Here is a 56604-nt window from a genome sequence, read left to right as displayed (position 1 = left end):
CATGATGGCCTTCGGACTGGGTTCGGGCATCGCCGGGCTCGGCGGTGTGGCGTTGAGTCAGATCGGTAACGTCGGACCGGACCTAGGCCAGAGCTACATCATCGACTCATTCCTGGTGGTGGTGCTCGGCGGCGTCGGCCAGTTGGCAGGCAGCGTGATGGCCGCTTTCGGCCTGGGCATCGCCAACAAGATTCTCGAACCGCAAATCGGCGCAGTGCTGGGCAAGATTCTGATCCTGGCGCTGATCATTCTGTTTATCCAGAAACGTCCGCAAGGTCTGTTCGCGCTCAAAGGACGGGTGATCGACTGATGAACCAGCCACTGATGGTTACCGCCGCGCAACGCGCTGGCACCAAAGTCACGATCTGCGTGGGCGTGGTCATCCTCGCCGTGTTGATCGCCCTGCCGATCATGTCGTTGTTGCCCGAGAGCAACAGCCTGCAAGTCTCGGCCTACACCCTGACGCTGGTCGGCAAGATTCTCTGTTACGCCATCGTCGCACTGGCGCTGGATCTGGTCTGGGGATACGCAGGCCTGTTGTCGCTGGGCCACGGCCTGTTTTTCGCACTGGGGGGTTATGCCATGGGCATGTACCTGATGCGTGAGGCGTCGGGGGACAGCCTGCCCGCCTTCATGACATTCCTGTCGTGGACCGAGCTGCCGTGGTACTGGGTCGGCACCGAGCATTTCCTCTGGGCCATGTGCCTGGTGGTTCTGGCGCCGGGCTTGCTCGCGCTGGTGTTCGGCTTCTTCGCCTTCCGCTCGCGAATCAAAGGCGTGTATTTCTCGATCATGACCCAAGCGCTGACGTTCGCCGGGATGCTGCTGTTCTTCCGCAACGAAACCGGTTTTGGCGGCAACAACGGCTTCACCAACTTCCGCAGCATCCTGGGCTTCAGCATCACCTCGCAAGGCACTCGCGCCGTGCTGTTTTTGCTCACCGTGCTGTTGCTGGTGGGCAGCCTGTATGTGGGCTGGAAACTGGCGCGCAGCAAATTCGGGCGCGTGCTGACCGCCGTGCGGGATGCGGAAAACCGCCTGATGTTCTGCGGCTACGATCCTCGTGGCTTCAAACTGTTCGTCTGGGTGTTGAGCGCTGTGTTGTGCGGTCTGGCAGGCGCGTTGTACGTGCCACAGGTCGGGATCATCAACCCAAGCGAAATGTCGCCGACCAACTCCATCGAAGCCGCTGTCTGGGTCGCTCTGGGTGGTCGCGGGACGTTGATCGGCCCGCTGCTGGGTGCCGGTCTGGTCAACGGCATGAAGAGCTGGTTCACCGTGGCCTTCCCTGAATACTGGCTGTTCTTCCTCGGCGCGCTGTTCATTGTAGTGACGCTGTACCTGCCCAAAGGCGTGATTGGCCTGATCAAGAAAAGGGGCGAACAATGAAAAGCACGCCGACTCCCGCCTTCGACCCGGTACTGGACCCTAACAGCGATGCTGGCACCAGCCGTGACGCGATCGGCCTGGGCCAGGTCGCTGGCGAAGGCCTGAACACCCTGCACGGCACCATCCTGACCCTGGAAGACATCAGCGTCAGCTTCGATGGCTTCAAGGCGCTCAACGATCTGAACTTGTACATCGGCGTCGGCGAACTGCGCTGCATCATCGGCCCTAACGGCGCGGGCAAGACCACGCTGATGGACGTGATCACCGGCAAGACCCGCCCCAGCCACGGCAAAGCCTGGTTCGGTGAGACGCTGGACCTGACCAAAATGAGTGAAGTGCAGATCGCTCAGGCCGGCATTGGCCGCAAGTTTCAGAAGCCCACGGTGTTCGAAGCCTTGAGCGTGTTCGAGAACCTGGAACTGGCGCAGAAGACCGACAAGTCGGTGTGGGCCAGCCTGCGGGCGAAGCTCAACGGCGAGCAGCGTGATCGTATCGACGAGGTGCTGGAAACCATTCGCCTGACATCGTCGATGTCGCGCCCGGCCGGTTTGCTGTCCCACGGCCAGAAGCAGTTTCTGGAGATCGGCATGTTGCTGGTTCAAGACCCGCAACTGCTGCTGCTCGATGAGCCTGTGGCGGGGATGACCGACGCCGAAACCGAATTCACCGCCGAGCTCTTCAAGAGCCTCGCGGGCAAGCACTCGCTGATGGTGGTCGAGCACGACATGGGCTTCGTCGGCACCATCGCCGACCACGTCACCGTGCTTCACCAGGGCAGCGTGCTGGCCGAGGGATCGCTTGAGCAAGTGCAGGCGGATGAGCGGGTAATCGAGGTGTACCTAGGGCGGTGATGCAGACTTTGATCGTTCCCACGCGCTGCGTGGGAATGCATCCCGTGACGCTCTGCGTCACATAGCGGACGCAGAGCGTCCATCGCGGCATTCCCACGCGGAGCGTGGGAACGATCACCGGGAGAGTTCGAACATGCTTCAAATAGAAAAGCTTCACCAATACTACGGCGGCAGCCACATTCTGCGCGGCCTGTCCTTCGACGTGAAGATCGGCGAAGTCACCTGTCTGCTGGGCCGTAACGGCGTGGGCAAGACCACATTGCTCAAGGTATTGATGGGCCTGCTGCCCGCCAAAGAAGGCGTCGTGCAGTGGGAGGGCAAGCCGATCACCGGCTTCAAGCCCCATCAACGCGTGCACGCCGGCATTGCTTACGTACCGCAGGGCCGCGAGATATTCGGGCGCCTGACGGTAGAAGAAAACCTGCTGATGGGCCTGTCCCGTTTCCCCGGTTCCGAAGCCAGGGAAGTCCCCGCATTCATTTACGAGCTGTTCCCGGTGCTGCTGCAGATGAAACAACGCCGTGGCGGCGACCTGTCCGGTGGTCAGCAGCAACAGCTGGCGATTGGTCGCGCACTGGCGAGCCGTCCACGGCTGTTGATCCTCGATGAACCGACCGAAGGCATCCAGCCATCGGTGATCAAGGAAATCGGTGCGGTGATCAAGAAACTCGCCGCCCGTGGCGACATGGCGATTCTGTTGGTGGAGCAGTTCTACGACTTCGCCGCCGAGCTGGCGGATCAGTACATCGTCATGTCCCGTGGCGAGATCATTCAGCAAGGTCGCGGTGAGCATATGGAAGCCGAAGGCGTGCGTGGTCTGGTCACCATTTGACGCGCCGATCGGCTAAGGTAGACGCCTTCGAAACACGATAACGAGCCCTATGAATCTTCCTGCCCACACCGCCCTGTTCACGCCCAGCTGGCATGCCGAGCTGGAGCTGGGCTATGGGCGTTTCGGCGACAGCACACGCCCTGTTCAGCGTCGCCACAAAGGCCCGCTGCGGGTGCAGAAACACCTGTACGCCGAAGGCCCCGAAGTCTGCCAGCACATCATCGTTCACCCGCCGGGCGGCATCGCCGGAGGTGATCGTCTGGACATCCATGCCAGCGTCGGCCCCGATGCCTGGGCGCAACTGACCAGCCCCGGCGCCGCCAAGTGGTATCGCGCGGCGGGCCCTGCGTATCAGCAGCTTGAGTTGAAGATTGCTGCGGGCGGCACGCTGGAATGGTTGCCACAGGAAACGATTGTCTTCAGTCAGGCCAAGGCCGAACTCACGACCCGTATCGCGCTTGAAGGCGATGCACGTCTGTTCTACTGGGATGTGGTGGCGCTAGGTCGCCCGGCCAGCGGTGAGCGCTTCGATGAAGGCCACTTCCAGGCGCATCTGGATATTCGGCGTGACGGCAAGCTGCTGTGGCACGAACGTCAGCGCATCAGGGGCAACGACGGTCTGCTGGATTCTCCCGTCGGGCTGGGGGGTAAACCGGTGTTCGCGACGCTGATCGTGACCGGGGAAATCGACGCAGCATTAATGGAGCGTTGTCGCGCACTGGCTGAACACTCGCCGGTAAGAGGCGACCTGAGCCAGGTGCCGGGGCTGATCATCGCCCGCTGCCTGGCCGATGAAGCCCTGCACGCGCGAGCCTGGCTGATCGAATTATGGAAGCTGCTGCGCCCTGCCCTGTTGGGCCGCGACGCGGTGGCGCCGAGGATTTGGAGCACGTAGCGACACCGTTCCCCTGTAGGAGTGTGGCTTGTCCCACGATCTGCCGGGGACCGGCAGCAAACCCAGACAACGCGGAGTGTCAGATATACCCGGCCAGTAGGAATTACGATTGCTTCGCAACCGATCGCGGGACAAGCCACGCTCCTACAGAGGTCGCGGCGCTTTCATTTATTTGGTTTTGAAACGGAAAAAAACATGGATCTGACTCCACGCGAAAAAGACAAGATGCTGATCTTCACCGCAGGCCTGGTGGCCGAGCGGCGGTTGGCTCGGGGTCTGAAGCTCAACTACCCGGAAGCGATGGCGTTCATTTCGGCCGCGCTGCTGGAAGGCGCCCGCGATGGGCAGACTGTCGCCGAGCTGATGCATTACGGCACCACGCTGTTGACCCGCGAACAGGTGATGGAAGGCATTGCCGAAATGATCCCGGAAATCCAGGTCGAGGCCACGTTTCCCGATGGCACCAAACTGGTGACCGTGCATCAGCCGATTGCCTGAAACACCACTGCACAAGTGAAAACGAACATGACGTATACGATTCGTGACGCACTGCTGACTGACATGCCTGCCGTGCTGGACATCTACAACGACGCCGTCCTCAACACCACGGCGATCTGGAACGAACAACCCGTGGACCTCGCCAACCGCCAGGCGTGGTTCGCCGCGCGCCAGACGCAGGCGTACCCGATTCTGGTGGTCGTCGATGACGCCGGTCAGGTGCTGGGCTACTCCTCGTTCGGTGACTGGCGGCCGTTCGAGGGCTTCCGTCACACCGTCGAGCACTCGGTGTACGTGCGTGCCGACCAGCGCGGCAACGGCCTGGGTCCATTGCTGATGAAAGCCCTGATCGAACGCGCCAGAGCCTGCGACAAACACATGATGGTCGCAGCCATTGAAAGCGGAAACGCCGCGTCGATCCACCTGCATGAAAAGCAGGGTTTCATCACCACCGGACACATGCCGCAGGTTGGTACCAAATTCGGCCGCTGGCTGGACCTGACGTTCATGCAGCTGGACCTGTCACCGGGCGCCTCGGCCCCGCCGTCTCAGGCGCCAGCGGCCAAAAACGCCTAACCACCCTGTGTGCCCTGATTGCTCTCTCTTGAAGGAAGCCGACTCATGAATGCCGCTCAGTTACGACGTGTCACCCGCGAAAGCTTTGCGCATTACCGCCACGGTCTGGTCGCGTTGTTGCTGGACGCGGTGCATCGAGGCGCATCGGTGGGGTTCATGGCCGACCTGAGTGCCGACGAGGCCTACAGCTGGTGGGAGAGCGTCAAGACAGAAGTCGAGCAGGGCAAGGTGTTGCTGTGGGTCGTTGTGCAGGAGGAACAGGTGTTGGCCACCGTGCAACTGGCGCTGTGCCAGAAGGCCAACGGGCTTAACCGGGCGGAGGTGCAGAAGCTGCTGGTGCTGCATCACGCCCGTCGTCGCGGGCTCGCGACACAATTGATGAAAGCCGTGGAACAGGCCGCGCACCAGCACAATCGCGGGCTGCTGTTCCTCGACACGCTGGCGGGCTCGCCTGCCGAAGACTTCTATCGCTCGCTGGGCTACCAGCTCTCCGGCACGCTGCCGGATTACGCCTGCAACCCGGACGGCGAGTACCACGCCACCGCCATTTACTACACGTTACTGTCGAGGAAGAGCGCATGATTCCTGGTGAATACCAGATCCAGCCCGGTGAGATCGAGCTCAATGCCGATCGCCGAACGATCACCCTCAGCGTCGCCAACAGCGGCGACCGTCCGATTCAGGTCGGTTCGCATTTCCATTTTTTCGAGACTAACGACGCCCTCACCTTCGACCGTCCCGCCAGCCGTGGCATGCGCCTGAACATCCCGGCCGGCACCGCCGTGCGCTTTGAGCCGGGTCAGGCAAGAGACGTCGAACTGGTGGACCTGGCAGGCCATCGTCGGGTGTTCGGTTTCGCAGGACGGGTGATGGGCGATCTGTAGATCAAGACATTGATCGTTCCCACGCTCTGCGTGGGAATGCAGCCCGTGACGCTCCGCGTCACAGACCGGACGCAGAGCGTCCAGAGAGGCGTTACCACGCAGAGCGTGGGAACGATCAGAACGCATAAGGAATTTCGATGAAAATTTCCAGACAAGCCTACGCCGACATGTTCGGCCCCACCGTCGGCGACCGTGTGCGTCTGGCGGACACCGAGCTGTGGATCGAAGTCGAGAAAGACTTCACCACCTATGGCGAAGAAGTGAAGTTCGGGGGCGGTAAGGTTATTCGTGATGGCATGGGCCAAGGCCAGTTGCTGGCAGCGGAAGTCGTCGACACGCTGATCACCAACGCACTGATCGTCGACCACTGGGGCATCGTCAAGGCCGACGTCGGCATCAAGGACGGTCGCATTGCCGCCATTGGCAAAGCCGGTAACCCGGACATCCAGCCAAACGTGACCATCGCCATCGGCGCCGCCACCGAAATCATTGCCGGTGAAGGCATGATCCTCACCGCCGGTGGCGTCGACACGCACATTCACTTCATCTGCCCGCAGCAGATCGAAGAAGCCCTGATGAGCGGCGTCACCACCATGATCGGTGGCGGCACTGGCCCGGCAACAGGCACTAACGCCACGACCGTCACGCCCGGCCCTTGGCACATGAAGCGCATGCTGCAGGCGGCCGAAGCATTCCCCATGAACATCGGTTTCACTGGCAAAGGCAACGTCAGCCTGCCTGAACCGCTGGTCGAGCAAGTCAAGGCCGGCGCCATTGGCCTGAAGCTTCACGAAGACTGGGGCACCACGCCCGCCGCTATCGACAACTGCCTGAGCGTGGCCGATCAGTACGACGTGCAGGTAGCCATTCACACCGACACGCTGAACGAGTCCGGCTTCGTCGAAACCACGCTGGGCGCCTTCAAGAACCGCACCATCCATACCTATCACACGGAAGGTGCCGGTGGCGGCCACGCGCCAGACATCATCAAGGCCTGCGGCTTCCCCAACGTGCTGCCGAGCTCGACCAACCCGACCCGGCCGTTCACCCGCAACACCATCGACGAGCACCTGGACATGTTGATGGTCTGCCATCACCTGGACCCAAGCATCGCCGAAGACGTCGCGTTCGCCGAAAGCCGCATCCGTCGCGAAACCATCGCCGCCGAAGACATCCTGCACGACCTCGGCGCGTTCTCCATGCTCAGCTCCGACAGCCAGGCCATGGGCCGTGTAGGCGAAGTGATCATGCGCACCTGGCAGACCGCCGACAAAATGAAGCGCCAGCGCGGTCCATTGCCGGGCGATGGCGAAGGCAACGACAACTTCCGCGCCAAACGCTACATCGCCAAATACACCATCAACCCGGCGATCACCCACGGCATCAGCCACGAAGTCGGGTCGGTCGAAGTCGGCAAATGGGCGGACCTTGTGTTGTGGCGCCCAGCGTTCTTTGGGGTAAAACCGACGCTTATCCTCAAAGGCGGCTCCATCGCGGCCAGTCTGATGGGCGACGCCAACGCCTCGATCCCCACACCGCAACCGGTGCACTACCGCCCGATGTTCGCCAGCTACGGCAGCTCGCTGCACGCCAGCAGCATCACATTCATCAGCCAGGCCGCGATGGACGCAGGCGTTCCCGAGCAGTTGGGCCTGAAGAAGCAGATCGGTGTCGTGAAAGGCTGCCGCAGCGTGACCAAGGCTGACCTGATCCACAACGACTACCTGCCCCACATCGACGTCGACCCCCAGACTTATCAGGTCAAGGCCGACGGCGTGCTGCTGTGGTGCGAACCTGCAGAAGTGCTGCCGATGGCGCAGCGGTACTTTCTGTTCTGAAGCCTGTAATACGGGGAAGGCTTGTACAACCTTCCCCCTTCGGCAGTTGCCGTCCGCTGGTCACGTCCGTTGTTTGCTGAGTTCGTCCAACCAGTCGTTCAACTTGCTCCTGATCCAAACCTTCAAATGAAAGTCAGGTTGCAGATCCTTCAGAGCTCCATGATGGAACAACCCCAGCGATGGAACGGTTTTAACAGGATACCTCTGAGCAGTCTCCGGATTCTGGGCCAATGCAAGGCGAACGAACTTTAAACGGCCCTGAAACTCGCCAGCCAAATCATTAATGATCGCGCCGGTCCTCGCGCTTTGGTCAGGTTCGCCGAACTCGTTTTGACCCGGCTTGCTGAATTCGACGACCACAGGCAGCGTCGACTTGAGGACTTCGGCATCGAAATTTCGGTCACTCACCGATATAACGCTCATGTCCACGGCAGAGAGAAAGGTCTTGCCCTTTGCCAACAACTCCAGCTTCTGCAATGTATCGTTGACGGCATCCAGCACGCCCAGATCCTCGGGGACTGCCTGTCCCTGGAGCACTCTGCGCAGCGCCATGAAAAAACTCAGCTTGCCGTATGACAGCGCGTCACTGGTGTACCTGTCCTGACTGATCAGTTGCCCGCAGCCAGATTAATCTGTGCCTCGACAAATTGCGTAAGCTCGCTGGTATACATGGCCCTTCTCCTCCGTGGTCAAGCCTGTATCTGACACGCTATGCCTGCCTGACCAACTCGTCTACTGTCAGAAATGACAGTGGATGACGGCAATCAGGCTTAATCGCCTGTTCTTCCTGTCACGACATGGCGCTAAGATGGCCCCACTTCATTCAGCGCCATGCCAGCAAGGTAGTAACCCATGCGTCTTTCCGATTTCATCGCGCAGAACGTGGACCGCATCGTCGATGAATGGGAGAAGTTCGCCGCGACGCTGACCCCGGCCGCGGAGTCGATGAACAGCCTGGAGCTGCGCGATCATGCGAAAGCGATTCTGCTGGCCGCCGCGCGGGACATGAACACGGCGCAGACCAAAGCGGAGCAGATCGCCAAAGCGCAGGGCGAAGACGTGGGCAAGACGCCGACGCTGGACCAGGCCGCAGCCAGCCACGGTGAGCTGCGACACACCGTCGGTTTTGATCTGGTGCAGATGACCTCGGAGTTTCGTCACTTGCGTGCGACGGTAATCAGGTTTTGGGCCGAAAGCCTGACATCGCCGCAGACCGCTCACTTCACCGACATGATTCGCTTCAACGAGGCGATCGACGAAGCTTTGGCCGAATCCACCGCTGCCTATGCCGAACGCGTCACGCGCTCGCGGGATATCTTCCTCGCCATCCTGGGTCACGACCTGCGGGCGCCCTTGCAAGCCATCAGCATGTCGTCCGAAGTGCTGATGCGCAAAGCCGGGATAGGCGACGCTGAAATGGCGTATATCAAGCGCATCAAGAGCAGCAGCAAACACATGGCGACCATGGTGAGCGACCTGCTGGAGTTTGTGCGCAGCCGACTGGGTGTAACGCTGCCCATCGAGCGTAACCCCATGGAAATGACGGTCGCTTGCCGCGACGCCATCGATGAGGCGATCGCCGGACAGCCGGACTGCGATCCTGAATTCACCTCGACCGGCGACACACAGGGCGAATGGGACCGTGCGCGAATCGATCAGATGCTGCAGAACCTGATTGGCAACGCTCTGCAGCACGGCGCCGCGACGCACAAGATCCGGGTTTCGCTGGTGGGCAGCGAGAGCCATGTCAGCCTCTCGGTGCATAACGACGGCGAACCGATTGCTCAGGAAGCCATTGGCAGCATCTTCGACCCGCTGGTGCGCTCACTCAATGAAGAAGCCGGCACGCACAACCCATCTACCAGCCTGGGGCTGGGGCTGTTCATCGTCAAAGAAGTGGTCAACGCGCACCAAGGCAGCATCACCGTGACGTCGAACGTCGGCGACGGGACCACCTTTACCGTGGTGTTGCCGAAGAAAGGGTGACACGCTGCGAACCCTGCCCCTCTCCTGTAGGAGCCGGCTTGCTGGCGAAAGCGTCGGATCAGCTGACATAAGGCTGTCTGCCCTTCCGCATTCGCCAGCAAGCCGGCTCCTACAAAGATTGGCGTCGACGGCCAACCTCGGCTCCCGGTCAATCCTGTAGAAACCTACCCAACCGCTGCTTGAGCATGCGGTTTTCAGCCCGCACCTGCTCAAGCTCGTCCAGCAGGTTCAGCGCCAGGGCGACGCCGTCCCATTCCATTTCAAGATCGTGGTGCAATTTGGCCGCACGCTTGGCCACTGACAAAGAAGACGTGTCGAACAGCCATTCGTCTGGCTTCTGCCCCTGAGGTTCGACGATGCCGTGCTCGACGATTTCTATGACATAGGCGACCGGCATGTCGACCACCTGACAGAACTCCTGCATGCCTACGACCAGGGTATTGCTCATGATCAGCTACTCCATTGTGCCCTCGGGTCGAATGCGGCCTTTTCAGCCAGCTTCTCCCACAGCGCTTTGGTGGCATCATCGGTGGACTTGGGCATGACGATCTTCAACTGCGCATACAAATCGCCACGCTCGCCCTGCTTGTTCAACAGACCATTACCTTTGACCCGCAATCGCTGACCGCTCTGACTGTCCGGACGAATGGTCAGGTTGATCTTACCGGTCAGGGTGGGTACGGCGACCTTGGTGCCCAACGCGGCTTCCCAGGGTGCCAGCGGTACGGTGATGATCAGATCGTGGCCCTCAACGTCGAACTTGGGGTGAGGCGCCAGACGAATGGTCAAAAACAGATCACCGTTTTCACCCCCGGCAACGCCTGGAGCGCCCTGCCCCTTGAGGCGAATGCGCTCGCCGTCGGTTACGCCCGCGGGAATCTTCACGTTCAGGGTCTTGGTGATGTCAGCCATGCGCTGACCGTTGGCACTGTGCTGCGGCACCTTGAAGCTGATCTTTTTGGATTCGGTCGAGAGGGTTTCCTCAAGGAAAATCGCCAGTTCCATTTCCACGTCCTGTCCTCGACGACCCGTGCTGCGCGGTCGACCGCCTTGCTGGCCGCCACGATTACCGAAGATTGAGCTGAAAAAGTCGGAGAAATCCCCGCCCTCGAAGCCGCTGCCGCCACCAAATCCAGGACCTGCGCCCGCGCCACCACGCCCCTGCCAACCAGGAGGCGGCTGAAAACGGCCTTGCTGGCCATATTTGCGGATGTCGTCGTACTCGGCGCGCTTCTCGGGATCGCTCAGCGCTTCATAGGCCTCGGACGCCTCTTTGAATTTGTCTTCCGCGCCCGCTTCTTTGCTGACGTCGGGGTGATACTTGCGCGCTAGCTTGCGATAGGCGGTCTTGATCGTCTTCTCGTCCGCCGTCGGCTCTACGCCAAGAATCTTGTAATAGTCTTTGAAGTCCATCTAACGGTCACCCATTCCGGATTATCCAGCACAGTTCCGTATCGCGTTATCAGATGAGAACGTTGGCCGCGCTGAATGTTGCAAGGTTATCGGCACACGGCCTCGCGAGCTTGAAACGTCGTTCAGACCGGCCGTGTGCAATAAGGAGTTGCCTTGAAGATTGGGGGTCTGAAGCCTCAGTTCAAGCCGTCGACGTGAAATAGATACATATAGATTGAAAAACCGACATTGAGCGCTACGAAACGCCCGCGTACTCGCATACACTGCGCGGCCGTTTTTTGACTGGAACGTTAAGAACATGAGCACCCCATCCCCAGCCCGTGCCGTTGGCATCGACTTCGGCACCTCCAACTCCACGGTCGGCTGGCTGCGCCCCGGAGCGGAAACGCTGATCGCGCTGGAGGACGACAAGATCACCCTGCCATCGGTGGTCTTCTTCAATATGGAGGAGCGGCGTCCGGTTTACGGTCGTCTGGCCTTGCACGAATACCTGGAAGGCTATGAAGGCCGCCTGATGCGCTCGCTCAAGAGTTTGCTGGGCTCCAAGCTGATCAAGCACGACACCAGCGTGCTGGGCACGGCCATGCCGTTCAAGGACCTGCTGGCGCTGTTCATCGGCGAGCTGAAAAAGCGCGCGGAAGCCGCGGCCGGCCATTCGTTCGAGCAAGTGGTGCTGGGCCGTCCGGTGCATTTCGTCGATGACGACGCCGCCGCCGACCAGGAAGCCGAGGACACGCTGGCTGAAGTGGCGCGCAAGATCGGCTTCAAGGATGTTTCGTTCCAGTTCGAACCCATTGCGGCGGCCTTCGACTATGAGTCGACGCTTACGCGTGAAGAACTGGTGCTGATCGTCGACATCGGCGGGGGTACGTCGGACTTCTCGCTGGTGCGCCTGTCGCCGCAGCGCCGCATGGTCGATGACCGTCAGAGCGATATCCTGGCGACCGGCGGCGTTCACATCGGCGGGACCGACTTCGACAAGCAGTTGAGCCTGCAAGGCGTGATGCCTCTGTTCGGCTACGGCAGCCGCATGAAAAGCGGTGCCTACATGCCGACCAGCACGCACATGAACCTGGCCACCTGGCACACCATCAACTCGGTGTACTCGCAGAAATCACAGCTGGCGCTGGGCAGCATGCGCTACGACATCGAAGACACGCTGGGCATCGACCGCCTGTTCAAGCTGATCGAACAACGTGCCGGGCACTGGCTGGCGATGGAAGTCGAGGAAACCAAGATCCAGCTGACCCACGCCAAAAACCGTGTGGTACCGATGGACCGCGTCGAGTCCGGCCTGACCGTCGACCTCACCCGAGAGCTGTTCGAATCGTCCATCGACTCGCTGCTGGAACGTGTTCGTGCAAGCGTGACAAGCCTGTTGAACGATGCGGGCATCGGCGTAACCGATGTCGACACCGTGTTCTTCACCGGCGGTTCGAGCGGCATCCCGGCGCTGCGCAACAGCGTGGCCGCCATGCTGCCCAAGGCCCGGCATGTGGAAGGGAATATCTTTGGCAGTATCGGCAGTGGTCTGGCGATCGAGGCCAAGAAGCGGTACGGCTGAGGAAAAACCATTCCCGCCTGATTGATCATTCCCGCGCTCTGCGTGGGAATGCCCTTCGGGACGCTCCGCGCCCCATCGACAGCGTGTTTAAACCAGCTCGGCCCGACGCAGCTCGCTCTTCAGATACGCGTAATAAATCGGCCCTGCCACCACGCCCGGCAAGCCGAACGCCGCTTCGAAAATCAGCATCGCCAGCAGCAGCTCCCACGATTTCGCACTGATCTGCCCGCCCACAATCCGCGCGTTGAGGAAATACTCGACCTTGTGAATGATGATCAGATAACCCAGCGCCGCCATCGCCACCCAGATCGACAGCGACATGCCGACAATGAAAATCAGCGTGTTGGACATCAGGTTACCCACCACGGGCAACAAGCCCAGCAGGAAGGTCAGCACGATCAGGGTTTTGGTCAGCGGCAGGTGTACGCCGCACAGCGGCAGGATAACGGCCAGGAAAATCGAGGTGAACGCCGTGTTCAGCAGGGAAATCTTGATCTGCGCGAACACGATGTTGCGAAACGCCTGACTCAACAGGTGCAGACGCTCGAACAGCGCCGCCGCCAACGGTTTGCGCTTGGTGACATCGGGAATGCGTTGCAGCGCGATGATGGCACCCAGGACCATGCCAATCAGCAGGGTCACGAACATATGCGCCGCGCCCTTGCCCAACAGCTGCAACTCGCCGACATGCTTGGTCAGCCAGGCGCTGAGCGATACCTGAAACTCGGTCGCACTGGCGGGCAGGTAGTTGTCGATCAGAGGCGGTAACTGGCCGCGAGCGCGGTCGACCAGAATCATGAACTTGTCCAGCGAGGCGCCGGGGTTTTCCGCCTCGTGCAGCAAAAAGCTGATGGCCCCGGCAAACAGCAGCGACAGCACGGTGACCACAATCGTGCCGAGCAAGGCGACCGCCAGCCAACGCGCGCGCTCACCGGCAATCAGCCGTTGCAACTGCGGGGTCAGCATGTCCACGAGCTCATAGACCAGCAAGCCAGCCAGCAGACTGGGCAACAGATTGAGCGGGAGTACCAGCAGCAGGCCGCCGAATACAAGGATGCAACTGGCCAGATACACATGACGCGGCGAAAACGTTGGCATACAGCCTCAAACGAGCGGCTTTAAAAGATGGGCAGTCTGCCAGCGTTCCCGGTTGAGGACCAGCGCCGAACGTGTCGTTAGTCGCTTGATCGGGGGCCATGAACAACGGTGGGAGCGAATTCATTCGCGATTGCCCCGCGCGGCCGACACATATTGGTCGGCTACCCGATTTTTCGCGAATGAATTCGCTCCCACAGACCCGCGTTACCTGAAAATGCAGGTAACAAATATCCTACTTTTTCTTCAGACAATCACTCATGAACGCTTTGCGCGCATCGCCTTTCAACGCCTGCGTCGTGGCCGTCGCGTTGCAGGTTTTCATCTTTTCCTGCTGAGTCGCCGCCGGAGCGGGCGCCGCCTTGAGACAGGTGCTCATGAAAGCTTTACGCTCATCGCCCTTCAACGATTTGGCGGTGGCGTCGGCATTGCAGGTGGTCATTTTGTTCTGCTGCGCGGTGGCGGCAAAACCTTGAGCGCACATCAACAAGCCCATGACCAGCAGAGGAACACGCAGCATTTTCATCGACATTCTCCGAGAGCGCCGCGCACGCGCGCAGCTTTCGAAGCAGTGTAGTCAAAGAATGTTGCGCCATATTTCAGAGAATCCTCTCCATGAGGTAGACGCAGAGGCTGACAAGCCGATAATGGCGCCTCACTCTGCTGCCGGTTCCTCCATGCAATACCTTTATCCACTGCTCACCGTCATGATCTGGGCGGGCAACAACGTCATTACCAAAGCTGCCGCAGGCCGCATCTTTCCGGCAGAGATCGGCTTTTACCGCTGGCTGCTCGCGGGCTTGCTGTTCACGCCCTTCCTGCTCGGCCCGGTGCTGCGTAACCGCGCCGCGATCAAGCCGATCATGGGCAAAGTGGTCGTGCTGGGCATCCTGGGCATGGCGATTTATCAGAGCCTGGCGTATTACGCGGCGAACATCACCACGGCCACCAACATGGGCATCATCCTCTCACTGGTGCCGGTCATGACACTGGGCATGTCGATTGCCAGCCTCGGCACGGCGTTGACCGCAGGCGCGTTGGTCGGCGCACTGGTGTCGTTTGCGGGTGTTCTGCTAGTGGTCTCGCAAGGGAGTTGGGCCGTGTTGATCGCGCATGGCGTCAATCTGGGCGACCTGATGATGCTGGTGGCTACATTGGCCTACGCGACTTACAGCACGCTGCTGAAGAAATGGCAGCTGCGCATGCCCCCGTTGCAACTGCTGTATCTGCAGATTCTGGTGGCCATCGTTGCGCTGTTTCCGCTGTTCCTCATTTCACAGAAGACCGGTCTGAGTGCCAGCAACATCCCTCTGGTGCTCTACGCGTGCATCCCGACGTCGATGATCGCGCCGCTGTTGTGGATGAAAGCCATCGGCATTCTCGGCCCGAGCCGCACAACGCTGTTCTTCAACCTGGTGCCGATTCTCACGGCCCTGGTTGCAGCGTTGGCGCTGGGAGAGCAACTGGCCGCTTACCACTTCATCGGCGGTGCTCTGACGCTGAGTGGCGTGATCCTGGCCGAACGCTGGACCACACCACTGCGCCAGAAGACAACCCGGCGCGGGGCCTGAATCAGGCTTTTTCAGCGGCCTCGGCACTGTGAATCGACACGTCGGTGATGCCCGCGACATGGGGCAGATCCACATGGGGATTACCGGCATCGAGCGGATCGTCATCCAACGCTACGTGGTGCTTTAGCGCCAGTTCGTGGACGACCTCGATAATCGGCACGTCAAGGTCCTCGATCACATCGACATGGTGTTCACCGGCCAGCGTGTACTCGATCTCATACAGTTCTTTATCGCTCATCGCATCACTTCCTTAGCGACCCGTTGGGGCCTACTGATCACGAACTACGTCTCATAAAGTCAAAGACCGGCAGCTTTCAAGCGGCTGGCGTGCTCGAGAAACAACCCCACAGGATTGGCCCCTTTGCCCACCAGACCGAGATGCTGGTTGACGATGTCAAAATGGTCGAGCGGAAAGTCGTCACCGATGACGGTGCCAAGATGGGAACTGAACCGCCCGACCATGCCATCAGATTGACCTCGCTCTTTCTTGAACGTGCGAGCGAATATTCGGCAGGTGAGATTAGTGGTATCGAACAGGTTCTTCCCGCGATCGGTACGGCCGGGTTGCAGCGTCCCCGACCAGGAGTAGTAACGCACCCCGTTGACCAGTTCGTCACCCTGCCCGCCCCAGGTTTTAGGCAGACCCTGCGGGAACAGCTTGTTGAATCGGGCGACGCCGGTGGTGGTCAGCGAGTGGTGAGCCGCGTCGACGTCGGTAGGCAGCCGGGTGCCGCGATACCCGGTGTCCAGCACCCCCAGCACCAGCGTGGTCAGGCGAATCGCCGCGTTGACCAACCGTCCGCGCACGGTGCTCTGAGGGAAATGCTCTTCGAGGTAGTCGGCCAGTTCAGAGCCGTGGTTAGGCCCGGCAACCGAGGTCACCGAAGCCACCAGATCCGGACGCACGCCTGCGACGTAGCGAATGGTCAATGCCCCCTGGCTGTGGCCGATCAAGTTCACCTTGGCGGCGCCGGTTTCCCGCAGGATTTCTTCGATTCGAGCCAGCAACTGCTCGCCACGGATCTCGGTGGAATTGACCGCAGAGACCATTACCGGAATGACGGTCGCCCCGCCGCGCCGCAAGGCGGTGACGATGCCAAACCAATACGGATAGACCACCAGCTTCACGAACCCCAGCAAACCGGGTACCAGCACAATCGGATACCGCGTGGCCTGTTCTTGCGTCATGGGCGACTTGAGTCCTTATGTCGAAGACGGATCACCCCGTGGGAGCGAATTCATTCGCGATGAGGTCGGCCAGGCGACGAACCTCTATCGGCTAATCCGGCCAATCGCGAATAAATTCACTCCCACAGGCACAGCGTTCGGCCACCCACATTGATCGCCGAACAGATAAACGTTAGCCGCAAACCATTCATCCATCATGACAGCCGAAGTAATGCCCCATCGCCATCTTTCAATCGAACTCTTTCAATGGACCGATGCTCATACATGCAACGGGCCAATGAGGGCCTTTCTGTGGAGTGACCGGTTATGTACAAGCAATCTCTGGCAGTACTGTTTGCAATGGCCGCGCTGGCTGGCTGTGCGTCGACAACCCTGCAAAATCCTGTGGACTACGCGACGTATCGCAACGAGCCGCTGGTCAAGCAGGTGGAAGACGGCATGACCGAGCAGCAGGTGCTGACCATCGGCGGCGAACCTTCCACTCGCGTGCATCGCAAGGTTCACCCGGGCACCTGCAACAACTACATCCTCAACAAAGAAGGTCATCAGCAGGCCTATTACGTGACGTTCGGCGCCAACGACCGCGTAGACAGCAAGGGCTTCATGACCTGCGAGCAGCGTGAGGCCAACGAGCGGGCGATGTAAGTCGGTAAACAAATCAAACTTTTCCCGCCGCCCACCACTCACACCTTAAGACCCGATCTTGCCAGGCGTCGGTCCACGCGACCGGCGCATCAAGAGCGAGACGGCTAAAACCGGATCAGCACTTGGAGATGAATGATGAGCGATGTGCATTTAACCGATATCAGCACCTTGCGCGAGCGCGCGCGTCACAACGTTGAAAACGGTGCCGTGACCGAAGGCTACGATGGCGACCGCGAAGAAATTATTCGCCTGCTCAATGCATCGTTGGCAACCGAATGGGTCTGCGTGCTCCGCTACAAGCGCCACTACTACATGGCCAAAGGCGTAAAAGCGCAGGTGGCTGCCGCCGAGTTCCTCGAGCACGCCGAGCAGGAAGCCGAGCACGCCGACAAACTTGCCGAGCGCATCGTGCAGTTGGGCGGCGAGCCTGAACTCAATCCCGACCTGTTGTCCAAGAACTCCCACGCGCAGTACGTGGCGGGCAACACGCTGAAGGAAATGGTCACCGAAGACCTGATCGCTGAGCGCATCGCCATCGACAGCTATCGCGAGATCATTCAGTACATCGGCGACAAGGATCCGACCACACGTCGCATCTTCGAAGAGATTCTGGCTCAGGAAGAAGAACACGCCGACGACATGGCGGACATTCTCGACGGGCTGTAATGCCCTAACGGCAATGCAAAAGCCAGGACCGATGTCCTGGCTTTTTTGTGGGTGAAGGGCTGGATACAAATCCCTGTAGGAGCGCTTGTCCCCGACTGCGATCTGTCAGTGAACAAACTGTGTCTGACACGCCGACGTCGTCCGGATGCGGCTCAGACCAGGCGCGCTCCTACAGGATCGGCGCAAGTATTCCGGGCTTTACTTCACCGTCTTGGGCGCCTTGCCTGCGCGCATCTGCTCCAGCAACGGGGCGCACTGGTTAGGCTCACCACCACTCGGGGCGACCAACGCCAGCAGACCTGCAGCAGGCCCGACCGCCGCGCCCAACAACACCATGCCAGCGCCACGCAACAGCAACGGGCCTGACTCGACACCCGCACTCGGCTTGATGAAAGGCCCGCGTACGTAGAGCGGCGAACGCAGCGAGAAGACACGGAAGCCCTTTGATTCCGGCGTGATCTTCATGTCCAGCTGCTCGGTCTTCATATTCGCGGTGCCGTCCACGTAAATGATCGCGTTCTCGGTGTCGAAGACAAACAGGTTGGTCTTCGCCAGACCGTCCTTGATGCCCAGATGTGACGCCGCGCAATTGATCTTCACGTCCTTGTCTCCGAACAGCTTGCCCACCACGTAGTTGCCAACGTTAAGCCCGGCGATCTCCATGAGTCCCCGGCTGACGGCACCGTCGTTGACGACCATTTTCATCTCGCCATTGGCTGTACCCAGCAACGCCGCAACGGAATTGCCTTTACCGCTTATGTCGGCGTCGCCGTTCAACTCACCGAAACTGGTTTTCATCGGCTCGAAGGTCGGGAACAGCTGCTTGAGCTTGAAGTTGCGCGCCGAGAGCTTCGCCCGACCTTCCAGCGGTTGGCTGTGGCCATTGAGCTTGATGTCGGCGTCCAGCTTGCCGCCCGCCACGCCAAAGCGCAGGGGTTCCAGGCTCAACTGACCGTCGTTGAGAACGATATGGGTGTAAAGGTCAGTGAAGGGCAACTCGGCACTTTGCACGATCTTCTTGCCAGTGAACTCGACGTCCGCGTCCATGGCGCTCCAGCGGTCGGTCTTGAACTCTTCGACCGGCAGCACTTTGTCTGTCGGCTGCTTGCTCGCGCCGCCACGGGTTTTCTGCTCCGCGTTGGAATCAGCGCCGATCAGCGGCTTGAGGTCGGCCATCAACAGCTGATTGGACACCAGCGCGCCGGTCAGCGTCGGCCGTGGCTGGCTGGCGACGAAGCCAAGATCACCATGGATATCGCTGTTACCGATCTTGCCGTTGAAGCCTTTGTACTGAAAGGAAGCCCCCGCCGGGTCGTGCAACTTGGCGATCAAGCGCCCGTCGGTGGAATACGGCGGCGAGTCGGGCAGCGTCACGCCCGTCAGCGGATACAGATTGCCGAGGCTGTCGCCCGAGAGTTTCAGACGCAGGTCCAGCTCGCCCAGATTTTGGGGATCCGTAACCGTGCCAGCGACCGCCACCCGCGTGTTGCCGGCGCTCACATCCGCCTGCACCGGAAACGGCAGGGCCGCGTCCTTCAGCGCCAGCAAGCCGCCGACCTTACCGCTGCCGTTGAGCTTCTGGCCGTGGTACTGACCTTTGGCGGTGAAGCCAAAGGCGTAGTCCTGCGCTGACGCGCCCTTGTCCGACACCTTCTTCGCTTCGCCGCTGCCCACGATGTCGCTGAACGGGATCGGCTTGCCCAAGGGGTCGATGACCACGTCGACCGAGGTGTTGATCATCTGGTCGTTATAGCTGACCAGGCCTTTGTCGAACCCGATGGAGCCGATGTCCACCACCCAGCTGGAAGGTGTGGCGTTCGGGTCGCTTTTTGGCAGATCAAATACCCAGTTCGCGCGACCATCCGCCAGACGCTCGATCCTGGCGTTCGGCTCGGTCAGGTCAATGCGAGGGATCACCACGCGCTGCGCCAGCAACGGTAGTGGCGCCAAACGCATCTCTACGCGTTTGAGGGTCACCATTTGAGGGTTCTTCGACCATTCGGGGTTGCCCAACGCGATGTCTTCGGCCGACATGTGCGGCCAAGGGATCCAGGCGCGCCAACCGCCTTCATCCGGCTCTCGGCGCCACAGCACGGCCAGATTGCCGTTAATGGCAAACGGCCGGTGCAGCTCGGCAGACACCTTTTCGTTGATGGTCGGCTTGAGCCGGTTCCAGTCGAACGTCGCGATAACAATGATCAGAACAGCCAGTAACAGCAGCAGAATGCCAACCGTCCAGGCGAAAATCTTGCGGCCTCGCGTCATTGCGTTTTCTCCCCAAATACCGACGCCCCGTCCTGGGCGCGTCTCATACGTCTTAGCCCTTCGACTGACAAAAGCCCCGTGGGTTTGATGAAATCCGGAAATCCATGGCGATAAAGTTCCCTGGCAACCTGCTCGCGTGATTGAAAATGGCCGCGAGCGCGGTGTGCCCCCTGGCGCAAAGCCCCGTCCTTGAAGGCTTTGCCGCCTGAATCAATTCTGTCGATGGTCACCATCAGCTCTTTAAACTTCTTTAAATCCTGTGCGCCCGTAAAATTGGCCACATGTTCACTTACCCGCCCTTTCGAGAGGCACCGTCCATGAAACGCCAACTGATCGCACTGACTCTTTCCCTCCTCGCCTCGAGCGCGTTCGCCATGCCTGCCAGCGAACAGCCCGTACTCGGCGAAGTGAAAGCTGCCCAGCAAGTGGGTCTGCCTACCTTGGCGCAAGACGGTCCGGATCGCCTGATCAACCAGTATCAACGCGTGGCTGCCGAAGAAAACTGCAACAGCCTGGCGCACCGTTATCAGCGCGTTGCTGACAACGGCCCGGATCGCCTGGTGCAGCAATACCAGCGCGTTTCCTGAATCGCCCGTCACTGCGAACGAGCCCGGCCCTGATGCCGGGCTTTTTCATGCCCAGCTTTTTCATGCCAAGGGTCACGCGCACCGAAACCCGGTTCGACGCAACGCAAACGCATTTGTTAGAGTGCTGACCATTCTTTATTCAGATACCCGTCATCCAATGCTCCCCCGCGCCGAACAGAAACAGCAGACCCGCCATGCCCTGCTCGATGCAGCCCGGGGATTGATGGAGAGCGGCCGGGGATTTGGCAGCCTGAGTCTGCGCGAGGTGGCCAAGACCGCCGGCATCGTGCCGACCGGTTTCTATCGTCATTTCGACGACATGGATCACCTCGGGTTGGCACTGGTCAGCGAGGTCGGCCAGACCTTTCGTGAAACCATCCGCCTGGTGCGGCATAACGAGAACATCAACAGCGGCATCATCGATGCCTCGGTTCGCATCTTTCTCGATGTGGTCGCCGCCAACCGCTCCCAGTTCCTGTTTCTGGCGCGCGAGCAATATGGCGGCTCCTTGAAAGTCCGCCAGGCACTGGGCGCGTTGCGTGAGGCGATCATCGCCGACCTGGCGACTGACCTGGCGTCGATGGCCAAATTCCAGCACCTGAACACCGACGACCTCTCGGTCATGGCAGACCTTGTGGTCAAAAGCGTGTTTGCGATGCTGCCCGAACTCATCGACCCACCGCCCGTCACGCTCGCCGAGCACCTGACCCCGCGCGCGAAGATCACGCAGCAATTGCGCTTCATCTTTATCGGCGCCAAACGCTGGCAGGGGCTTGGCAGTACTGAGTAAGACTTCGCGCTGCATCACCCCTACGGATGAACCAGCTTGCGATAGCAGCGAGTCAGTGGCTGCGGTCGTCGAATAATTCATCGATCCGCGGGCAAGCGCCCGGCTTACATGAGTTGCGGTCAATCTTCATGGCGCGGTTGCCCGCGAACGCCCTCCCCCGTTAGCGCACTTTATTGGTGCCGAATTCAGTCACACGCACCAATACACTCCATCCGACCGCCCCATTCTCAATCACTCCCGCACGGTATGTAGGCAATTTCTGACCGCTCCGTCAGTTGGCAAGCCACTTGCTCTAAACATTGCATCGCACATTGCTGGAAGTTTTCCGATGCTGGTGATTCATCAACGAATCGAACCCCAAACTGAATGGGCCGCCGAGCTGCTTTTGAATTTCGAGGCCCGGAGCAAAAGTCGTCTGCGCTGTTTCAGTGCCGAAGGGGAAGACGTCGGCCTGTTCCTTGAGCGCGGCCAGCCGCCGTTGCGCGACGGCGATTTCCTCAAGGCCGAAGACGGTCGTGTGGTGAAAGTCTGCGCGCGCCCCGAGCAACTCATGCACGTGACCTGCAGCAGCGCCTTCGAGCTGACGCGAGCCGCCTATCACTTGGGTAACCGCCACGTCGCGCTGCAAGTGGGCGACGGCTGGCTGCGCTTGCTCGACGACTACGTGCTCAAGGCCATGCTCGATCAGCTTGGCGCAACCACCGAGTCCATCGAGGCCCCCTTCCAGCCGGAGCATGGCGCGTACGGTGGCGGTCATCACCACTCCCGCGCGGGTGAAGAGGACTTCAACTATGCGCCTCGCATCCACCAATTCGGCGTACGCAAATGAACAAGGCCTGGGCGCTGTTGCGTCTGGCCAGCCCGCAACTGCCCATTGGTGGCTACAGCTATTCCCAGGGGCTGGAGATGGCGGTGGAACATGCCATCGTCACCGACCCGGCCAGCGCGGGTCGCTGGATCGGCGATCAGTTGCTGCTCAATCTGGCGCGCTTCGAAGCACCGCTGTTACTGGCGCATTGCACGGCTGCCGCCGACGAAAACTGGGCGACCCTGCTGCTGCTGAGCGAACAGCATCGCGCCAGCCGGGAAACCCGCGAACTGCACCTGGAAAGCCGGCAGATGGGTTACTCGTTGCAACAACTGCTCACCGGTTTGCCTGAGCTGGATCAGCCAGCGCGGGACGTCCTTCAACAGATTGAAGAGCCGCATCTTGCGCTCGGCTGGGCGCTTGCGGCTCGCGCCTGGCAGATCCATCCACAGGATGCGCTGGCAGCATGGCTCTGGAGCTGGCTGGAAAACCAGCTCGCTGTATTGATGAAGACGCTGCCGCTGGGGCAACAGGCGGCTCAACGGCTGACCAGCGAATTGCTCCCGCTGCTGCAGAGCGCTCAGCAACACGCGACCGAACTCGACCCTGAACACATCGGCAGCGCCGCGTTCGGCCTGTCACTGGCGAGCATGGCGCATGAGCGCCAGTACAGCCGACTGTTTCGATCCTGATTTTTATGGCAGTGGCCACACCACGAAACGCACAAGAAGATGAACGGAGAGCATTTGATGAACAGCCAACCCCTGCGTGTCGGCATCGGCGGTCCGGTCGGGTCCGGCAAGACGGCCCTGACCCTGGCCCTGTGCCTGGCCCTGCGCGAGCGCTACAACCTCGCCGTGGTCACCAACGACATCTACACCCGTGAAGACGCCGACTTTCTGGTGCGCAACGAGGCGCTGGCGCCAGAACGCATCATCGGCGTGGAGACTGGCGGTTGCCCGCACACCGCCATTCGCGAAGACGCGTCCATCAATCTGGAAGCCGTCGATCAATTGAACCGCCGCTTCGAAGGCCTGGACCTGATCATCGTCGAATCCGGTGGCGACAACCTGTCCGCGACCTTCAGCCCTGAACTGTCGGACCTGACGATCTACGTGATCGACGTGTCGGCAGGTGACAAGCTGCCGCGCAAAGGCGGCCCGGGCATCTGCAAATCAGATCTGCTGGTGATCAACAAGATCGACCTCGCGCCGCTGGTGGGTGCATCGCTGGAGATGATGGACCGCGACACCAAAAAGATGCGTGGCGACAAACCGTTTGTGTTCAGCAACCAGAAAACCGGTCACGGCCTGGAGGACATCATCGCCTTCATCGAGCGCCAGGGCCTGCTGACAGCAGCGTGATTTCTTTCCCTCAACGCATTAAGGAACATCATTGATGAACGGCAAAAAAATCCTGAGCACCCTCGCGCTGTTACTGGCCCCGGCATTGGCCTTCGCGCACCCGGGCCACGACGAAAGCGGCCTTGTCGCAGGCATCAGCCACCCCCTGAGCGGCATCGATCACCTGCTGGCGATGATTGCCGTAGGGCTTTGGGCGGCACAACAGAAAGGCGCTGCTCGCTGGGCGCTGCCCTGCACCTTCGTCGGTACCATGCTGATCGGCGGGTTGCTGGGCTTCGAAGGTCTGGCACTGCCTGCGCTGGAAAGCGGCATCGCGGCCTCGGTGTTTGCGCTGGGCCTGGCCGTGGCACTGGCCGTGCGTCCACCGCTGTTCATGGCCGTGGCCGCCACGGCGCTGTTCGCGATGTTCCACGGCGTGGCGCATGGTCTTGAGCTGCCCGAAATGTCCAGCCCGTGGGGTTATGCAATGGGCTTCGTCGGCGCGACCGCCGCGCTGCATGCGGCGGGTTACGCCGTGGTGCGCTTGCTGCCCACCGCAGCCGCGCCGATCGTGCGAATCGCTGGCGCGCTGTCGGCGGCGACCGGCGTGTGGTTGTTTGCAGGTTAAGTCCGACAGTGGACTTTACGCCTGACCTTTAACCTCCGTGGGAGCGAATTCATTCGCGAGACGGTGGTACAGCCGATGTAACTGTGTCGGATGCGCCACTGCATCGCGAATGAATTCGCTCCCACAGGTATTGATGTTGTCCTCAGTATCGATGTCGTCAGCAGCCCGATCCCTCTGTCAAAGCCAGGCAGTCCTTCACATTGGCGGTAGACCCTGAACCAGTAGTAGCGCGCTCCTGCAATTGATCTGCTTCTGACTCAAAATCCCCGTCCCCTGCTACCATGTCGCGCAATTTGCCCCTGCCGTGACGCCATCCGATGCCTGACGTTTCTCTTCCTCGCGCCAAGTCTGAACTGTCTGCTGTGTTTTGCGCCGTGCAGCAACACTTCATGGATGTGATCGTCCCGCTCTGGCAGGGACCGGGCTGGAATGCCGAGATGGCGCTGCCTTTCGAGGCGCTGGACGCACAGCATCAGCCGCTTGCGCCCCAGCGTTATCGCGCCATGGCGTGCGCGCGGCAGTTGTTCCTGTTCTCCAGCTTCATGGGTCACCCGCAGGTGCCGGATGCAGACGTCCGGGCCGCAGCGCTGTTTCGTTCCCTGCAACGGCATTTCCACGACGCCGAACACGGCGGCTGGTTCTACAGCATCGATCCCCAAGGCGCCCCACTGGACCGCCGTAAAGACCTTTATACCCACGCCTTCATCGTCTTCGCCTGTGCACATTATTGGGCGAAAGTCCGCGAACCGTTGGTGGAGTCTGTGCTCAACGCTGCGCTCAACGTCGTTGCGCAGCGTTTCTCCGATGGCGACGGCCTGTATGAATCGGTTTTGGCTGAAGACTGGTCGTCGCTGGACGCAGGTCCGCTGCAAAACCCGCTGATGCACCTGGCGGAAGCCTTTCTCGCCACGCTGGACGTGCGCGAAGACGCTGACACGCTGGCCGCGCTGGATAACCTCGCCGAAGCGATGCAACGCCGCTTTGTGGATATCGAGCACGGGGTGATGCTGGAGAAACCGCTGGACGCTGTGGGTAACTGGTCCGAGCCGGGCCATCAGTTCGAGTGGTTCTACCTGCTGGAATCGTCCGAGCACCTGCGCGGCACACCGCTGCATGGCTCGCTGACCACTGCCTTTGCCCACGCGCAGGCACAAGGGGTGGATCAAACAACCGGCGCTGTCGCTGCGATGCTGGACGTGGACGGGTCGGTGAAGGACGGCACCCAACGCATCTGGGCGCAAGCCGAATACCTGCGAGCGCTGACCCTGCGTCCCGGCAGTGAGGCGCTACTGGCGCGCCAGCTGAATGCGTTGCAGCAGCACTTTCTGCACCCAACCGGCTGGAACGAGTGCCTGGACAGCCAAGGCAAGATCAGCCGCAGTGACATGCCGTCGACCACGCCTTATCACCTGGCGACCTGCTATATCGGTCTGGCCGAATATTTCAAAGCCTGATCAACCGCATCAAACGTGGATGTGTAGGAGCGCGCTTGCCCGCGAAGACTGATTGTCTGACGCTGAGTTTGCAGCGGATGTACCGACCTCATCGCGGGCAAGCGCGCTCCTACACGCGAATGAATTCGCTCCCGCAGGACATCGTCAGGCTGAAACCAACCCGATACCTGTAGGAGCCGGCTTGCTGGCGAATGCGTTGTGTCAGATACATATTCGTGTCTGAAGCTCCGCGTTCGCCAGCAAGCCGGCTCCTACAGTATCGAGTCGTGTATTGAGCCGCTAACGCTACCGGGTCTCACCACGGCTGCGATCAATCGCAAAACCCGCCCAGGTCTGACTCACCGGCATCAGCTCCAGGTTGTTCACGTTAACGTGCGACGGGGTGTTCATGATCCAGAAGATCGTGTCGGCAATGTCCTGCGGCTGGATCGGCTCGGCACCCGCATAGGTGGCATCGTACTTGGCCTGGTCGCCGCCAAAACGCACCAGCGAGAACTCGCTTTCACACAGGCCTGGCTCAAGGTTGGTCACCCGCACGCCAGTGCCGATCAGATCGTTGCGCAGGTTCAGCGAGAACTGACCGACAAATGCCTTTGTCCCGCCATACACGTTACCGCCCGGGTACGGATAATTGCCCGCAACCGAACCCAGGTTAACGATGCTGGCGCCACGGCCGTAGGCGATCAGGCGCGAGAGCAGCAAACGCGTGGTGTAAACCAGCCCTTTGACGTTGGTGTCGATCATGGTGTCCCAGTCGTCCAGGTCGCACTTGGGTGCAGGATCGATCCCCAGCGCCAGGCCGGCGTTGTTGATCAGGCCGCGAATTTTGGCGAACTCTGCCGGCAGCCCGTCGATGGCTTTTTCCATGGCCGCGCGATCACGTACGTCCAGCGTCAGGGTGTGAACCTTGGTCTGCTTCGACAATTCGGCGCTGAGCGCCTGCAGGCGGTCTTCACGGCGACCGGTCAGCACCAGCGACCAACCCGCCTCCGCGAAACGTCGTGCACAGGCTTCGCCAAACCCGGAGGTGGCACCGGTAATGAACACGGTAGATGTCATGTCGTTCTCCTGACTGAGGGTTGCGGGCTTATCAGATAAGCGTGGAGTAAACGCAACCTGCGTTGCGTGTAGGAAAGTTCTGGAGAATGCCCGCGCAGACGGGTCGGGATCAAGCCTGCCGTAAAGATCATCAGACAACCCACACGCTGTACAAAAAACAACCAAAAACGGCAAGGCCTTGTGCCATCTGGCCTGCAGGCAGTTTTGCCCACCTTATCCACAGCCAGACCCACAATCTCTGGGGGCAACTCCAAGACGCACAACCCGCGCCACTCGGGGCCTGAGGGCATGCTGGACGGCATTTTTACTTGACCCGCTGAAACGTATCTGCAACGCAATTCGCCCGAGACCTGCACGGTTGGACAGGATCCCGCTCTGCAACCTAGGGATTGCGCTATCTGCGAAGGTCTTTCCAACGGTTGCACACAGAGTTATCCACAGGCCAGGACACTGTAAAAACTGTATAAAAAACCAGGCTGAAGAACGTTGACAAATCGCCTGAAAATACCGGCCGAACTCGCTGATCAAATATTGAACAGCACGCCACAGGCCACGTAAATAAAGGCCTCCAGCCAGCTACTACCAACTTATTCACAGCCAGGCCCACAGTAAAACTGAACAAGTCAAAACCGTGACAAAACAACCGTTTGCAGCGGCTAACTGTCGCGCTTTGAGAGCTGCTCAAAATTGTTTTCCACAATTGGCACCTTTTTAAAAAAAGGTCACCAGACGCGCCACTCACTCAGGAACGTTGCACATCCGTGTGGGAGACGTCGGAGGTTACGACGTCTCCTACGGGGATTTTGGGTTGAGTCAGGGGGTGATGCGTTGAAACAAAAACGCCCCGAGTGTTATCCACCCGGGGCGCCTTTATTAGCCGCTGGAAAAATCAGTGACCGCCGAGGTAAGCGTTCCTGACTTCCTCGTTGGTCAGCAGCTCCTTACCGGTGCCTGTCAGCCGAATCTCACCGTTCACCATCACATAGGCGCGGTCCGACAGCTTCAGGGCATGGTTCGCGTTCTGCTCGACCAGGAAGATCGTCATCCCGGAATGCGCCAGCTCACGCAATGTCGAGAAAATCTGCTTCACGATGATCGGCGCCAGACCAAGGCTCGGCTCGTCCAGCAACAGCAATTTCGGGCGGCTCATCAGCGCGCGGGCGATGGCCAGCATCTGCTGCTCACCACCGGACATCGTCATCGCACGCTGGTTGCGACGCTCCTTGAGGCGCGGAAACAGCTCAAACATGCGTTGCATGTCCTCGCTCGCGTGCTTATCCCCAATCGGGATCGTGCCCATCATCAGGTTCTCTTCCACCGACATGTCGGGGAACACGCGACGACCTTCCGGCGACTGCGCGATGCCGTTGGACGCAATGTAGTGCGACGACTTGTGCGTGATGTCAGTGCCCTGATAAATGATCTGGCCGCTGGCAGCACGTGGCTGACCGAAGATCGACATCAGCAGCGTGGACTTGCCCGCGCCGTTGGAGCCGATCAGGCTGACGGTTTCGCCTTCATCAATGTGCATCGAGACTTTTTTCAGGGCCTGAATCGGCCCGTAGTACACGTCGATCTCTTTCAGTTCGAGGATCGGCTTACTCATACCAACTCCTCTTCATCAGCACCCAGGTACGCGGCGATCACCTTCGGATCGTTGCGGATCTGCTCCGGCTTGCCTTTGGCAATCACGTTGCCGTGGTCGAGCACGACGATATCGTCGGAAATGCCCATGACCATGCCCATGTCGTGCTCGATCAGCACGATCGTCATGTCGTGGTCGTCGCGCAGGTGGCGAATCATGCTGCTCAGCGCTTCGGTTTCCTGTGGGTTGAGACCTGCGGCCGGCTCGTCCAGGCAGATCACCTGCGGACGCGTGCACATGGCGCGGGCGATTTCCAGACGGCGCTGCTGGCCGTAGGAAAGCTCACCGGCCAGACGGTTGGCGCAGTCCACCAGATCGACCACTTCCAGCCAGTAGAAGGCCGTGTTCATGGCGTCTTCTTCAGCCTTGCGATAGCTCTTGGTGTTGAGGATGCCGGCAATCATGTTGCGGTTGACCCACATGTGCTGGGCCACCAGCAAGTTCTCGACGACCGACATTTCCTTGAACAGGCGAATGTTCTGGAAGGTACGCGCCAGCCCGGCGCGGTTCACCAGGTGCGTGCCACCGAACATTTTGTAAAACAGCCGGCTGCCGAAGCGTTTTGGCGACCCGAAGTCGCTGGCGCGGAACTGCTCGCCGAGCAATTGAATGACGTTGGTCTTCTTGCCACGGGCGTTGAGTTCGATACGCCCGCCTGTGGCTTTGTAGAAGCCGGTCAGGCAGTTGAACACGGTGGTTTTGCCGGCGCCGTTAGGCCCGATCAGGGCGAAGATGGAGTTGCGACGCACCTCCAGGCTCACGTCGCTGAGCGCCTTGATGCCACCGAAGTGCATCATCAGGTTCTCGACGGAAAGAACGATTTCGTCGCTCATCACGCGCCCTCCACTTTAGCCAGCACGCCTTTGCGTGGTTGTACGCCGGTACGGCTGATACGGATCAGGCCGCGTGGGCGCCAGATCATCATCAGCACCATCAGGATGCCGAACAGCAACACGCGGTACTCGGCGAAGCTGCGCAGCATTTCAGGCGCAACGGTCAACACGAACGCGGCGATGACCACACCGACGGTCGAGCCCATGCCGCCGAGCACGACAATGGCGAGTATCAGCGCCGACTCGAAGAAGGTGAACGAGGTCGGGTTGACGAAGCCTTGATAGCTGGCGAAGAACACCCCCGCCAGACCTGCGGTCGAGGCACCGATGGTGAACGCCGAGAGCTTGACCAGCACGTGGTTCAGGCCCATGGAGCGGCAGGCGATCTCGTCTTCACGAAGGGCTTCCCACGCACGGCCAACCGGCATGCGGGTCAGGCGGTGTTTGACGTACAGCACGGCCAGCACGACGAGGAACAGCACGGCATAGATGAAGATGAATTTCAGGTCCGGGTTGTATTCGAAGCCGAAGTACTCGTGGATCGGAATCCCGCCATCTTTGGCCCGACGCCCGAACTCCAGGCCGAAGAACGTCGGCGAGGGCACTGGCACGCCGTTCGGCCCGCCCGTGAACGACAGCCAGTTGTTCAGCACCAGGCGAATGATTTCACCGAAACCCAGGGTCACGATGGCCAGATAGTCGCCGTGCATGCGCAGGACCGGGAAGCCGAGGATGCAACCGGCGAACGCCGCCGCAATGGCCGCCAGCGGCAAGGCCGACCAGAAACCCAGGCCCAGGTACTGGTAACCCAGCGCCAGACCGTACGCGCCGATGGCGTAAAACGCCACGTAACCCAGGTCGAGCAGGCCCGCCAGGCCGACCACGATGTTCAGGCCAAGGCCCAGCAATACGTAGATCAGGCCGAGGATGACCACGGTCAGCACGTACTTGTCGGCGAACACCGGGAAGATCACGGCGATCAGGATCATCAGCGGAATGATGAAACGCAGGCGGGTCTTGTAACCCGGTGGCAGCACATGCACGCCGGAACCCGAGCTTTCGAAGCTCTGCGCGATAGCCTGACCTTTTGGCGTCTGCAGGAACAGGCTCATGAAGAAGCGTCCGACGACGACGACGCCAACCAGCGCGGCAACACGCCCCGGTTGCATGTTGAAGCCGTAGCCGTCGAGGACGATGCCGACAATGGGACCGAACACGATGAGCGCCAGCAGGCCGGCAACGACCGCGTCGATCAGGCTCTGTTTGATATCGATGGGTTTGACAGGAGCAGACATGGTTACACCTTCGCCACGAGTGGGCGACCCAGCAGGCCTTGAGGACGGAAGATCAGAATCACTACCAGCAGGCCGAAACTGAACACGTCTTTGTAGTCGGAGTTGATCAGACCGGAGAACTGCGACTCGGCAACCCCCAGGATCAACCCGCCGAGCATCGCGCCCGGCAACGAACCGATGCCGCCGAGTACCGCTGCGGTAAAGGCTTTGATCCCGATGACGAACCCGGCAAAGAAGTCGAAGGTGCCGTAGTTCAGGGTGATCAGCACGCCAGCCAGTGCCGCCATGGCTGCACCGATGACGAATACGTAGGAAATGATCCGGTCAGTGTTGATGCCCAGGATCGACGCCATCTTGCGGTCCTGTTGCGTGGCGCGGCACATGCGGCCCAGCTTGGTGTACTTGATGATGTAGGTCAGTACGCCCATGCCGATGAACGCGGCAATCAGGATGAAGATTTTGGTGTAGGTGATCTGGACGAAACCGCTGCCGACCTCGAAGCGCATGGCGCCTTCGAGCAGGGTTGGAACGCCTTGTTGGCGTGGGCCCTGGGCGATCTGCGCGTAGTTCTGCAGGATCAGGGAAATACCGATAGCACTGATCAGCGGTGCCAGACGGGTCGAGTTACGCAGCGGTTTGTAGGCCACGCGCTCGATGACGAAACCGTACACACCGGTCACCACGATGGTGAAGATCAGCGTGCCGAGAATCAGGAAAGGGAACGACTCGATACCGAAGAAGGACAGCACGGCCAGGCCGATCGCTGCGAGGTAGGCGGAGATCATGTAAACGTCGCCGTGGGCGAAGTTGATCATGCCAATGATGCCGTAAACCATCGTGTAACCGATGGCGATCAGGCCGTAGACAGAACCGAGGGTCAGGCCGTTGACCATTTGCTGCAGGAAAATACCATCCATCACGCACGCTCACGAACTTGAAAGGCCAACCTGGCGCGCACCGGGAATCTCCTCGTGAGAGATAGCGGGACGGGCACGATGGCAACAGAAGAAATCCGGGGCTGCCCGAGGGCAGCACCGATTACCGGACAGCGTCGTGTCGAGGTTCCAAGCCCGCGACACGCCGCTCCCGACTAGGAGCTCAACTCACTTCTGCTTTTCGAGCTGGTGATATTTGCCGTCTTTGTCCCACTGGTAAACCACGTAGTCGGAGACCTTCAGGTCGCCTTTGCTGTCCCAGGCTTTTTCGCCCATGACGGTTTTGACCGGGTGGGCTTTCAGGAACTTGGCAGCGTCTTCGCCTTTGTTCGACTTGGCGCCGTTGAAGCCAGCGGCCAGGGCCTGAACCGAAGCGTAGGCGTACAGGGTGTAGCCCTCAGGCTCGTAACCGGACTTGCGGAACTGCTCGACCACCGCCTTGCTGTCTGGCAGCAGACGTGGGTCGGCACCGAAGGTCATGTACACGCCGTCAACGTATTGAGCGCCGCCAGCAGTGGTCACGAGTTCGTCGGTCACAACGCCGTCGTCGGACATGAATTTGACATCTTTCAGGCCCTGTTCACGCAATTGGCGAACCAGAGGACCGGCTTCCGGATGCAGGCCACCAAAGTACACGACGTCAGCGCCAACGGAACGGATTTTGGTGACCAGGGCGCTGAAGTCTTTCTCGCCACGGGTCAGACCTTCTTCCAGCACAGGCTTCACGCCGCGAGCGGTCAGCTGTTTGGCGGTGGCGTCAGCCAGGCCTTTGCCATAGGTGTCTTTGTCGTTGATGACGGCGACTTTCTTGCCTTTGAGCACGTCGACGATGTAATCGCCAGCGACGATGCCCTGCTGGTCGTCGCGGCCACACATACGGAACATGGCCTCCAGGCCGCGTTCGGTGACCTGCGGGTTAGTCGAACCCGGGGTGATCGCGATGATGCCGGCGTCGCCATAGACTTCCGAAGCGGGAATGGTCGAAGAGGAGCAGAAGTGACCGACCACACCGGCAACTTTTTCCTGCTCCATTTTGTTGGCGACCGCTACGGCCTGTTTCGGCTCGCACGCGTCGTCGCCCTGAACCAGAACGATTTTCTCCCCGTTGACACCGCCCGCAGCGTTGATCGCGTCAGCCGCTGCTTGAGCGCCTTTCATGTACTGCAAACCGAACGAGGCGTTAGCGCCGGTCATCGGGCCTGCAACGCCGATCTTGACGTCAGCCTGCGCAAAAGTAGCCGCACCCATTGCAGTAGCGACTGCGAGTGCCAGAAAGCCTTTCCTGTAAAACGTCTGCGACATGAGTTGGTGCTCCTAGGTTTTTTAATTAGCACTGCGACCACAGAGTTGCTGTGAGCAAGTGGCGTGCCATCGGTTTTTTATTCTTAAAAAAGTCGTCGTTTTGTTGTTATTCGACTGTTTCTGGCCCTTTTTTACTGGGCGTGCAACCGTCTAAACCGCGCAAGGTGCAACCCTGCGACTTTTAAAGAGCAACCCTCCCGAGTTAACCGCGCAACCACAGCGACCTGACCTGTACAACCCTGTTGTTACAGCCTGCGTCACCGAACTGCACACCGTCGGTGCGGGACCGCTACGGGACGCACCATTTCAGGTTAGTGGATGCGCGAAAAAGCGTCGTTTTATGACAGATATTTCGCCTCAGATCACAATTCTGAGGCACTGCCCTGCATGGTATAGCGAAAAGCCAGCCTCATATAAAGAGCTTCTTAAACCAATGACCGAGAGCGGCTGCATGCTGGCGAAGGGAATCGGCAGAACAGACGCATCGCCGCTGCACAAATAATCCGCGAATGCTTTACCGACCACCGTGCCGGTGGTGTTGCCACGGCCGTTGTAACCGGTCACCGCGACCAGTCCTGGTGCAGGCTCGAACATGCGCAGGAGATGATCGGGCGTAAACGCGATGCAGCCGGTCCAGGTGCATTCCCAGTCGACCTTTTTCAGGTACGGAAAATAGTGCTGCTGCACACGGTCGGCCCACGCTTTCAGGAACCAGGTCGGTTTTTGATTGCCGTTACCCAGACTGCCCAGCAACAGGCGGCCATCGGCATCGCGGCGAATGCTGCTCAGCACCTGACGAGTGTCCCACGAGCCTTGGCCGCCGGGCAGGATTTGCTGCGCAGCGTCTTCGGTCAGCGGTGCCGAGGCGACCTGATAGTAATAACCGGGAAAGAAGTTGCGACGCAGGTCGGTCCATTCACCTTCGGTATAGGCGTTGGACGCAATCACCACTTGATCGGCGATGACCGATCCGTGTTCGGTGATCACACACCAGCGCTGCCCCTGACGTTCCAGGCGCTTGACCGGCGAGTGGTCGAAACGCTGGCCGCCCAGACGGGACGCGGCTTCTGCGAGGCCGCTGGTGTAGGCCATCGGGTTGATCGTGCCGGCACGATGGTCGAGCAAGGCGGCGGTGATTTCTTTCGTGCCGGTCGCTTCCTGACAGGCCTTGCCGGTGAGCAACTCAATCGGAGCGCCGCGCCGTTTCCATTGTTCTTCGCGGCTGCGAAGGTCAATTTCGCCCTTGGCGTTGTGCGCCATGTGCAACGTGCCCTTGCGGGTCGCCTGGCAATCGATGCCGTACTTTTCGATCAGGCTGAACACCAGCGACGGCGCATTGCCGAGCATGGTGTTGAGCTGGCTGCCGACTTTTTCACCGAAACCCGCCTCGATCTCGTCAGGCGGAATCCACAGCCCGGCGTTGACCAGCCCAACGTTACGTCCCGAGCCACCCTGCCCGGTGCGATGAGCTTCGACGATGGCGACTGTCTTGCCCTGTTCGAGCAGATGAATCGCCGCCGACAACCCCGTGATGCCTGCGCCGATCACGCACACATCGGCGCTCACTTCCCCTTTCAACGCTGGCGCCTCAGGCCTCTGCGGCGTCAACGTTTCCCACAGACATTCTTCGCGTAGCGGCATCGCAAAACCTCGAAAAGAGACACGTCTACCGATCGTTCCCATGCCCACGCAGAGAGTGGGCACGATCATTAACCATGTGCTGCAGGGCAATACTTGTAGGAGCGCGCTTGCCCGCGATTGCGGTGGTTCAGAGACGTTGACGCCTACTGACATTCCGCAATCGCGGGCAAGCGCGCTCCTACAACGGGCAGCACTTACCTTACTGGATCAATCGAAGGTAATACCCTGCGCCAGCGGCAACTCGCGGGAGTAGTTCACGGTTGCGGTCTGGCGACGCATGTAGCCTTTCCACGAATCCGAACCGGATTCACGACCACCACCGGTTTCCTTCTCGCCGCCGAACGCGCCGCCGATCTCTGCACCACTTGGGCCAATGTTGACGTTGGCGATGCCGCAGTCACTGCCCAGCGCGGAGATGAACTGCTCGGCTTCACGCACGTCGGTGGTGAAGATGCACGAAGACAGGCCTTGTGGCACGTCATTGTTCAGGCGCACGGCATCAGTGAATTCGTCATAACCGACCACGTACAGAATCGGCGCGAAGGTTTCGCTGCGCACGACGTCGCTTTGCTCTGGCATCTCTACGATGGCAGGCGAGACGTAATACGCGTTCGGGAATTTGTCTGCCAACTGGCGCTTGCCGCCGAACACCTTGCCGCCTTCGCTCAGAGCCTGTTCCAGCGCTTCCTGCATGTTTTCGTAGCTTTGCTTGTCGATCAGCGGACCTACCAGATTGCCTTCCAGCGGATGACCGATGCGGACCTTGGCGTAAGCCGCTTTCAGACGCTCGACGAACTCGGCCTTGACCGACGAATGCGCGATCAAGCGACGCAGCGTGGTGCAACGCTGACCCGCCGTGCCGACGGCGCTGAACAGGACGGCGCGCACGGCCAGGTCCAGGTCGGCGCTCGGGGTCAGGATCATGGCGTTGTTGCCGCCCAGTTCCAGGATGCTGCGAGCGAAACGGGCAGCAATCTTCGGCGCGACTTCACGGCCCATGCGCGTGCTGCCGGTGGCGCTGATGAGCGCAACACGTGCGTCGTCCACCAGCGCTTCGCCCGCTTCACGACCACCGACCACGCACTGTGCCAGGAACTGCGGCGCGTCAGAAAACTCAGCCGCAACGCGATCGAACAGCGCCTGGCAGGCCAGTGCGGTCAGCGGGGTCTTTTCGGACGGCTTCCAGATCACGGAGTTACCGCACACCAGTGCCAGCGCGGTGTTCCATGACCAGACCGCGACCGGGAAATTGAACGCGCTGATCACGCCGACCACGCCCAGCGGATGCCAGGTTTCACGCATGTGGTGACCCGGACGCTCGGAGGCGATGGTCAGGCCGTACATCTGACGGGACAGGCCGACCGCGAAGTCGCAGATGTCGATCATTTCCTGCACTTCACCCAAACCTTCCTGGGTGATCTTGCCGGCTTCCCAGGACACCAGTTCACCCAGATCGGCCTTGTGCTTGCGCAGGGCTTCACCGAACAGACGAATCAGCTCACCGCGACGCGGGGCAGGCACTTTGCGCCAGGCATCGAACGCGTGCTCGGCGCGGGTGATGCGCTGCTCGACTTCGGCGGCACCTTCCCAACTCACCGAAGCGACCTGGCTACCATCGATCGGCGTGTGAACAGGCTTGTCGCCTTTCTGATAAAGGGCAGGGTCGACACCGAGGCGGGATAGAAGGTCGTTAAGCATGATTTCTCCTGGATTCTGTTGAGCCGTACACACGAATGCGCAATGGTGGGATTCTGTGCAGGCATGGGTCATCGCGTCAGGCTCTAGTAATAGCTGGACTCAGTCAGTCCAACAAACGACGTTTAAGCGAGATATCATTCCGTTTTTTCATGCTGACGCTTAACAGGCCTGAATATGCTGAACAAACGCCACCTGCCTTCCGTCACGGCACTGCAATGTTTCGAAGCGGTGACCCGGCACTTGAGTTTTACCCGCGCCGCTGAAGAGCTGAACCTCACTCAAAGTGCGGTCAGCAAGCAAGTGGCGCAACTCGAAGAACTCGTCCAGCACCTGTTGTTCAGGCGCGTGCGTCGACGCCTGCAACTGACGCCCGCCGGTGCGTTATACCTGGCCGAAGTGCGCAAGGTGCTCACGCAGATGGAGATGTCCACGCACTTTCTGCGCTCCTACGGCGGCGAAACCGAGGTCCTGCGCGTGTCCACGCCGTCGACCTTCGGCGCACGCTGGCTGGTCCCACGCCTCAAAGGCTGGCGCCTGCGTCATCCGCACATACACCTGGACCTGGTCAACGAACAGGAAAGCGACGATCTGGCGCAGAACCGCTGCGACATGTCGTTCTATTTCGGTCAGGGCGCGCGCCCGGGTGCAGAAAGCGTGAAGCTGTTCAGCGAGGAACTGGTCCCTGTTTGCGCGCCGGGCAGCCTGCCCGACACGCCTTTCACCGACCCCACACAACTGGCCGACCTCGTGCTGCTGCAGAACGCCCATCGCCCGCAGGCCTGGCATGAATGGTTCGAGGATCAGGGTTATCAGACCGAACACAGCTACCACGGCCCGCGCTTCGAGACCTTTTACATGTGCATCCGTGCGGCACAGGTCGGCTGCGGCGTCGCGCTGCTGCCAAAGTTTCTGGTCGAGGAAGAGCTGGCAGACGACAAGCTGATCATTCCCTGGCCGCACGCGCTCCCCAGCCGCGACGCCTACTACCTGGCGTACCCGGAACATGCGGCCGAAGTGCCGAAGATTCGTGTATTCGTGGAGTGGATGCTGGAGCAGCTGGATCAGCCTACGCCGCAGTGAAGCCCGTTCACGTGATACCTGTAGGAGCGTGGCTTGTCCCGCGATCTGCTGCGTAGCGGCAGCAAAACCGGTAAATGAGGTCTTCCTGATATGCCGAGGTCGCATGGGTTTGCTGCCGGTTTCCGGCAGATCGCGGGACAAGCCACGCTCCGACAGGAAAACCATACAACCAAACATTTCTGCCCCAACCCGCTCTGCGCTGGCATTATGTCCATCATCGTCAATAACAGACCGGACGTAGTGGCCTGGAGCCAACACCAGGCGTTGCCACAAGGTTGTATGCGACACCGACTTGAATTCCATGGGCCGCACCCTGGCGGCCGCTGCTGGCTGGAGCGACACAATGAGTGAGAGCGCTTTCGCGGATCGCATCGTGCAGAACCTGCTCGATACCGACCTCTACAAGCTGAGCATGATGCAGGCTGTGCTGCACAACTACCCCAACGTCGACGTTGAATGGGAGTTTCGCTGCCGTAACAGTGAAGATTTGCGGCCTTATCTGAAGGAAATACGCCACCAGATCGAACAGCTCTGCGATCTGTCCCTGAGCGTTGAAGAAACCGGCTTTCTGGAACGCATCACTTTCATGAAGCCGGATTTTCTGCGCTTCCTCGGCCTGTTCCGCTTCAACCTGCGGTACGTGCAAACCAGCATCGAGAACGACGAGCTGACCATCCGCCTCGCCGGCCCATGGCTGCACGTAATCCTCTTCGAAGTGCCGATCCTTGCCATCGTCAGCGAAGTGCGCAATCGCTACCGCAACCCCAACACCCTGCTGGTTCAGGCGCGCGATCAGCTGTATCGCAAGTTCGACTGGCTGACGGCCTCTGCCACGCCCGATGAGCTGGCCGAACTCAAGGTGGCTGATTTCGGTACCCGTCGGCGCTTTTCCTTCGCCGTGCAGGAAGACGTGGTCTCGGTGCTGAAGAAAGACTTTCCCGGTCAGTTCGTCGGCACCAGCAATGTGCACCTGGCCCGCAAATTCGATCTAAAGCCACTTGGCACCATGGCCCACGAATGGATCATGGCGCATCAGCAACTGGGCCCGCGCCTGATCGACAGCCAGATCGCCGCGCTCGACTGCTGGGTGCGTGAATACCGCGGCCTGCTCGGCATCGCGCTGACCGACTGCATTACCACCGACGCCTTCCTCGGCGATTTCGACCTGTTCTTCGCCAAACTCTTCGACGGTTTGCGCCATGACTCGGGCGATCCCGTGCAGTGGGCCGAGAAATGCATCAAGCACTACCAGAAGCTCGGCATTGATCCGATGACCAAAACCCTGGTGTTTTCCGACGGCCTGAACCTGCCCAAAGCGCTGGAAATATTTCGCGCACTGCGCGGTCGGATCAACGTCAGCTTCGGCATTGGCACCAACCTGACCGCCGATGTGCCGGGCATCGAGCCCATGAGCATCGTGCTCAAGATGACCGCCTGTGCAGGCCAGCCTGTGGCGAAGATTTCCGATGAACCGGGCAAGACGCAGTGCAAAGACCCTGAATTCGTGTCTTACCTGCGTCACGTATTCAAGGTGCCAGCTTGACTCGAGCACCCCTCGCACCCTTTTTCATGCCTATTTTTCTTCTTCTGCATAAGGAGTAAATCATGCAAGCCGTACAGCTCGAGATCGCCAAGGCGCTCAAGGTCCAGGCCCCATTCGGCAACCAGGGTGAACTGGAAGCCGAAGTCGCGCGCCGCGTCCAGTTCATCAAGGACTGCCTGCAGAACGCCCGCCTGAAAGTCCTGGTGCTGGGCATCAGTGGCGGCGTCGACTCGTTGACCGCGGGCCTGATGGCGCAGCGCGCCGTGAAGGAACTGCGTGAAAGCACGGGTGACACCGCCTATCAGTTCATCGCCGTGCGCCTGCCGTATCACGTTCAGCACGACGAGCACGAAGCCACTGCCTCGGTTGATTTCATCAACCCGGACGAGCGTCACACGGTGGACATCGCGCCCTCCGTCAAGGCGCTGGTGGAGCAGGTGAAAGCCTTCGAAGGCCAGTCCGATGCGGCCGTGGATTTTGTCAAAGGTAACGTCAAAGCGCGCACGCGCATGGTCGCGCAGTACACCATCGCTGGCGTTCGCGGCGGCCTGGTGATTGGCACCGACCACGCGGCGGAGGCAGTCATGGGCTTCTTCACCAAGTTCGGTGACGGCGCCTGCGACCTCGCGCCGCTGAGCGGTCTGGTGAAAAACCAGGTGCGCGCCATCGCCCGCCACTTCGGCGCGCCGGAGAACCTGGTCGAGAAAGTTCCAACTGCTGACCTCGAGGACCTGATGCCCGGCAAACCGGACGAAGCATCCCACGGCGTGACCTATGCCGAGATCGATGCCTTCCTGCATGGCGAGCCGCTGCGTCAGGAAGCGTACGACATCATCGTCAACACCTACCGCAAAACCCAGCACAAGCGCGACCTGCCTTACGCGCCGTAACGCTTCGCTTTTGTAGGCGCGCGCTTGGTCTGGGCGCGCGCCTATGTTGGATTGGCGGGGTGTCATGACAGCAGCAGAAATCCCCGTTCATTCTGAAACGGAATGAACCCGTCGTTTTTTTTCGCTTGATGGCGCTCGCCATCGAGGCTTACATAGCGTCCTGACCTTCTCGCCCAGAGCCGCTACCCATGACTGCTTTCCAAGGCCTCTTCTCTCTCGTCGCTTCTACCGTTGGCCAGCCCGCTGCTGACTGGCTCGAACACCGTGTGGAAGTCCCTCAGGCGCTGCACAGCTTCTCCTGGAGCGAGGACGCGATTCATCGTGTGTGGCTCGCCGAGGCGCTGAACCTGTGCCTGTTCCGCAAGCTGGTCGACGCGGTGCCGGACGGCCTTCGTTACGTGGATGAGCAACACGAGAGCGGCCGCAAGGTGGTGTTCGATCACGGCGCCATCCGCACCGTGGACTGGGTGCAGAACGGCGAGCTGCCACGGGGTCGTCTGGCGTTTTCCCGTCTGTTGGAGCCCTTGGGTTTCACCGATGTACGCACTTATCCGCTGACCAAACTGAACATGACCGGTTGGGGCTATCGCCAGATGGACCTGCCGGAAGACATCGCCCAGTTTTTCGTGTCCGAACTGCACCCCGGTCGCCTGAGCGAAGCGTTCCAGAACGCTGTCAGCCGCGTCGTTGGCTCAAGCCGCGATCCGCTGAGCCACGAAGACCTGAGCATCCTCAAGCGCCTGCAATTGACCCGTCATTGCAGCCTCGAAGAAGCCACTCGGCTGCTGCCGAGCCTGTATCGCGCCTTCGGCCGCCAACACGGTGTCGTGCGGGAAGACGATTACCGCCAGTTGCTCAGCGAAAGCGCTGAAATGGCCTGGATCGCCACCGAGGGCAACAGCTTCAACCACCTGACCGATCGGGTCGAGCACCTGGAAGCCACGGTTCAAGAACAGATTCGGCGCGAGCGACCAATGAAGGACAGCATTGAGGTATCGGGGTCAGGACGCGTCATGCAGACGGCCTACAAAGCCTGCACCGTGAGCCGCGACCTGCTGGATGCCGACGGTATCGTCAGAACGCACACGGTGCCGGGATCGTTTGTGGAGTTCATTCAGCGCAAGATCGACCCGGACAACGGCAAGATCGACCTGAACTTCGACAGCAGCAACGCGCAGGGGATTTTCAAGATGACCGCGTCCTGAGTACGCGAAACCTCGTGTAGGAGCGCGCTTGCCCGCGATGCGTATTCAAATCCGACACATCTACGTCGCCGAGTGCATCTATCGCGGGCAAGCGCGCTCCTACAGTTTTCGTCAGCACAAGGCCCACATCACTTCAGCGTGATAGCGCCCTTCATCATGCTGATGTGGCCCGGGAACGAGCAGAAGAAACCGTACTTCTCTGCCGGATCCAGCTTCGACACGTCGATCTTCAACGAATCGGTTTCGCCGGCGCCAATGATCTTGGTATGAGCGATGACGCGCGCATCCCCTTCTTTCAGATACTGCTTGTCGATACCAGCGGCCAGGCCGTCGGTGGCGATTGGCTGCATGTCAGCTTCTTTACTGATCACCAGGTTATGGCCCATGACGTTCTTCGGCAGGTTGCCGGAGTGCTTCAGGTTGACCGTGAATTCCTTGCAGCTCTTGTCGATCTCAATCGCTTTGGTGCTGAACGTCATCTGGTCGGTCGAATCGACCTCGACCGAGCATTCAGCTGCCAACAAATGCCCACTGGCCAGCGTCAGCAGGGATGCAGCAACAAGCTTGCGAATCATGATGAGTCTCCTGAATGGGGTTGCTCTTGGTTTTTTTGTATACAAAGAGTGCCCTAACTTTAAACAATTTATCAACAGCTTATTATGAAACATGTCTGGGTCGGCTCTATCAGGCCCATCGAGACAATCAAGCAGCGGACAATACACTGCCCTCCTAAGATGGCGCTGTCACTCATCAATTAGGACGATCTTCATGCAACTCAATAGCCTTTTTCGCAGTTTGCTTGCCGCCTATGCCTGCGGTTCCAGCGGCAATTACAGCAGCGCAGCCCAAGACTATAGCGATTACCGGCGCGCCTGACGCAGGGCCTGAACGTCTGAATTCTTGCTTTTGCGCGAGCGTGGACGAAGGCTGCGCGAAAAATACAACGCCGGGTAAGCGTCGTTCTCAGGCAGAATGACGGGACTTATCGCCTGCCTCGAGGATTGCCCATGGCCAAACCCAACTATTCCTTTGCCAAACGTCAACGCGATCTGGCTAAAGAGCAGAAGAAAGAAGAGAAAGCACAGCGCAAACAGGCCGAAAAGGCCGAAGCACTGGCTGGAGAAGATGAGGCTGTAGAAGGCGAGACTGCCGAGCAGCAGAGCGAAGAAAAGCCGGCTGAATGACCCGAATTGCGGTTCCCTGACCCGCAGAGTCTGTCCGGGCAGGGGCAACATCCTGTAGGAGCGCGCTTGCCCGCGATGCGTATTCAAATCCGACACATCTATGTAGCCGGATGCATCTATCGCGGGCAAGCGAGCGCCTGCAATGCGGACAACGCCCACCTACCCCGCAATCGGCATCACGGTCACCCGCACTTCGGGATCATGATTGCCGCCGCCCAGAATCACGCCGCGTAGCGGAGAAACATCGGAAAAGTCCCTCCCCCACGCCAGACTGATGTGCTCCAGCGCCGGCTGGATGTTGTTGGTCGGATCGAAATCCACCCAACCCAGCACCGGGCAAAACACCGATACCCAGGCATGCGACGCATCCGCCCCAATCAGCCGGGGTTGGCCCGGCGGTGGCTGAGTCAGCAAATAACCGCTGACATAGCGCGCTGCCAGCCCACGTGAACGCAGACACGCGAGCATCAAGTGCGCGAAGTCCTGACAGACCCCACGCCGCGTCTCCAGCACCTCCACCAACGGCGTCGCCACCTGAGTCGCTTCGCCATCGAACGTGAACTCGTCGAAAATCTTTTCCATCAACGCCTGCGCGCACAACAGCATCGGCCTGCCCGCCGGGAAGCAGCTGGCCGAAAAATCGACGAACGACTGCTTCAAATGCACGTACGGCGATTCAAAGCGATAGCGGCACGCATCGAGAATGTCCGGGGACATCTTCGACGCGCTGTACGTGAGCGTGCTGCGGGTGTGATCCCACGCAGCCGACTGCTGGAAATCCAGTACGGGACGCTCCAGCACTTCGATGCGCAAACGCGCATTGACCTGTAATTCGTCATGCGGGCGCTCGAACGCCAGGCGCGTCAGCGGGTTGCCGAACACGTCCAGTTCGTCGCGGCGGCTGGTGGGCGTCGGGCTGATCTCCAGATGCTGTTCCAGGCAACGCTGCCAAGGACTGCGTCGCGGCCACAGATGCGCGAGTTGCTGCGCCAGCGAAACCGGGCTGTCGTACTTGTAATGGGTGTCGTGAAGGATCTGGTAATGAGCGCTGTTCATCAGACGGACACCGTGCGCTGGCTGACATCATCGACATGAGCAAAATGGCGCAAGGCCAGGCGGTCAGACACCTGACCGCTGACCTCGCCGATGCCGTGCAGTAAATCCGCCAGCCCATGCAACGCAGCCTTGACGCTGCTTTCCCCGAACAGACCGTCCTCCAGGCACCCCAGATCGAACGTGGCCAAGCGTTGGGTCAGCGCTGCCAGACTGCGATCCTGCGGTGCGCCGAAATCTTCGTTCAAACGCTTCACCGAACGGGTCACCAGCTTGAGCTGGAACAGGACCGCGTGGGGGTTCTGGTCATCGAGCAGCAGCAAGTCGAGCACCGGGATCAACTGCGGCAGCGCCAGATAACGCGAACGGTAGGTTATGCTGCTGTTGCCCAGCTCCAGCACCCAGTCCAGCGCGTCCTGATCGAATACCGCATCGCTGCGCAGGAACGCTGCCAGACTCGTGCTGAGGAACTGCAGGCGTTCGATACGCCGACCAATCATCAGGAAACGCCAGCCTTCGTCACGCGTCATGTCGTCGAGGGCGAAGCCTGACAGCGCCGCCAGCGACATCACCAGTCGGTTGAGGAAATCCAGCAGTTCGCCGAAGTCAGGGTCATCGGTTTCAAGGTTGGTGGCTTCGCGCTGCAACTCCACCAGCGCCTGCCAGTTCTCGCGGGATAACTTGCCGCGCACCTGCGACGCCGCCCATTGCAAACGTTGCAGGTTGGAACGCAGGCTGAACGGCCAATCGTCACCGAGCAGCGCGGCGAGCAAGCGTTGATGCAACGCAGAGCCCTCCTCGTCCTCTTCATCCACGCGGGGAACCAGATTCAAGCGTTCGCCCAGCTCGATAGCGGCCTGCAGCGCCAGCGGATCATCGCCGTCGACATAGCGCGCCAGCATGATCCGCAGCAACCGCGCGCTGTCGTCGCAACGTTCGCAGTAACGACCGAACCAGAACAGGTTTTCCACCACCCGCGACGGCAAGTAGGGGTCGCGGCGAATCAGGTCGTGTACGCCCAACGAACGACGGCCTTTCCAGGGTTCGCTGCCCAGCGTGCGTTCGCCGAGAATCCAGGTGTCCTTGCTGGCACCGCCGCGTTGCATCGACACCACGTCGGCGTCAGCATCGGCCGCCACGCGGGTCAGGCCACCTGGCAGGACGCGGTAGCCGTCCTCGGTCGCGACGGCATACACCCGCATGCCGATCGCGCGAGGCTGCAACTGCCCTTCCTCGCCCTGCCAGACCGGCGCGTGGGACAGTTGCGCCAGCTCTTGGGCCACGTACGCATAGGGCCGGGCCTGCATGCGCGCGGCCAACGCCTGGCGCTGCTCGTCATTAAGATCGCGTCCAAAAACGGGCGCGAAGCTCTGGGACGGGAACGCCGGTTTGATCAGCAGCTCAGGCATCTTCTCCAGTGCCTGGGCCAGGACAGGCGGTTCGCCGCACCACCAGGTCGCCACAGACGGCAGAATCAGCTCTTCACCAAACAGGTGCTCATTGATCTTCGGCAAAAAACCCAGCAAGCCGGGCGATTCCAGTACGCCACTGCCCAGCGCGTTGGCGACCAGAACGCGCCCCTGACGCACGGCTTCCAGCAAGCCCGGCACACCGAGCGCTGAATCGGTACGCAGCTCCAGCGGGTCGCAGAAATCATCGTCCAGACGCCGCATGATGGCGTGAACGCGGCGCAGGCCGCTGAGTGTTTTCAGGTACACCGTGGCATCGCGCACGGTCAGGTCACTGCCCTCGACCAGTGGATAACCTAACTGGCCTGCGAGGTAGAGGTGTTCGAAGTAACTTTCGTTGAATCGTCCCGGCGTCAGCAATACCACCAGTGGCACTTCATTGCTGCTGGGTGCCTGACGCGTCAGGGTTTCCTGCAACGAACGGAAAAAGCCCGACAGGTGCTGCACTTCCAGATCGCGGTACAGCTCCGGAAAGGCCCGGGACACGATCAAGCGGCTTTCCAGGGCGTAACCGGCACCTGACGGCGCCTGGGTCCGGTCCGCCGTGACCCACCAGCGACCGTCCGGCGTGCGCGCCAGGTCGACTGCATACACATGCAGGAAAGTCCCTTCCGGTGGCGTCACGCCTTGGCACGGCCAGAGAAAATTGTTGTGACCAAAGACCAGTTCGGCCGGCAGCAATCCCTCGGCAATCAGGTCCTGCGGACCGTAGAGGTCAGCCAGCACCGCATTGAGCAGACGGGCGCGCTGAGCGATGCCGGCCGCAACCTGCTGCCATTCCTCGACCGGAATCAGATGCGGCAGCAAGTCCAGCTCCCACGGGCGATCGGCGCCCTTGGGATCGGCATAGACGTTGTAGGTGACACCGTTTTCCTGAATCTGCCGGGCCAGCAGCGCTTGGCGCTGAATCAGTTGCGCGGGCGTGCTGCGCTGCAGATGCTCGTAGAAGCGCAGCCAGTGCGGCCGGACTTCGCCACTGGCGTCGAGCATCTCGTGATAAGTCGCCGCACTCAGCGGATATTGGTCAAGCAGGTCGGGCATGGAAGGCTCGGCAGACAGCTATAGGGCTTGATTACGCAGGGGTTAGATTAGCGCAGACAACATGACACGCAGTGGCTTGCTTCCCTGCGGCCGCTTTCGGGGTCGTATTGCCTGACGCATGACGTCAGGCAACGTGTCCGGGCCTTACCGATGCAGACGCATGTCCAGCGTCATCGGCATTTCATCGTTGATGGTGAGTGCAGGAACGTCCAGTTTGCCAGGGCTGTGGCCGAGGCGGAAAAACCGCGACAGGCGCCGGCTTTCGGCTTCGTTGGCGTTCACCGGCAGGGTTTCGTAGTTGCGACCACCAGGATGCGCGACATGATACTCGCAGCCACCCAGTGAGCGCTGCATCCAGGTATCCAGAATGTCGAACACCAGCGGCGCGTGAACCGGAATCGTCGGTTGCAACGCGTTGAACGGCTGCCAGGCGCGATATCGAACGCCCGCGACGAACTCGCCAACACGCCCCGTCGGTTGCAACGGCACCGGAATGCCGTTGCACGTCAGCACATAGCGTTGCGGCGGCAATCCCGTGACCTTGAGCTGCAGACGCTCCAGCGACGAATCCACGTAGCGAACCGCACCGCCCGCTGCACCTTCTTCACCCAGCACATGCCAGGGTTCCAGCGCCTGACGCAGTTCCAGTTCGATGCCGCTGACCGCGTAATCACCGACCTTCGGAAAGCGAAACTCCAGATGCGCCGCGAACCACTCGGCACGCAGCGGATAACCCGCGGCATTGAGGTCGACGATGACGTCGGCGAAGTCCTGCTCGATGAAGTGCGGCAACATGAAACGGTCGTGCAGTTCGGTGCCCCAGCGGGCAAGTTTTGGCGGGGCATAGGGTTCACGCCAGAATCGCGCGACCAGCGCACGGAGCAATAACTGCTGCGCCAGGCTCATGCGAGCATGAGGCGGCATTTCGAACGCACGCAGCTCAAGCAGCCCCAGACGGCCTGTGGCGCCATCGGGCGAGTACAGCTTGTCGATGCAGAACTCGGCGCGGTGGGTGTTGCCCGTGACGTCGATCAGCAAGTTACGCAACAGACGGTCGACCAGCCAAGGCGCGCACGCCTCACCGGGTGCAGGCATTTGCGAAAAGGCGATTTCCAGCTCGTACAGGGAGTCGTTGCGCGCTTCGTCGACCCGTGGCGCCTGGGACGTAGGCCCGATGAACAGCCCGGAAAAAAGGTACGACAGCGATGGATGGTTGTGCCAATAGCTGAGCAGACTGCGCAGCAGATCCGGCCGCCGCAGGAACGGAGAGTCGCCGGGCGTGGCGCCACCGAGCACAAAGTGGTTACCGCCTCCGGTGCCGGTATGGCGTCCGTCGATCATGAATTTTTCAGTGGTCAATCGGGTCAGGCGCGCCTGCTCGTAGAGGAACTCGGTGCGCTCGACCAGCTCGTCCCAGCTGGACGACGGCTGCACGTTGACTTCGATGACGCCGGGGTCCGGCGTAATGCGGAAATTGGCCAGACGGGGATCGCTGGGCGGCTCGTAGCCTTCCAGGAGGACCGGGCAGTGCAGTTCCTCAGCGGTTGATTCGATCGCAGCGACCAGCTCAAGGTAGGCCTCAAGTGACTGCAACGGCGGCATGAACAGGTACAACCTACCGCCGCGCACTTCGGCACCCAGCGCGGTGCGCGTCAGCCAATCGGCTGATTCGTCGACGGCAGGCGCCCGCTCAGCACCCGGATTCTCCTGTTCGGTCAAACCGTCCAGCTTGGCCTGAACCTCGTCACGGTCCGGCAGATCAGGGAAATCCTGATTGTGGTCGGTCGGGTGGATGTACGGATATTCGGCAGCCTTGACCCACGGCTGCGACGCCAGCGGCAATCGATAACCGAGCGGGGAGTCCCCCGGCACCAGGCGACAATGTTCGTCACGCAGGTACCAGCGACCGCTCTGCCAGCGATCATCGACCGCGGTACGCGCCAGTGGCAGAACATGGCCGATGACCTTGTCCAACCCTTGCGAGAACACCTTGCTCAGCCGCGCCCGCTCAAGCTCGTCACCCAGGCGCGAGTCTTCGGCCGTGACGTTCTTGGGCAGCGCACCTTCGCGCCACAGGTAATAGAAGTTGTCTTCGTAAGCGGGAAATACATAGCGCGTCGGCAGCTTCAGCCGCTCGGCGACACTGCGCAGAAAGCGCCCCGCCGTCTCGCTGTCGGTGCCGTAATCTTCGTTCTCATCGGCGATCAGCGCATTGTTGCGCCACACCGGTTCACCATCTCGACGCCAGAAGCAGTTCAGCGACCAGCGCGGCAACTGCTCGCCCGGGTACCATTTGCCCTGACCGAAATGCACGATGCCCTGCGGCGCGTAATGCGTGCGCATGCGCTGGAACAGTTCGGCGGAGAGCTCACGCTTCTTCGGCCCCAGCGCAGCGGTATTCCACTCGCCACCGTCACGGTCATCGATGGACACGAAGGTGGGTTCGCCCCCCATCGTCAGACGTACGTCATGCGCAAGCAGATCGGTGTCGATCTGTCGGCCCAACGCCTGAATCTCAAGCCACTGGGCTTCGGTATAGGGCTTGGTGACGCGTGGCGCCTCCCAGATCCGTTCCACCGACATCTCGTGACTGAACTCGGTTTCGCACGGCTCGACCAGGCCACTGATCGGCGCTGCAGAAGACGGCTCCGGGCTGCACGCCAGTGGAATGTGCCCTTCACCGGCAAAGAGCCCGGACGTGGCGTCCAGACCCACCCAGCCTGCGCCCGGCAGATACACCTCACACCAGGCGTGCAGGTCAGTGAAGTCAACGTCCGTGCCGGACGGACCGTCGAGGGCCTCGACATCGGCCTTGAGCTGAATCAGATAGCCGGACACGAACCGCGCCGCCAGCCCAAGATTACGTAGCAATTGCACCAGCAGCCAGGCCGAGTCGCGACAGGAACCCGAGGCGTTTTCAAGGGTAAATTCCGGCGTCTGGATGCCCGGTTCCATACGGATCAGGTAACCGATATCGCTGGCCAGACGCTGGTTGAGGTTCACCAGAAAGTCGATGGCCGGGATCGGCGTGCGGTCAATGCTGTCCAGATACGCCTGAAACCTGGGCGTCAACGGCAGCTTTTCCAGATAGGGCAGCAGCTCGTGGTGCTCTTCCTTCGCATACGTGAAGGGGATCTTCTCGGCGTAGGGCTCGAGGAAGAAATCGAACGGGTTGAACACCGCCATCTCGGCGACCAGATCGACTTCGATCCGCAGCTCATCGGTCTTTTCCGGAAACACCAACCGCGCCAGGTAATTACCTTGCGGGTCCTGTTGCCAGTTAATGAAGTGATTCTCAGGCAAGACTTTCAGCGAATAGGACAACACACGCGTGCGGCTATGAGCCGCCGGACGCAAGCGCACAATCTGCGGACCCAGTTCTACCGCTCGTTCATAGCGGTAATGAGTGACATGGTGCAAGGCAATGTGAATCGACACGGCGTGCCTCCTGCGAGCCTGGACGGTAGCGGAACCGCGCAAGACTTATGCCATCCAGGCAAGTCCGGCGCCTTCGGCGTTGAGGGTGCTCGCTCAGCTAAGCACAGCACCAAAATTGCGCCAGCTTCGGCGGATGGTGCAAGGGTCGCACGGAAATGAGGCGGGCGGGGTTATTTGCACCGTTCGGCGTTCAAACGGCATAAACGGGCTTTGCGGATACCGAGAAACCGTTCTCGCTTGTTACGCACGATGACCATGATCTTTCTCATTTCTCGATGACGATCTGAATTGAGAACTGACAAACCGATCAGCGGGACGAGCACCCCAAGAAAGTAGATAACCTTGTTCGGACGATGTTCGATCATTGGCAACACCAGAGACAGACACGCAAAAAACAGTGCGACGACGCCCCAAACCCATTTCGGTCTTCCCCAAACCAGGAAGAAGTGGCAGAGACACATCAGCGCCGTTGCCCCCATCATCACCGCAAAACCATATATCACGCTGTTTTCGAATGTGGCGTCCTTGTGGAACACTTCAAAATACAAGACTGACGTAATGGCGAATGAACAGATCGCTGCAAGTACTCCTCCGATAAAAACAGGGAAGTAACGCCTCATAAATATTAAAAACTCAAAAGGCCTCATGGGTCCGTGACCTCCTTGTATAGAGCGACCGCAATGGTGCGAATATTCCCGACAACGCACTCCCGCCAATCGCTTGAGTTCCCGCCACTGAAAAACCATCCCCCAGTGATAGCCCGCCCATTCCTTTCTCCCTTGTTTTGGCTGAGAGAGGGCGAGATTAGGCAGTCAATGACCCTGACGCTGTAGGAAGACTTTCTTTGTTTCGTATGAACGGTCCCGATCTACGTCCAACGTATTGCGATCAACCTGCCGAGTAAGAAAAGGTGCGCGACGACAATTCGTCGACGATTATTTTTCAGGGAGTGTTCATGGCTATCGATATGTTTTTGAAGTTGGGCGACGTCAAGGGTGAGTCGATGGACAGCGTCCATAAGGATGAAATCGACATTCATTCGATGCAGTGGGGCATGGCGCAATCGGGCTCGATGCACCAGGGAGGCGGTGGTGGCGCGGGCAAGGTGAGCATGCAGAACCTGAGCTTGAGGAAGTCTCTGGACAAGGCTTCGCCTAACTTGATGATGGCCTGTTCCAGCGGAAAACATTATCCAGAAGCCACTCTGACGGTGCGCAAGGCCGGTGGTAGCGCACCCGTCGAATACATGATCATCACCCTCAAGGAAGTGATGGTGGCGTCCTATCAAACGGACGCGGGGAACAGTGACGAAACACTCAAAGAGGACATCACTCTCAACTTCGGCAAGGTCGAAGTCGCCTACCAGCCACAGAAAGCCGATGGCAGCAAAGACGGCGGCCCGGTCAAGTTCGGCTGGAACATCCGCGAAAACGTAAAGATGTAAAAAACAAAAACGCCAGCTCGAAAGCTGGCGTTTTTTTGGGCGGTATCGCTTAGCGCGGGAACACCGGCTGACGCGATGGCTTCTTGCCGCCTTTACCGCCTTTGGCTGCATCGGCACGCTCCTTGGCGGCCTGTTTGTTGCGAGCCGCTGCGGCGGCCTTGGCCTCTTCGCGTTTGTCCCACGGCTTGCTGCCGTCGCTGCCACGTTGCGGCAGGCCGGTATGCTGGGTCAGGATCTTCGTGGTTTTGGCCACCTTATGGCTGCCAGCGGGCGTCGAATTCTTGCGACGGGCGCTCTGGTAGCTGTCGGTTTCCGGTTGATGCAGCGGGATCAGCTGGTTTTTACCCGGACCGATCAGATCGGCACGGCCCATACGCTCCAGCGCCTCACGCAGCATCGGCCAGCCTTTCGGATCGTGATAACGCAGGAACGCCTTGTGCAGACGGCGTTGCTCTTCGCTCTTGACGATGGTCACCGAGTCGCTCTTGTACGTGACCTTGCGCAGCGGGTTCTTGCCGGAGTGATACATGGCGGTCGCGCTGGCCATCGGTGACGGGTAGAACGCCTGCACCTGATCCGCCCGGAAACCGTTGCCCTTGAGCCACAGCGCCAGGTTCATCATGTCTTCATCGGTGGTGCCGGGGTGAGCGGCGATGAAGTAAGGGATCAGGTACTGCTCTTTACCGGCCTCTTTCGAATACTTCTCGAACATGCGCTTGAACTTGTCATAGCTGCCAATGCCCGGCTTCATCATTTGATTGAGCGGACCTTCCTCGGTGTGTTCCGGGGCGATCTTCAGGTAACCACCGACGTGGTGCGTCACCAGCTCTTTCACGTACTCTGGGGATTCGACCGCAAGGTCGTAACGCAGGCCGGAAGCGATCAGGATTTTCTTCACACCCGGCAATTCGCGCGCGCTGCGGTACAGTTGAATCAGCGCCGAGTGATCGGTGTTCAGGTTCGGGCAGATGCCCGGGAACACACACGACGGCTTGCGGCACGCGGATTCGATTTCCGGGCTTTTGCAGGCGATGCGGTACATGTTCGCGGTCGGCCCGCCGAGGTCGGAAATCACGCCGGTGAAGCCCGGAACCTTGTCACGGATTTCTTCGATTTCACGGATGATCGAGTCGTGGGAACGGTTTTGGATGATCCGGCCTTCGTGCTCGGTGATCGAGCAGAACGTACAGCCGCCGAAACAGCCACGCATGATGTTCACCGAGAAACGGATCATGTCGTAGGCCGGAATCTTTTCCTTGCCGTACACAGGGTGCGGGACACGCGCGTACGGCATGCCGAACACGTAGTCCATTTCTTCGGTGGTCATTGGAATCGGCGGCGGGTTAAACCAGACATCGACTTCACCATGCTTCTGGACCAGCGCACGGGCGTTGCCCGGGTTGGTTTCCAAATGCAGCACGCGGTTGGCGTGGGCATACAGCACAGGGTCGTTGCGCACCTTTTCCATGGACGGCAGACGGATGACCGTCTTGTCGCGGGTCATGCGCGGGCTCGCCAGGATCTGCACGACCTTGGCTTCGTTCGGGTCTTCAACCGGGCCCTTTTCCTGCTCGATGGCACAGGCTTCGGTGTCCTGAGTGTTGACGTACGGGTTGATGATCTTGTCGACCTTGCCCGGACGGTCGATACGCGTGGAATCGACTTCGTACCAACCTTGCGGTGTGTCACGACGAATGAACGCCGTGCCGCGCACATCGGTGATGCTATCGATGGTTTCGCCACAGGACAGGCGGTTGGCCACTTCGACGATCGCTCGCTCGGCGTTGCCGTACAGCAGGATATCGGCGCTGGCGTCGATCAGAATCGAGTTGCGAACCTTGTCCTGCCAGTAGTCGTAGTGCGCAATGCGGCGCAGCGAAGCTTCGATGCCCCCCAAAACGATCGGCACGTTCTTGTAGGCTTCCTTGCAGCGCTGGCTGTAAACCAGGCTCGCGCGATCCGGACGCTTACCCGCCATGCCGCCTGGTGTATACGCGTCATCGGAACGGATTTTCTTGTCCGCGGTGTAGCGGTTGATCATCGAGTCCATGTTGCCGGCCGCGACGCCGAAAAACAGATTCGGCTCGCCGAGCTTCATGAAGTCGTCTTTGGATCTCCAGTCTGGCTGGGCAATGATCCCGACGCGGAAGCCTTGCGACTCCAGCAGCCGGCCAATAATCGCCATGCCAAACGACGGGTGATCGACGTACGCATCACCGGTCACGATGATGATGTCGCAGGAATCCCAGCCAAGCTGATCCATTTCTTCCCGGCTCATTGGCAGGAAAGGCGCTGGCCCGAAACATTCGGCCCAGTACTTCGGATAGTCAAATAACGGCTTGGCTGCTTGCATGTCAGGACCTACGTGTTTGCACGTTGGAAAAATCGCGGGCGCGGAATATAGCACAAATTTTGATCAAATCCGACTGTAACGCTCAGCTTTATTGAAGCCATCCATCGCCGTACCTGCCAAGCCCCTATCTGCGTCGTGCAGCCGCCAGCAAGCCTTGCTCAATATTTCTCTTGCCCGTCAAAGGCATCTCTGATTAACCGCAAATAAGCACCTTTTATGCGTGTCGACGGCCGCATCCCTGAAAACAACAAGAGAACGAACGATGATCAGACGCCCTATCACCCTTAGTTTCACAGCACTGGCCTGGGGCATCGCCCTCAATGCCTCTGCCGAAGGTTTCGTGCATCCCGGAATATTGCTCGACGCAAAGAGACTGGACTTCGTGCGAAACGCCATTCAGGAACAGCGCTCGCCCTGGAAGGAAGCCTATCTTGCGATGATGACCGATCCGCTGGCAGCGGTTGATTATCAGCCAAGCCCTTGGCCGGCCGTGGAATGTGGCCCGTTTTCAAAACCTGACAAAGGCTGCAAAGAGGAAGTGCGAGACGCTCAAGCGGCGTACACCCAAGCCTTGGCGTGGTCTTACAGTGGTGAAGATCGGTATGCCGAAAACGCGGTTGCGATCATGAACGCTTGGGCGGCCACACTGCAACAAGGCCACACAAACTCAAACGCCCCCTTGCAGGCCGCGTGGTCGGCTCAACTATGGACGCGGGCGGCAGAAATCATCCGCCACCGCAGTCAAAAATGGGCGCAAGCAGATGTTGAGCGCTTCTCGCACATGCTGCGCACGCAATATCTGCCCGACATCCAGCGCGGTGAAGCGCAACGTATTGGGGTTTGTCACTACGGCAACTGGCAGGCCAGCGGAATCGAGGCGCAGATCAACATTGGCATTTTTCTTGATGACCGTGCGCTGTATGACAAAGCGGTGGCCCAGTGGCGGAAGCGGTTGCCAGCGTTTGTTTATCAAGAAGCCGATGGCCCACTGCCTGTCGTACCGCCGGATTGCGCCAAGACCGATGAGCAACTGATTGCGTACTGGGAAGGCCAAAAGACGTTCGTCGACGGCCACGCGCAGGAAACCTGCAGGGACCTTGAGCACACCGCCTATGGGTTGGCAGCATTTATCAACGTGGCCGAAACCGCTTATGTTCAAGGCCTGGACTTATACGGCGCCGAATCAAAACGCCTACGTGACAGCATGGAGTTTCATGCCCGAGCAAAAAATGAAGGTGCCACGCCACCATGGTTATGCGGCGGCAAGTTGGTCGGGGATCTGAACGGAACATTCGAGGTGGCCTACAACCATTACGTCAACCGACAGCGCTTTAAATTGCCCGATACCCAGCGATGGCTGATCCAGCGGCGTCCGGCCAAAGGCTATTTTCATTACTTGTGGGAGACCCTGACGCACGCAGACACCGGCGCCTGATGCTGCCGATGCCCGATACCCAGTCGGCCTTACTCGTCGTCGTCGAAGTTGTAGCTCCCCGGCGCGAGGTTCTCGAAGCGGGTGTATTTACCGATGAACGCCAGACGAATGAAGCCGATCGGGCCGTTACGCTGCTTGCCGATGATGATTTCCGCGATGCCCTTGTGCTCGGTCTCGGGGTGATACACCTCGTCCCGGTACACGAACATGATGACGTCGGCGTCCTGCTCGATCGCTCCGGATTCCCGCAAGTCGGAGTTGACCGGGCGCTTGTTGGGGCGTTGTTCCAGGGAACGGTTGAGCTGCGACAACGCAACCACAGGGCAGTTGAATTCCTTGGCCAGCGCTTTCAGGGATCGGGAGATCTCGGAAATTTCGTTGGTCCGGTTGTCACCGCTTGAGCCCGGAATCTGCATCAACTGCAGGTAGTCGATCATGATCAAGCCGACGTCACCGTGCTCACGCACCAGACGACGGGTACGCGCGCGCATTTCGGAAGGGCTGATGCCGGCCGTGTCATCGATGAACAGCTTGCGGTCGTTGAGCAGGTTGACCGCCGAGGTCAGGCGCGGCCAGTCATCATCGTCCAGCTGACCTGAACGGACCTTGGTCTGATCGATACGACCGAGCGACGACAACATACGCATGATCAGCGATTCACCTGGCATCTCCAGCGAGAACACCAGTACCGCCTTCTCGCTGCGCAGAACCGCGTTTTCGACCAGGTTCATCGCGAAAGTGGTCTTACCCATCGACGGACGGCCCGCGACGATGATCAAGTCGGAGGGCTGCAGACCGCTGGTCTTTTCGTCCAGGTCGGTATAACCGGTGGAGAGACCGGTGATCCCCTCACCGAGATTGAAGAGCGTGTCGATGCGGTCGATGGCCTTGGTCAACAGGTCGTTGACGCCCACCGGCCCACCGGTCTTCGGGCGCGCTTCTGCGATCTGGAAGATCTGCCGTTCGGCTTCGTCGAGGATCTCTTCGGCGGTTCGCCCTTCAGGATTGAACGCGCTGTCGGCGATTTCGTTACTGATACCGATCAACTGCCGCAGGGTCGCGCGCTGACGCACGATCTGGGCATAGGCCTTGATGTTGGCGACCGACGGAATGTTTTTCGCCAGCTCCGACAGATAGCCCAGACCGCCTACTTGAGAAGTCTGACCCTCCTTGTCCAGTTGCTCGGACAGGGTCACGACGTCAATCGGCATGTTCTGATCAGCCAGCTTGGCGATGGCGCGGAAGATCAGACGGTGGTCGTGACGATAGAAATCGCCGTCCGAGACCTGATCCAGCACACGCTCCCAGGCCTGGTTGTCCAGCATCAGACCACCGAGTACGGCCTGCTCGGCCTCGATGGAATGCGGCGGCACCTTCAGGGCAGCGGTTTGCAGGTCGTATTGCTCGGGAGCGGAAATGTCGTTCATGGCCACACGGAATAAGGGGTTTGAAACAGGATACTCAGAAATGACAAAGGGCACGACCCGATAAACAGGAACGCGCCCCTCGTTGACCTGCTGACGAACACGTCGTCAACCGGTCGGACTCCAGCGCCGAAGCGCCGGAATCAAGCAGCTTAAGCAGCCACCACAACTACGCGAACGGTAGCTTCAACATCGCTGTGCAGGTGCACGGCAACATCGTATTCGCCAACGTTACGGATGGTGCCGTTCGGCAGACGAACTTCAGCTTTGGCCACTTCAACGCCAGAGGCGGTCAGTGCGTCAGCGATGTCGTGAGTACCGATCGAACCAAACAGCTTGCCTTCGTCACCAGCAGTGGCAGTGATAGTCACTTCCAGCTCAGCCAGTTGAGCAGCGCGAGTTTCAGCAGAAGCTTTCTTCTCGGCAGCGGCTTTTTCCAGCTCAGCGCGACGCTCTTCAAACGCAGCCAGGTTGGCAGCGGTTGCAGCGGTGGCTTTGCCGAAAGGCAGCAGGTAGTTACGGCCGTAACCAGCCTTAACGTTTACTTTATCGCCCAGGTTGCCCAGGTTGGCGATTTTTTCCAGCAGGATGAGTTCCATTTGGTAATAACCTCTTAACTTTAACCTTCACCGTTCGCAGAACCGTTATCGGCATCTTTCGACGCCAGACGGCCGCGAAAATCAATCAGGCTGTCGACAATGGCAAACACCACCAGCAACGGATAAATCAGCTGCATGAACAGCAACAACGTGACGTACAACCCCACCAGCCAGAACCGTGTCAGGCGCTTTGCAGCCACCAGACCGTGAATCAGGGCCAGCCCCGCGAACATGAGCGGTACGCTGCACAACGGTGTCAACATCGCCAGTTG

The 56604-nt window shown here is 59.9% G+C and carries 55 protein-coding genes (2 of these 55 running past the window's edge); 29 read left to right on the top strand and 26 right to left on the bottom strand.

Annotated features, from left to right (window positions below):
• The 10 genes from urtB to ureC form a co-directional block, all read left to right on the top strand.
• A protein-coding gene (gene urtB / locus BLS87_RS08295) for an urea ABC transporter permease subunit UrtB (protein WP_074751941.1) crosses the window boundary here: on the top strand, positions 1-310 show its end. Its footprint begins 1280 nt before the window's first position; only the last 310 of its 1590 coding nucleotides appear in the window; its start codon lies beyond the left edge, outside the window; its stop codon occupies positions 308-310.
• Positions 310-1389, top strand: coding sequence for an urea ABC transporter permease subunit UrtC (urtC, locus tag BLS87_RS08290; protein ID WP_074751939.1), 1080 nt, complete (start codon positions 310-312; stop codon positions 1387-1389). The genes urtB and urtC overlap by 1 nt, the downstream gene beginning before the upstream one ends.
• The gene (gene urtD / locus BLS87_RS08285; protein WP_074751937.1) at positions 1386-2240 is read left to right on the top strand and encodes an urea ABC transporter ATP-binding protein UrtD; all 855 of its coding nucleotides are present in this window, start codon (positions 1386-1388) and stop codon (positions 2238-2240) included. Before urtC ends, urtD begins: the two co-directional genes overlap by 4 nt.
• Before the next feature lie 133 nt (positions 2241-2373).
• Positions 2374-3072 carry an urea ABC transporter ATP-binding subunit UrtE gene (gene urtE / locus BLS87_RS08280; RefSeq protein WP_074751935.1) on the top strand — a complete coding sequence of 233 codons (699 nt, stop codon included), beginning with the start codon at positions 2374-2376 and terminating at the stop codon, positions 3070-3072.
• A gap of 49 nt (positions 3073-3121) precedes the next feature.
• On the top strand, positions 3122-3967 hold the full coding sequence (locus BLS87_RS08275; RefSeq protein ID WP_074751933.1) for an urease accessory protein UreD: 846 nt from the start codon (positions 3122-3124) through the stop codon (positions 3965-3967).
• 195 nt (positions 3968-4162) lie between these two features.
• Positions 4163-4465, top strand: coding sequence for an urease subunit gamma (ureA, locus tag BLS87_RS08270; protein WP_062378910.1), 303 nt, complete (start codon positions 4163-4165; stop codon positions 4463-4465).
• Positions 4466-4492: 27 nt separating this feature from the next.
• A complete protein-coding gene (locus BLS87_RS08265; RefSeq protein WP_074751931.1) occupies positions 4493-5041 on the top strand; it encodes a GNAT family N-acetyltransferase in 549 nt (182 codons plus the stop codon).
• A gap of 45 nt (positions 5042-5086) precedes the next feature.
• Positions 5087-5623 (top strand): GNAT family N-acetyltransferase, encoded by a 537-nt coding sequence (locus BLS87_RS08260; protein WP_074751929.1) that lies wholly within the window; start codon positions 5087-5089, stop codon positions 5621-5623.
• A complete protein-coding gene (locus tag BLS87_RS08255) occupies positions 5620-5925 on the top strand; it encodes an urease subunit beta (protein ID WP_074751927.1) in 306 nt (101 codons plus the stop codon). The genes BLS87_RS08260 and BLS87_RS08255 overlap by 4 nt, the downstream gene beginning before the upstream one ends.
• 137 nt (positions 5926-6062) lie before the next feature.
• Entirely contained in the window at positions 6063-7763 is a 1701-nt protein-coding gene (ureC, locus tag BLS87_RS08250) for an urease subunit alpha (RefSeq protein WP_074751925.1), read from the top strand.
• Positions 7764-7823: 60 nt separating this feature from the next.
• Here the strand turns inward: ureC and BLS87_RS08245 are convergent, their stop codons facing one another.
• A complete protein-coding gene (locus BLS87_RS08245) occupies positions 7824-8315 on the bottom strand; it encodes a thioredoxin family protein (RefSeq protein WP_083370634.1) in 492 nt (163 codons plus the stop codon).
• 300 nt (positions 8316-8615) lie between these two features.
• On the opposite strand from BLS87_RS08245, the gene BLS87_RS08240 reads away from it, so the two are divergent.
• Positions 8616-9749, top strand: coding sequence for a sensor histidine kinase (locus BLS87_RS08240; protein WP_074751923.1), 1134 nt, complete (start codon positions 8616-8618; stop codon positions 9747-9749).
• A 148-nt stretch (positions 9750-9897) separates the two neighbouring features.
• Here BLS87_RS08240 and BLS87_RS08235 read toward each other — a convergent pair whose 3' ends face one another.
• Both BLS87_RS08235 and cbpA read right to left on the bottom strand, forming a co-directional pair.
• Positions 9898-10197, bottom strand: a complete 300-nt coding sequence (locus tag BLS87_RS08235; RefSeq protein WP_074751921.1) for a chaperone modulator CbpM — start codon at positions 10195-10197, stop codon at positions 9898-9900.
• A gap of 2 nt (positions 10198-10199) precedes the next feature.
• Positions 10200-11162 carry a curved DNA-binding protein gene (gene cbpA, locus BLS87_RS08230; protein ID WP_074751919.1) on the bottom strand — a complete coding sequence of 321 codons (963 nt, stop codon included), beginning with the start codon at positions 11160-11162 and terminating at the stop codon, positions 10200-10202.
• 298 nt (positions 11163-11460) lie between these two features.
• Here cbpA and BLS87_RS08225 point away from each other — a divergent pair, with 298 nt between their 5' ends.
• Positions 11461-12726, top strand: coding sequence for an Hsp70 family protein (locus BLS87_RS08225; protein WP_074751917.1), 1266 nt, complete (start codon positions 11461-11463; stop codon positions 12724-12726).
• An 87-nt stretch (positions 12727-12813) separates the two neighbouring features.
• Here the strand turns inward: BLS87_RS08225 and BLS87_RS08220 are convergent, their stop codons facing one another.
• Complete coding sequence (locus BLS87_RS08220; protein WP_074751915.1) at positions 12814-13824, bottom strand: AI-2E family transporter; 1011 nt, start codon at positions 13822-13824, stop codon at positions 12814-12816.
• 232 nt (positions 13825-14056) lie between these two features.
• Positions 14057-14347: a PsiF family protein gene (locus BLS87_RS08215; protein ID WP_074751914.1), complete on the bottom strand. Its 291-nt coding sequence runs from the start codon at positions 14345-14347 to the stop codon at positions 14057-14059.
• Between the two features lie 151 nt (positions 14348-14498).
• Between BLS87_RS08215 and BLS87_RS08210 the strand changes: the two genes are divergently transcribed.
• A complete protein-coding gene (locus BLS87_RS08210) occupies positions 14499-15392 on the top strand; it encodes a DMT family transporter (protein WP_074752171.1) in 894 nt (297 codons plus the stop codon).
• 1 nt (position 15393) lies between these two features.
• On the opposite strand, the gene BLS87_RS08205 is transcribed toward BLS87_RS08210, so the two are convergent.
• Positions 15394-15630, bottom strand: coding sequence for a hypothetical protein (locus BLS87_RS08205; RefSeq protein ID WP_074751912.1), 237 nt, complete (start codon positions 15628-15630; stop codon positions 15394-15396).
• 59 nt (positions 15631-15689) lie between these two features.
• Entirely contained in the window at positions 15690-16580 is an 891-nt protein-coding gene (locus BLS87_RS08200; protein WP_074751910.1) for an esterase/lipase family protein, read from the bottom strand.
• A gap of 306 nt (positions 16581-16886) precedes the next feature.
• On the opposite strand from BLS87_RS08200, the gene osmE reads away from it, so the two are divergent.
• Together osmE and BLS87_RS08190 are read left to right on the top strand one after the other, a co-directional pair.
• The gene (gene osmE / locus BLS87_RS08195) at positions 16887-17225 is read left to right on the top strand and encodes an osmotically-inducible lipoprotein OsmE (protein ID WP_074751908.1); all 339 of its coding nucleotides are present in this window, start codon (positions 16887-16889) and stop codon (positions 17223-17225) included.
• A gap of 135 nt (positions 17226-17360) precedes the next feature.
• Entirely contained in the window at positions 17361-17891 is a 531-nt protein-coding gene (locus tag BLS87_RS08190) for a ferritin-like domain-containing protein (RefSeq protein WP_074751906.1), read from the top strand.
• Positions 17892-18089: 198 nt separating this feature from the next.
• Here BLS87_RS08190 and BLS87_RS08185 read toward each other — a convergent pair whose 3' ends face one another.
• Both BLS87_RS08185 and BLS87_RS08180 read right to left on the bottom strand, forming a co-directional pair.
• Entirely contained in the window at positions 18090-20156 is a 2067-nt protein-coding gene (locus tag BLS87_RS08185; protein ID WP_074751904.1) for an AsmA family protein, read from the bottom strand.
• Positions 20153-20437: a hypothetical protein gene (locus BLS87_RS08180; RefSeq protein WP_074751902.1), complete on the bottom strand. Its 285-nt coding sequence runs from the start codon at positions 20435-20437 to the stop codon at positions 20153-20155. The genes BLS87_RS08185 and BLS87_RS08180 overlap by 4 nt, the downstream gene beginning before the upstream one ends.
• Positions 20438-20473: 36 nt before the next feature.
• Between BLS87_RS08180 and BLS87_RS08175 the strand changes: the two genes are divergently transcribed.
• From BLS87_RS08175 to BLS87_RS08145, 7 genes are all read left to right on the top strand, one after another.
• Positions 20474-20743 (top strand): hypothetical protein, encoded by a 270-nt coding sequence (locus BLS87_RS08175; RefSeq protein WP_074751900.1) that lies wholly within the window; start codon positions 20474-20476, stop codon positions 20741-20743.
• Between the two features lie 157 nt (positions 20744-20900).
• The gene (locus BLS87_RS08170; RefSeq protein ID WP_074751898.1) at positions 20901-21533 is read left to right on the top strand and encodes a TetR family transcriptional regulator; all 633 of its coding nucleotides are present in this window, start codon (positions 20901-20903) and stop codon (positions 21531-21533) included.
• A gap of 328 nt (positions 21534-21861) precedes the next feature.
• Positions 21862-22362, top strand: a complete 501-nt coding sequence (gene ureE / locus BLS87_RS08165; RefSeq protein WP_074751896.1) for an urease accessory protein UreE — start codon at positions 21862-21864, stop codon at positions 22360-22362.
• On the top strand, positions 22359-23033 hold the full coding sequence (locus BLS87_RS08160) for an urease accessory protein UreF (protein WP_074751894.1): 675 nt from the start codon (positions 22359-22361) through the stop codon (positions 23031-23033). Before ureE ends, BLS87_RS08160 begins: the two co-directional genes overlap by 4 nt.
• Before the next feature lie 57 nt (positions 23034-23090).
• Positions 23091-23705 carry an urease accessory protein UreG gene (gene ureG / locus BLS87_RS08155; protein WP_062378949.1) on the top strand — a complete coding sequence of 205 codons (615 nt, stop codon included), beginning with the start codon at positions 23091-23093 and terminating at the stop codon, positions 23703-23705.
• Between the two features lie 34 nt (positions 23706-23739).
• Positions 23740-24312 (top strand): HupE/UreJ family protein, encoded by a 573-nt coding sequence (locus BLS87_RS08150; RefSeq protein WP_074751892.1) that lies wholly within the window; start codon positions 23740-23742, stop codon positions 24310-24312.
• A gap of 317 nt (positions 24313-24629) precedes the next feature.
• Positions 24630-25766 (top strand): AGE family epimerase/isomerase, encoded by a 1137-nt coding sequence (locus BLS87_RS08145; protein ID WP_074751890.1) that lies wholly within the window; start codon positions 24630-24632, stop codon positions 25764-25766.
• A 285-nt stretch (positions 25767-26051) separates the two neighbouring features.
• Here the strand turns inward: BLS87_RS08145 and BLS87_RS08140 are convergent, their stop codons facing one another.
• The 8 genes from BLS87_RS08140 to amaB form a co-directional block, all read right to left on the bottom strand.
• A complete protein-coding gene (locus BLS87_RS08140; RefSeq protein ID WP_074751888.1) occupies positions 26052-26825 on the bottom strand; it encodes an SDR family oxidoreductase in 774 nt (257 codons plus the stop codon).
• 889 nt (positions 26826-27714) lie between these two features.
• Positions 27715-28431 (bottom strand): ABC transporter ATP-binding protein, encoded by a 717-nt coding sequence (locus BLS87_RS08130; protein WP_074751886.1) that lies wholly within the window; start codon positions 28429-28431, stop codon positions 27715-27717.
• The gene (locus BLS87_RS08125; RefSeq protein ID WP_074751884.1) at positions 28428-29303 is read right to left on the bottom strand and encodes an ABC transporter ATP-binding protein; all 876 of its coding nucleotides are present in this window, start codon (positions 29301-29303) and stop codon (positions 28428-28430) included. The genes BLS87_RS08130 and BLS87_RS08125 overlap by 4 nt, the downstream gene beginning before the upstream one ends.
• Positions 29303-30598 (bottom strand): high-affinity branched-chain amino acid ABC transporter permease LivM, encoded by a 1296-nt coding sequence (gene livM, locus BLS87_RS08120; RefSeq protein WP_074751882.1) that lies wholly within the window; start codon positions 30596-30598, stop codon positions 29303-29305. The genes BLS87_RS08125 and livM overlap by 1 nt, the downstream gene beginning before the upstream one ends.
• A gap of 2 nt (positions 30599-30600) precedes the next feature.
• Positions 30601-31515, bottom strand: coding sequence for an ABC transporter permease subunit (locus BLS87_RS08115; protein WP_074751880.1), 915 nt, complete (start codon positions 31513-31515; stop codon positions 30601-30603).
• A gap of 186 nt (positions 31516-31701) precedes the next feature.
• Complete coding sequence (locus BLS87_RS08110) at positions 31702-32835, bottom strand: ABC transporter substrate-binding protein (protein ID WP_074751878.1); 1134 nt, start codon at positions 32833-32835, stop codon at positions 31702-31704.
• Positions 32836-33192: 357 nt separating this feature from the next.
• The gene (gene amaA, locus BLS87_RS08105; protein ID WP_074751876.1) at positions 33193-34476 is read right to left on the bottom strand and encodes an L-pipecolate oxidase; all 1284 of its coding nucleotides are present in this window, start codon (positions 34474-34476) and stop codon (positions 33193-33195) included.
• Between the two features lie 207 nt (positions 34477-34683).
• The gene (gene amaB / locus BLS87_RS08100; protein ID WP_074751874.1) at positions 34684-36174 is read right to left on the bottom strand and encodes an L-piperidine-6-carboxylate dehydrogenase; all 1491 of its coding nucleotides are present in this window, start codon (positions 36172-36174) and stop codon (positions 34684-34686) included.
• Between the two features lie 174 nt (positions 36175-36348).
• Here amaB and BLS87_RS08095 point away from each other — a divergent pair, with 174 nt between their 5' ends.
• The 4 genes from BLS87_RS08095 (at position 36349) to BLS87_RS08080 (ending at position 40892) form a co-directional block, all read left to right on the top strand.
• Positions 36349-37254, top strand: coding sequence for a LysR family transcriptional regulator (locus tag BLS87_RS08095; RefSeq protein ID WP_074751872.1), 906 nt, complete (start codon positions 36349-36351; stop codon positions 37252-37254).
• Positions 37255-37597: 343 nt separating this feature from the next.
• Positions 37598-38797 (top strand): nicotinate phosphoribosyltransferase, encoded by a 1200-nt coding sequence (gene pncB, locus BLS87_RS08090; RefSeq protein ID WP_074751870.1) that lies wholly within the window; start codon positions 37598-37600, stop codon positions 38795-38797.
• Between the two features lie 62 nt (positions 38798-38859).
• A complete protein-coding gene (gene nadE, locus BLS87_RS08085; protein WP_074751868.1) occupies positions 38860-39687 on the top strand; it encodes an ammonia-dependent NAD(+) synthetase in 828 nt (275 codons plus the stop codon).
• A 188-nt stretch (positions 39688-39875) separates the two neighbouring features.
• A complete protein-coding gene (locus tag BLS87_RS08080; RefSeq protein WP_074751866.1) occupies positions 39876-40892 on the top strand; it encodes a DUF1338 domain-containing protein in 1017 nt (338 codons plus the stop codon).
• 128 nt (positions 40893-41020) lie between these two features.
• Here BLS87_RS08080 and azu read toward each other — a convergent pair whose 3' ends face one another.
• On the bottom strand, positions 41021-41467 hold the full coding sequence (gene azu, locus BLS87_RS08075) for an azurin (protein ID WP_074751864.1): 447 nt from the start codon (positions 41465-41467) through the stop codon (positions 41021-41023).
• Positions 41468-41899: 432 nt separating this feature from the next.
• Between azu and BLS87_RS34140 the strand changes: the two genes are divergently transcribed.
• Positions 41900-42076: a hypothetical protein gene (locus BLS87_RS34140; protein WP_167362041.1), complete on the top strand. Its 177-nt coding sequence runs from the start codon at positions 41900-41902 to the stop codon at positions 42074-42076.
• Positions 42077-42235: 159 nt separating this feature from the next.
• Here the strand turns inward: BLS87_RS34140 and BLS87_RS08070 are convergent, their stop codons facing one another.
• From BLS87_RS08070 to BLS87_RS08055, 4 genes are all read right to left on the bottom strand, one after another.
• A complete protein-coding gene (locus tag BLS87_RS08070; protein WP_074751862.1) occupies positions 42236-43132 on the bottom strand; it encodes a transglutaminase family protein in 897 nt (298 codons plus the stop codon).
• Positions 43132-45639, bottom strand: coding sequence for a circularly permuted type 2 ATP-grasp protein (locus tag BLS87_RS08065; protein WP_074751859.1), 2508 nt, complete (start codon positions 45637-45639; stop codon positions 43132-43134). Before BLS87_RS08065 ends, BLS87_RS08070 begins: the two co-directional genes overlap by 1 nt.
• A 144-nt stretch (positions 45640-45783) precedes the next feature.
• Positions 45784-49077 (bottom strand): transglutaminase family protein, encoded by a 3294-nt coding sequence (locus BLS87_RS08060; RefSeq protein WP_074751857.1) that lies wholly within the window; start codon positions 49075-49077, stop codon positions 45784-45786.
• A gap of 170 nt (positions 49078-49247) precedes the next feature.
• Positions 49248-49724, bottom strand: coding sequence for a hypothetical protein (locus tag BLS87_RS08055; protein WP_074751855.1), 477 nt, complete (start codon positions 49722-49724; stop codon positions 49248-49250).
• Positions 49725-50032: 308 nt separating this feature from the next.
• Between BLS87_RS08055 and BLS87_RS08050 the strand changes: the two genes are divergently transcribed.
• On the top strand, positions 50033-50521 hold the full coding sequence (locus tag BLS87_RS08050; protein WP_074751853.1) for an Hcp family type VI secretion system effector: 489 nt from the start codon (positions 50033-50035) through the stop codon (positions 50519-50521).
• A 49-nt stretch (positions 50522-50570) separates the two neighbouring features.
• On the opposite strand, the gene BLS87_RS08045 is transcribed toward BLS87_RS08050, so the two are convergent.
• Positions 50571-52874 (bottom strand): YgiQ family radical SAM protein, encoded by a 2304-nt coding sequence (locus tag BLS87_RS08045; protein WP_074751851.1) that lies wholly within the window; start codon positions 52872-52874, stop codon positions 50571-50573.
• Positions 52875-53094: 220 nt separating this feature from the next.
• Between BLS87_RS08045 and BLS87_RS08040 the strand changes: the two genes are divergently transcribed.
• The gene (locus tag BLS87_RS08040) at positions 53095-54309 is read left to right on the top strand and encodes an alginate lyase family protein (protein WP_143024331.1); all 1215 of its coding nucleotides are present in this window, start codon (positions 53095-53097) and stop codon (positions 54307-54309) included.
• 29 nt (positions 54310-54338) lie between these two features.
• Here the strand turns inward: BLS87_RS08040 and dnaB are convergent, their stop codons facing one another.
• The 3 genes from dnaB to BLS87_RS08025 form a co-directional block, all read right to left on the bottom strand.
• Positions 54339-55736: a replicative DNA helicase gene (gene dnaB, locus BLS87_RS08035; RefSeq protein ID WP_074751847.1), complete on the bottom strand. Its 1398-nt coding sequence runs from the start codon at positions 55734-55736 to the stop codon at positions 54339-54341.
• A gap of 149 nt (positions 55737-55885) precedes the next feature.
• Complete coding sequence (gene rplI, locus BLS87_RS08030; RefSeq protein WP_062379016.1) at positions 55886-56332, bottom strand: 50S ribosomal protein L9; 447 nt, start codon at positions 56330-56332, stop codon at positions 55886-55888.
• A gap of 20 nt (positions 56333-56352) precedes the next feature.
• Positions 56353-56604, bottom strand: the 3' portion of a protein-coding gene (locus BLS87_RS08025; protein WP_074751845.1) for a YybS family protein. The gene runs 645 nt beyond the window's last position; 252 of the gene's 897 nt are visible here — the last part of the coding sequence; the start codon falls outside the window, past its right edge — the gene reads right to left on this strand; its stop codon occupies positions 56353-56355.

The sequence above is a fragment of the Pseudomonas abietaniphila genome, assembly GCF_900100795.1.
GTDB classification, from domain to species: domain Bacteria; phylum Pseudomonadota; class Gammaproteobacteria; order Pseudomonadales; family Pseudomonadaceae; genus Aquipseudomonas; species Aquipseudomonas abietaniphila.
Note: the sequence above shows the minus strand (reverse complement) of the source record. Positions and strands in the feature narration are given on the sequence as shown.

Excerpts from the sequence above, each read along its gene's own strand:
- BLS87_RS08055 (WP_074751855.1), bottom strand. The coding sequence starts at position 49,724 with ATGAGGCCTTTTGAGTTTTTAATATTTATGAGGCGTTACTTCCCTGTT.
- pncB (WP_074751870.1), top strand. The coding sequence starts at position 37,598 with ATGAGTGAGAGCGCTTTCGCGGATCGCATCGTGCAGAACCTGCTCGAT.
- osmE (WP_074751908.1), top strand. The coding sequence starts at position 16,887 with ATGTACAAGCAATCTCTGGCAGTACTGTTTGCAATGGCCGCGCTGGCT.
- livM (WP_074751882.1), bottom strand. The coding sequence starts at position 30,598 with ATGTCTGCTCCTGTCAAACCCATCGATATCAAACAGAGCCTGATCGAC.
- BLS87_RS08150 (WP_074751892.1), top strand. The coding sequence starts at position 23,740 with ATGAACGGCAAAAAAATCCTGAGCACCCTCGCGCTGTTACTGGCCCCG.
- BLS87_RS08255 (WP_074751927.1), top strand. The coding sequence starts at position 5,620 with ATGATTCCTGGTGAATACCAGATCCAGCCCGGTGAGATCGAGCTCAAT.
- urtC (WP_074751939.1), top strand. The coding sequence starts at position 310 with ATGAACCAGCCACTGATGGTTACCGCCGCGCAACGCGCTGGCACCAAA.
- BLS87_RS08095 (WP_074751872.1), top strand. The coding sequence starts at position 36,349 with ATGCTGAACAAACGCCACCTGCCTTCCGTCACGGCACTGCAATGTTTC.
- BLS87_RS08160 (WP_074751894.1), top strand. The coding sequence starts at position 22,359 with ATGAACAAGGCCTGGGCGCTGTTGCGTCTGGCCAGCCCGCAACTGCCC.
- BLS87_RS08220 (WP_074751915.1), bottom strand. The coding sequence starts at position 13,824 with ATGCCAACGTTTTCGCCGCGTCATGTGTATCTGGCCAGTTGCATCCTT.
- BLS87_RS08115 (WP_074751880.1), bottom strand. The coding sequence starts at position 31,515 with ATGGATGGTATTTTCCTGCAGCAAATGGTCAACGGCCTGACCCTCGGT.
- BLS87_RS08170 (WP_074751898.1), top strand. The coding sequence starts at position 20,901 with ATGCTCCCCCGCGCCGAACAGAAACAGCAGACCCGCCATGCCCTGCTC.
- urtD (WP_074751937.1), top strand. The coding sequence starts at position 1,386 with ATGAAAAGCACGCCGACTCCCGCCTTCGACCCGGTACTGGACCCTAAC.
- BLS87_RS08045 (WP_074751851.1), bottom strand. The coding sequence starts at position 52,874 with ATGCAAGCAGCCAAGCCGTTATTTGACTATCCGAAGTACTGGGCCGAA.
- BLS87_RS08235 (WP_074751921.1), bottom strand. The coding sequence starts at position 10,197 with ATGAGCAATACCCTGGTCGTAGGCATGCAGGAGTTCTGTCAGGTGGTC.
- amaB (WP_074751874.1), bottom strand. The coding sequence starts at position 36,174 with ATGCTTAACGACCTTCTATCCCGCCTCGGTGTCGACCCTGCCCTTTAT.
- BLS87_RS08130 (WP_074751886.1), bottom strand. The coding sequence starts at position 28,431 with ATGAGTAAGCCGATCCTCGAACTGAAAGAGATCGACGTGTACTACGGG.
- BLS87_RS34140 (WP_167362041.1), top strand. The coding sequence starts at position 41,900 with ATGGCCAAACCCAACTATTCCTTTGCCAAACGTCAACGCGATCTGGCT.
- BLS87_RS08215 (WP_074751914.1), bottom strand. The coding sequence starts at position 14,347 with ATGAAAATGCTGCGTGTTCCTCTGCTGGTCATGGGCTTGTTGATGTGC.
- BLS87_RS08185 (WP_074751904.1), bottom strand. The coding sequence starts at position 20,156 with ATGACGCGAGGCCGCAAGATTTTCGCCTGGACGGTTGGCATTCTGCTG.
- BLS87_RS08050 (WP_074751853.1), top strand. The coding sequence starts at position 50,033 with ATGGCTATCGATATGTTTTTGAAGTTGGGCGACGTCAAGGGTGAGTCG.
- BLS87_RS08145 (WP_074751890.1), top strand. The coding sequence starts at position 24,630 with ATGCCTGACGTTTCTCTTCCTCGCGCCAAGTCTGAACTGTCTGCTGTG.
- BLS87_RS08065 (WP_074751859.1), bottom strand. The coding sequence starts at position 45,639 with ATGCCCGACCTGCTTGACCAATATCCGCTGAGTGCGGCGACTTATCAC.
- BLS87_RS08210 (WP_074752171.1), top strand. The coding sequence starts at position 14,499 with ATGCAATACCTTTATCCACTGCTCACCGTCATGATCTGGGCGGGCAAC.
- BLS87_RS08205 (WP_074751912.1), bottom strand. The coding sequence starts at position 15,630 with ATGAGCGATAAAGAACTGTATGAGATCGAGTACACGCTGGCCGGTGAA.
- BLS87_RS08110 (WP_074751878.1), bottom strand. The coding sequence starts at position 32,835 with ATGTCGCAGACGTTTTACAGGAAAGGCTTTCTGGCACTCGCAGTCGCT.
- BLS87_RS08190 (WP_074751906.1), top strand. The coding sequence starts at position 17,361 with ATGAGCGATGTGCATTTAACCGATATCAGCACCTTGCGCGAGCGCGCG.
- BLS87_RS08225 (WP_074751917.1), top strand. The coding sequence starts at position 11,461 with ATGAGCACCCCATCCCCAGCCCGTGCCGTTGGCATCGACTTCGGCACC.
- nadE (WP_074751868.1), top strand. The coding sequence starts at position 38,860 with ATGCAAGCCGTACAGCTCGAGATCGCCAAGGCGCTCAAGGTCCAGGCC.
- ureC (WP_074751925.1), top strand. The coding sequence starts at position 6,063 with ATGAAAATTTCCAGACAAGCCTACGCCGACATGTTCGGCCCCACCGTC.
- azu (WP_074751864.1), bottom strand. The coding sequence starts at position 41,467 with ATGATTCGCAAGCTTGTTGCTGCATCCCTGCTGACGCTGGCCAGTGGG.
- BLS87_RS08200 (WP_074751910.1), bottom strand. The coding sequence starts at position 16,580 with ATGACGCAAGAACAGGCCACGCGGTATCCGATTGTGCTGGTACCCGGT.
- BLS87_RS08140 (WP_074751888.1), bottom strand. The coding sequence starts at position 26,825 with ATGACATCTACCGTGTTCATTACCGGTGCCACCTCCGGGTTTGGCGAA.
- urtE (WP_074751935.1), top strand. The coding sequence starts at position 2,374 with ATGCTTCAAATAGAAAAGCTTCACCAATACTACGGCGGCAGCCACATT.
- BLS87_RS08245 (WP_083370634.1), bottom strand. The coding sequence starts at position 8,315 with ATGGCGCTGCGCAGAGTGCTCCAGGGACAGGCAGTCCCCGAGGATCTG.
- rplI (WP_062379016.1), bottom strand. The coding sequence starts at position 56,332 with ATGGAACTCATCCTGCTGGAAAAAATCGCCAACCTGGGCAACCTGGGC.
- BLS87_RS08240 (WP_074751923.1), top strand. The coding sequence starts at position 8,616 with ATGCGTCTTTCCGATTTCATCGCGCAGAACGTGGACCGCATCGTCGAT.
- ureA (WP_062378910.1), top strand. The coding sequence starts at position 4,163 with ATGGATCTGACTCCACGCGAAAAAGACAAGATGCTGATCTTCACCGCA.
- BLS87_RS08175 (WP_074751900.1), top strand. The coding sequence starts at position 20,474 with ATGAAACGCCAACTGATCGCACTGACTCTTTCCCTCCTCGCCTCGAGC.
- amaA (WP_074751876.1), bottom strand. The coding sequence starts at position 34,476 with ATGCCGCTACGCGAAGAATGTCTGTGGGAAACGTTGACGCCGCAGAGG.
- dnaB (WP_074751847.1), bottom strand. The coding sequence starts at position 55,736 with ATGAACGACATTTCCGCTCCCGAGCAATACGACCTGCAAACCGCTGCC.
- ureE (WP_074751896.1), top strand. The coding sequence starts at position 21,862 with ATGCTGGTGATTCATCAACGAATCGAACCCCAAACTGAATGGGCCGCC.
- BLS87_RS08125 (WP_074751884.1), bottom strand. The coding sequence starts at position 29,303 with ATGAGCGACGAAATCGTTCTTTCCGTCGAGAACCTGATGATGCACTTC.
- BLS87_RS08070 (WP_074751862.1), bottom strand. The coding sequence starts at position 43,132 with ATGAACAGCGCTCATTACCAGATCCTTCACGACACCCATTACAAGTAC.
- BLS87_RS08265 (WP_074751931.1), top strand. The coding sequence starts at position 4,493 with ATGACGTATACGATTCGTGACGCACTGCTGACTGACATGCCTGCCGTG.
- BLS87_RS08275 (WP_074751933.1), top strand. The coding sequence starts at position 3,122 with ATGAATCTTCCTGCCCACACCGCCCTGTTCACGCCCAGCTGGCATGCC.
- BLS87_RS08260 (WP_074751929.1), top strand. The coding sequence starts at position 5,087 with ATGAATGCCGCTCAGTTACGACGTGTCACCCGCGAAAGCTTTGCGCAT.
- BLS87_RS08080 (WP_074751866.1), top strand. The coding sequence starts at position 39,876 with ATGACTGCTTTCCAAGGCCTCTTCTCTCTCGTCGCTTCTACCGTTGGC.
- cbpA (WP_074751919.1), bottom strand. The coding sequence starts at position 11,162 with ATGGACTTCAAAGACTATTACAAGATTCTTGGCGTAGAGCCGACGGCG.
- ureG (WP_062378949.1), top strand. The coding sequence starts at position 23,091 with ATGAACAGCCAACCCCTGCGTGTCGGCATCGGCGGTCCGGTCGGGTCC.